Origin of the sequence: Sulfitobacter sabulilitoris, assembly GCF_005887615.1 — a bacterium.
Taxonomy (GTDB): domain Bacteria; phylum Pseudomonadota; class Alphaproteobacteria; order Rhodobacterales; family Rhodobacteraceae; genus Sulfitobacter_E; species Sulfitobacter_E sabulilitoris.
In genome coordinates this window covers 56,582-113,180 of the sequence record NZ_VANS01000002.1, presented here as the reverse complement: position 1 = coordinate 113,180, position 56,599 = coordinate 56,582, and the positions used below count along the sequence as shown (strand labels likewise).

The following is a 56,599-nucleotide window of genomic DNA, read 5'->3' as shown; positions in this document are numbered from 1 at the left end:
GACCGAGGACTTCGATGTCTTCGAAGCGGGCAATGGCGCCGAGGCGATGAGCCGCGCCAAGGAAGCGCTTTATGATCTGGTCATCCTCGATGTCGGATTGCCCGATACCGACGGGCGCGAACTGTGCCGTCTGATGCGCAAACAGGGTGTGAAAAGCCCGATTTTGATGCTGACCGGCCACGACAGCGATGCCGATACCATTCTGGGCCTCGATGCAGGGGCGAATGACTACGTCAGCAAGCCGTTCAAGTTTCCCGTTCTGCTGGCGCGGATCCGGGCGCAATTGCGCACCCACGAGCAATCGGAGGATGCGGTGTTCCAGCTTGGACCGTATACGTTCAAACCCGCGATGAAGATGCTGATCACCGAGGATGACAAAAAGGTGCGCCTGACCGAAAAGGAAACCAATATCCTCAAGTTTCTGTATCGCTCGACCGATGGCGTCGTGCCGCGCGACGTTCTGCTTCACGAGGTTTGGGGCTACAACGCCGGTGTCACGACCCACACCCTGGAAACTCATATCTATCGCCTGCGTCAAAAGATCGAACCGGATCCGTCCAATGCGCGTTTGCTGGTGACGGAATCGGGCGGTTATCGTTTGATGGCTTGATTTGTTTTTCCGAAGAGGGAACGGTTGCCTCAACTTCGAGTTGAAATAGTCGAGAGACGGGGTTTTCATGACCCGCCCCTCGGTTCGAAGACCCCGCGCAGGCCCGGGTAATGGCATGCACCTCCCTGTTGGACTTGGCCGGGCCGTTGTGCCCGGTCTTTTTTTGCCTTGTCGGGATTGCCGGTCACCCCTGGCCGGTGACGTCACGAAAAGGGGGGTATCGGGACGCGGGCGCAAGGGCCATCTTGGCTGACAACAACCGCACCCCAATTTGCAAAGGACACCCATAATGAAAAAAGTCATATACGAGGCATTCGGAAACCCCGCCGACGTGCTCAAGGTCGTCGAAGAGCCGAGCAAGCCGCTGCAAAGCGGGGAGGCAAGGGTCGAGGTGCTGCGTGCGCCGATCAATCCCTCGGACCTGATCCAGGTGTCCGGCAACTACGGTGTCAAACCGCCCTTGCCCGCCGTCGCCGGAAACGAGGGGTTGGGCCGTGTCACCGAAATCGCGGGCGATGGCATCGAAGTTGGCCAACTGGTTCTGCTGCCCGCCGGGTCGGGCACGTGGGTGACCGAAGCGGTCTGCCCGATCCGCGCGCTGGTGCCCCTGCCGGAGGGCGACCTGGACCAGCTCAGCATGCTGATGGTGAACCCGGCCACCGCACATCTGCTGCTCAGCGAATTCGTCGATCTCAAGCCCGGCGACTGGGTGATCCAGTCCGCTGCCAACTCTGCCGTGGGCAGCTATCTGGTGCAGCTTGCCGCCGAACGAGGGATCAACGTGGTCAATGTGGTGCGGCGTGAAAGCGCGATTGCGGGCCTCAAGGAGATCGGCGCCGACGTGGTGCTGGTCGACGGCCCCGATCTGGCCAAGCGCGTCAAAGACGCAACCGGCGCAAAAATGAAGCTGGCGGTGGACGCGGTGGCGGGAGACACCTTTGCCCACCTGGCCGAAACGCTGGACCAGGGCGGCACCATCGTCAACTACGGCGGCATGTCGAACCAGTCGGCGCGGCTCGATGCGGCGTCGATCATCTTTCGCGACGTTCGCGTGCGGGGGTTTTGGTTGGTTCTGTGGTTCGAAAAGGCCACCCGGGACGAGCGCATGGCGGTCTATGGGGCGCTGACGAAAGCGGTGGCGCAAGGCACCCTGCACGCCCCGGTGGACCGGCATTTCACGCTGGATGACATTGCCCAGGCGGCCGGTTATTCCTGGGCCGGCGAGCGGTCTGGCAAGGTGCTTTTGGCACCGAACGGCGTCTGAGGCGGAAAGGCATGGTGGAGCGGCGCGCAGACCGTTAGGGTGCGCGCAATTCTGATGACGGAGACCGCGACACCATGCCCTTTACCCTTGCCACGTGGAACATAAACTCGGTGCGTCTGCGCGAGCCGATCGTCCTCAGGCTGCTACAGGAGCATGGGCCGGACATTCTGTGCCTGCAGGAGTGCAAGAGCCCGGTCGACAAGATCCCGACCGAGAGCTTTGCCGCCGCAGGCTACAGCCACATGGTCGCGCGCGGGCAGAAGGGATACAACGGTGTGGCGATCTTGTCGAAATTGCCGCTGGAGGACGCGGGCGACCAGGATTTCGCGAACCTTGGCCACGCGCGGCACGTCGCGGCCCGGCTTGAGAACGGCGTGACGATCCATAATTTCTACGTGCCTGCCGGTGGTGATGTGCCGGACCGCGCCGTGAACGAGAAATTCGGCCAGAAGCTGGATTACCTTACCGAAATGCGTGACTGGTTTCGCGAAAGCCGCCCCGGGAAATCAATTCTGGTAGGGGATCTGAACATCGCACCGCGCGCCGACGACGTCTGGGATCACAAGAAGATGGTCAAGATCGTCAGCCACACGCCCGTCGAGGTCGATCATCTGGGCGCGGTGCAGGAGGCGGGCGATTGGGTCGATATCACGCGCCGCGACATTCCGGAGGGTCTGCTTTACAGTTGGTGGTCCTACCGCGCCAAGGATTGGGACGCGGCCGACAAGGGCCGCAGGCTCGATCACCTCTGGGCCACGCCCGACATTGCCGGCGCCGCACATTCCAGCCGCATCCTGCGCGATGCGCGCGGTTGGGAAAAACCCAGCGATCACGCCCCGGTTTTCGCCACCTTCGACCTTTGAAAGCGGCCCGCCCGCGCACATATAGATACAAACCGACAGCGACACAGAGCCAAGGATGACGACATGATGGATTTGAACCTGAGCCCCGCCCCCGACGCCGACCTGATCAAGGACACGACCGAAGCCACATTCATGGCAGACGTGGTCGAGGCGTCACGCACCACGCCCGTGATCGTCGATTTCTGGGCGCCCTGGTGCGGACCCTGCAAGACGCTTGGCCCTCAGCTTGAGGATGCCGTGCGCGCGGCCAAGGGTGCGGTCAAGATGGTCAAGATCAACGTCGACGAAGCCCAGCAGATCGCGGGCCAGTTGCAAATCCAGTCGATCCCGACGGTCTATGCCTTTCACAACGGCCAGCCCATCGACGGGTTTCAGGGCGCCGTGCCGCAATCCGAAATCAAGGCATTCGTCGACCGGGTCGCCAAGGCGGGCGGCGGCGAAGCCCCCGGCGACGCGATGGCCGAAGCGATCGCCGCCGCCGAAGAGATGCTGACCGAAGGTGCCGCATCCGACGCCGCGCAGACCTTTGCGGCGATTTTGGGCGAGGACCCGCAGAATGCGGCGGCCTATGGCGGCATGGTGCGGGCGCATATCGCTCTGGGCGATCTGGATCAGGCCGAAGCGATCCTGAACGGCGCGCCCGTCGAGATTTCCAAAGCGCCGGAGCTTGAGGCCGCGCACGCGCAGTTGCAGCTTGCCCGGCAGGCCGCCGATGCGGGCCCCGTCACAGAGCTCGAGGCCAAGGTGGAGGCCGACCCCAGCGACCTGCAGGCGCGGTTCGATCTGGCGCAGGCGCTGCATGCCAATGGCAAGGTCGAAGCGGCGATCGAGCAGCTTCTTGAGGTTTTCCGCCGGGACCGCGAGTGGAACGACGGGGCCGCAAAAACGCAGCTTTTCACGATTTTCGAGGCCATGAAACCGAATGACCCTGTCATGCTGAACGGACGCAGAAAACTTAGCTCGATGATATTTGCCTGAGGGGGTTTGCGGGCTAGATAACCGGACATGATAAAAGCAACCGAGCTGCCCGATACGATCCCGATCTTTCCGCTGCCCGGTGCACTATTGCTGCCCCGGTCGCGGCTGCCTTTGCACATCTTCGAACCGCGCTACCTTCAGATGCTGGAAGATACCCTGAAAACGCCGACCCGTCTGATCGGGATGGTCCAACCCAACGAAGTGCCGGGCCGGTCCGGCATCGGGCTGCACTCCATCGGGTGTGCGGGCCGGATTACCCAGTTTTCCGAAACCGAGGACGGGCGATACCTGATCACGCTGGGTGGGGCATCGCGGTTTCGCGTGACCAAGGAGATCGAAGGCTTCACCCCCTATCGCCGCTGCGAGGTCAATTGGGAGGGGTTCGACCGCGACCTGGGGCCCGAAGAGCATGACAAGGCCTTTTCCCGGGCGTCGTTTCTGGACCTTCTTGGCCGCTATTTCGATGCCCGCGATCTGTCTGCGGATTGGGAAACCCTCAAGGAGGCGGACGATGAATTGCTGATCAATTCACTGTCGATGATGCTGGATTTCGATCCCGAGGATAAACAGGCCCTGCTCGAGGCTCCGTCGTTGTCAACGCGGCGTGAAACCCTTGTCACATTGATCGAATACGCCCTGCGGGGCGGTCAGGATAGCGAGATGATGCAATGACGACCGACAGTACGGTTCAGGCGGATCGCCGGATGCTCGAAGCGCTGATCTGTCCCCGGACACATCAGACGCTGGTCTATGATGCCGAGGCGCAGGAGCTCGTCTCGAAGGCGGCCGGTCTGGCCTATCCGATCCGCAACGGCATCCCCGTCATGCTGGTCGACGAGGCGCGCGTTCTGGACTAGGGCTACAGCTTTTGGCCGCGCAACAGGCGGGGCAAATCACCGGTCAGGCCCGCCGCCTCGCGGATGAAGCCCCGGCGAAGGGCGGGCAGCCTTCCTACGAGCCCCATGCCGATATCACGCCCCAGCCGCAGAAGCGGGTTATCGTTCGAAAACAGCCTGTTAAAGGCGTCAGTCGCCAATGCCAGCGCGGTGTTGTCGAACCGCCGCCACGTCTGGTAGCGCGCCAGAACACCGGCGGTGCCGATATCTTCGCCGCGCCGGGCGGCGTCGGTCACGACCTCGGCCAAAGCAGCGACATCGCGCAACCCGGCATTCAGGCCCTGCCCCGCAATCGGATGCACGCCATGTGCCGCGTCCCCCACCAGCGCCACGCGATCCGCCACCAACGCAGTCGTCAAAGACAGGCTCAGCGGATAGGTGTGGCGTGCGCCCACCAGCGAAATCTCTCCCAGAAAGCTGCCGAATCTCGGGCGCAGAACCTCAAGGTAGGCATCGTCGTCCAACGCGTCGATCCGGGCGGCAGTCTCGGCCCGCTCGCTCCAGACGATGCTGGACCGGTTGCCGGTCAGGGGCAGAATGGCCAAGGGGCCGGGCGGCATGAAGAACTGATGCGCCACACCGTTGTGCGGTAATTCATGCGCCACAGCACAGACCAGCGCCGTCTGGTCGTAGTCCCATCCGGTGCGGGTAATCCGCGCCCGCGCGGCGGTGCCCGATCCGCGCCCGTCCGACCCTACAAGCAGTTTGGCGCGCAGATACCGGCCGGACCCGAGCATGACCGTGACGCCGGTGGCATCCACCGTCTGATCGACGACGGTCTGTCCGTTCGTCTGGGTCACATTCGGCGCCGCCGCCAGCGCATCCAGAAGAGCGCGACGCAGATGGCGGTCCTCGACCATGTGGCCCATCGGGCCTTCCTCGATCTCGGCATGGTCGAAATGCATGAAGAACGGCGATGGCCCGGTGCCCGCGCGCCCGTCCGTCACCTTGATGTCCAGCATCGGCTGGGCGTCGTCGGCCAGACGGTCCCATACTCCGATCGCATCCAAAAGCCGGGTCGAGGTCAGCGCCAGCGCATAGGATCGTCCGTCGAAGCCCGGCATCTTGCGCGTGGCCAGAGGCAGCGCATCAATCAGCGTGACCGAAAACCCGGCCCCGCCCAACGCCAGCGCCAAGGCCCCGCCATTCAATCCGCCACCGACAATGATGATATCGCAGTCATACGTCATGCATCCCAATATGGCGGCGCGCCGGGGATTGTCCATGCGCGTATCGGTCGCTACCGTCGCCCCCAAATCAGCGCGACGGGGGAATGACCATGCAGGATTGGCTTTGGATGACGGCGGCGGACCTGGGGCGCGGGATCGCCACGGGCGCGATCGACCCGGTGGCGCTGACCCAGACCTACCTCGACGCGATCGACGCCCATCCGCTGCGCGACCGGATCTATGCGCGCGTCACCCATGACCGGGCGTTGGCCGAGGCCCGCGCCGCCGCCGCGCGCGCGCGGGCGGGTCAACGTCTGTCTCCGCTCGACGGGGTGCCGATCAGTTGGAAGGACCTGTTCGACAGCGCGGGCGTGCGCACCGAAGCCGGGTCGAAACTGCTCGAGGGCCGGGTGCCCGACAGCGACGCGGCAGTTCTGGTCAATGCCACCGCGATGGGACTGGTGTGCCTGGGCAAGACCCATATGAGCGAACTTGCCTTCTCGGGGCTGGGCTACAATCCATCGACCGCGACGCCGCCCTGCGTGAACAACGAAAATGCGGTGCCGGGCGGGTCATCGTCGGGGGCCGCGGCCTCGGTCGCGTTCGGGCTTGCGGCCTGTGCAATCGGGTCTGACACGGGCGGATCGGTGCGGATCCCTTCGGCATGGAACGATCTTGTGGGGCTCAAGACCACGGCAGGACGCATCAGCCTCGAGGGCGTGGTGCCGCTTGCGCTCAAGTTCGACACGGTGGGCCCACTGGCCCGTAGCGTCGAGGACGCGACCCTCATGCTGGCCGCGCTCGAAGGCACCACGCCCGCCGATCTGGCCGGCGCCAGCCTCGCGGGGCGGCGCTTCGCAGTGCTGGAGACGGTCGCGCTTGACGATCTGCGCGATGGCCCGCGTGAGGCGTTCACGGCTGCGGTCGACCGACTGAAAGAAGCCGGCGCACGGATCGACCGAATCGATATTCCGCAGATTGCCGAGGCGATGGAGCTGACCACATGCTTATATACATCAGAGGCTTACGGCCTGTGGCGCGATGTCATCGAAGCGAACCCCGAGGCGATGTACGGCGAGATCCTGAAACGGTTTCGCCTGGGGCAAAACCATTCCGCGCCCGACTATGTCGCGGCCTGGGCCACGCTCGAGGGCGCGCGCATGGCCTATGATCGGGCGGTGGCGGGCTATGACGCCATCCTGTTGCCCTCGGCGGCCAATCTGCCACCGGATCAGGCGCGCCTGCTCGAGGACGACGCCTATTATGTCACCGAGAACCTGCTGACGCTGCGCAATACGCGGATTGCGAACCTGATGGGCATTTGCGCCCTGACACTGCCCACCGGCACGGCCAGTTGCGGGCTGATGATGATGGGCGCGCCCAATGGCGAGGCCGCCCTGTTGCGGCTGGGCGCCGCGGCCGCGGCGGCGTTGGCCTGATCCCAGGGACGCGCTGACGCGCGACACGATTGGATTTTCCGGCTTTCCACGGGGGGAATCACCCGCGCCTGCAACCGCCGTTTTTGGGCCGTGCCCAAGCATGTCTCAAATGCCACATGCGCCACCCAAGCGGTGAGCTTTTTCTGGACGCGGGCCAACGCCTTGGGTAGTTTGATGAAAACGGGACGCCAACGATCCCGATCCTGAGGCAGTTTTGATGACGTTTCCCGAGCGGTTCGCGAACCTTCCGGCTTATGCGTTCCCGCGCCTGCGCGCCCTATTGGATGTGCACGAGGCTGGCGGCGCACCGGTGCACATGACGATTGGAGAGCCCAAGCATGCCTTTCCGGCGTGGGTGACCGATATCATCGTGCAGAATGCCGCCGGGTTTAACAGCTATCCCCCGAACGAGGGCACGCCCGAGTTGCGGCAGGCGTTTTGCGACTGGGCCGCGCGGCGCTATGGCGTGACGCTCGACGCGGATACCGATGTCATGCCGCTCAATGGCACGCGCGAGGGGCTCTATAACGCCGCGATGGCGCTGTGTCCCGAAACCAAGGGCGGCAAGCGGCCTGCGATCCTCTTTCCCAATCCGTTCTACCAGGTGTACATGATCGCCGCGATTTCCGTGGGCGCAGACCCCGTGCCCGTGGCCGCCACCGCCGAAACCGGCCATCTGCCCGACTTTGCCGCCCTGCCCGAGGACGTGCTGGCGCGTACCACGGCGGCCTATGTCTGTTCGCCCGCCAACCCGCAGGGTGCCGTGGCCAGCCGCGCGTACTGGACCGCGCTGATCGGGCTGGCGGAACGGTACGATTTCAAGATTTTCGCGGATGAATGCTATTCCGAGATCTACCGCGACGCAGCCCCCGTGGGGGCGATGCAAGTCGCGCGGGACATCGGCGCCGATCCGGACCGCGTGGTGATCTTTCATTCGCTCAGCAAGCGATCCAACCTGCCGGGACTTCGATCGGGTTTCATGGCGTCGGGCGCGGGCAATATCCGAGAGGCCAGGCAGTTGCGCAACTATGCCGGCGCGCCGCTGCCGCTGCCGTTGCAGGCCGCCGCCGCCGCCGTCTGGGCGGACGAAGATCACGTGATCGAAAACCGGCGCCTTTATGGCGAAAAATACGACGTCGCGGATCGTATTTTGGGCAATATTCCCGGCTACACTTCGCCGGAGGCGGGGTTCTTCCTGTGGCTGCCGGTCGAGGATGGCGAGGCCGCGGCGCTGCGGTTATGGCGCGAAACCGGCGTGCGGGTGCTGCCCGGTGCGTATCTGGCAAAAGACACGACCGGGCCCAACCCCGGCGCAAAATACATCAGGGTCGCAATGGTGGCCCCAAAGGCGGAGATGGCGCGCGGCATCGAATTGATCCGCGACTGCCTCTATCCGCAATAATCCGAGGGACGAAAACATGGCCTACCAGACACGCGGACGAGACCCGCTTTTGGACAGCAACATGGCGCAGGCCATTGAAAGGCGCGGCAAGGAATTGCTGGGCCTGGGGCTGATCGTGCTGGGGCTGATGGCCGTGGCGATGATCGGCTCCTACACGCCGGACGATCCCAACTGGATGGTGTCCACGGATGCGCCGGTGCAAAACTGGCTGGGCCGGATGGGCGCGTCGATTGCCGCGCCGCTGTTCATGATCGTGGGTTGGGGGGCCTGGGGCATCGGCGTTGTTCTGTTGGCCTGGGGCGCGCGGTTCGCGCTGCATCAGGGCGAAGACCGCGCGGTGGGCCGATTGATTTTTGCCCCCATCGCAATCGCGCTTTGCGCGATCTACGCCGCGACCCTGACGCCGGGCGCCGATTGGTTGCAGTCCCACAGCTTCGGCTTGGGCGGGCTTTTCGGCGATACCGTTATGGGCGCCATGCTGACGCTGCTGCCTATCGGATCGGCCTTTACGGTCAAGCTGATGTCTCTGGCCATGGCGCTGGGAATCGTTGCGCTGGGCGCTTTTGTCCTGGGCTTTACCAAGCCGGAACTGAAATACATCGCCCGTTTCCTTCTGGTCGGGCTGATCATGGCCTATGCCGGGCTGATGACCCTGCTGGGGCGCGGCGCGACAGGGGCCGTGCAGGCCGCGCAGACCCTGCAGGCCCGGCAGGCCGAACGCCGCGCGCGCAATCGTGCCGCCGCAGCGGAGGCCGCAGCCTATGCCGCCACCTATGAAGACCTGAGCGCCCTGACAGAACCCTATGCCGACACGACTCCCCCGGAGCCGAAAACCGGGCTTCTGTCGCGCATGCCCGCCCTGATCAAACGGCCCGATGTGATGCCCGAACAGGAACTGGTCGAATACGACAGCGTCGCCGTGGTCGATGAAGACGCGCCCGCGGGCGAAGATCGCATCCGCGCCAAGATCGCCGATGTGATCAAGTCGCGTGTCCGGTCCAGCACAGCCGTCCATGTGCCCGCGACCGCGCCCCTGACCAAGGGGCGGGGCAGGGGGCCGGATCCGCTGGTCGTGAATACGGCGCGTCGCGTCGAGCCGCCCCTGACCGCCGCGCAGGCCGAGATCCCGGCCGAGCCGCCGGTCACACGGCAGGAGCCGCTGTTGCGCGCGCCGACCGCCGCCGGCGCACCCGAGGGCGAGACGGCACAGCCCGCGTCGACGGCGCAACCGCGTCTGACCGCGGCGCCCATTCCCACTGTGGAACCCCGCAAGATCGTGCAGCAGCCGCAAGCCAAAACCGTGCAGCCGTCGCGCCGTGCGCAGGCCGAAGCGCAGCCGACGCTGACATTCGAGGACACGCATCCCGGCTTTGAATTGCCGCCGCTGAACTTGCTGGAAAACCCCGAGACCGTGGCGCGCCTGCACCTGTCGGACGAGGCGTTGGAAGAAAACGCCCGTATGCTGGAGAACGTGCTGGATGACTATGGCGTAAAGGGCGAAATCGTTGCCGTGCGCCCCGGCCCCGTCGTTACGATGTACGAACTTGAACCCGCGCCCGGCCTCAAGGCAAGCCGCGTGATCGGGCTTGCCGATGACATCGCGCGGTCGATGGCGGCGTTGTCGGCGCGTGTCTCTACCGTGCCGGGCCGCAGCGTGATCGGCATCGAACTGCCGAACGAAAACCGCGAAAAAGTGGTCCTGCGCGAAATTCTGTCGGCGCGTGACTTTGGTGACAGCAACATGCGCCTGCCGCTGGCGCTGGGCAAGGACATCGGCGGCGACCCGATGGTGGCCAACCTTGCCAAGATGCCTCACCTCTTGATCGCGGGCACCACGGGGTCGGGCAAGTCCGTGGCGATCAACACGATGATCCTGAGCCTGCTTTACAAGCTGACGCCCGAAGAGTGCCGGATGATCATGATCGACCCCAAGATGCTGGAGCTCAGCGTCTATGACGGCATTCCGCACCTGCTGTCGCCGGTTGTGACGGACCCGAAAAAGGCCGTCGTCGCGCTGAAATGGACCGTGGGCGAGATGGAAGAACGCTATCGCAAGATGTCCAAGATGGGCGTGCGCAACATCGAAGGCTACAACGGCCGCGTCCGCGAGGCATTGGCCAAGGGCGAGATGTTCAGCCGCACGGTGCAGACGGGATTCGATGACGACACCGGCGAGCCGGTGTTCGAGACCGAGGAGATCAAGCCCGTCGCCCTGCCGTATATCGTGGTGATCGTGGACGAGATGGCCGACCTGATGATGGTCGCCGGCAAGGAGATCGAGGCCTGCATCCAGCGTCTTGCGCAGATGGCGCGTGCCAGCGGCATCCACCTGATCATGGCGACGCAACGCCCCTCCGTCGATGTCATTACCGGCACGATCAAGGCGAACTTTCCCACGCGCATCAGCTTTCAGGTGACGTCGAAAATCGACAGCCGCACGATTCTGGGCGAAATGGGTGCCGAGCAGCTTTTGGGTATGGGTGACATGCTCTACATGGCGGGGGGCGCCAAGATTACCCGCTGCCACGGCCCCTTTGTCAGCGACGAGGAGGTCGAGGAGATCGTCAACCACCTCAAGGCTTACGGCGAACCCGACTATGTCGGGGGCGTGGTCGACGGGCCGGCAGAGGACAAGGAAAACGACATCGACGCGGTTCTGGGCCTTGGCGGCAACACCGACGGCGAGGATGCGCTGTATGACACAGCCGTCGCCGTGGTCGTCAAAGATCGCAAATGCTCGACCAGTTATATCCAGCGCAAGCTGGCCATCGGCTATAACAAGGCGGCACGGCTGGTCGAACAGATGGAGGAGCAGGGGCTTGTCTCGCCTGCCAACCACGTCGGAAAGCGCGAGATCCTGGTGCCCGAGCAGGGGTAGGCCCGCGCCAGTCGGGCGCTGACCGGCGTCAACCTGCTGATGATATGCGATGTTTCACGCTTGATATCGCATATCACCGGGTCTGTGCCTATCTACCGGATCAACAGTTATCCAAGTTGAAGGACCGCACAATGACCCGCCTCGCCACTCTCGCCCTCGGCCTGGGCCTCGCGCTTGCCACGGCACTTCCGGCCGCCGCGCAAAAGCTGCCGCTGTCGCAAATCTCGCAATATCTGAACGCGATGAAAACGGCCAAGGGGGAATTCACCCAGATCAACGACGATGGGTCGATCAGCACCGGCACCCTTTACATCAAGCGTCCTGGCCGCGTGCGGTTCGAATACAACCCGCCCGAACAGACGCTTGTCGTCGCGGGCAGCCAGACGGTCGTGATCTATGACAAGAAGTCGAACCAACCGCCCGAGACATACCCCCTGAAGCGCACGCCGCTGTCGATCATCCTTGACGACAACGTCAACCTTGGGCGCGCGCGCATGGTGACCGGGCACAGCTATGACGGCACGGCCACAATCGTGACGGCGCAGGACCCCGAAAACCCACAGTACGGAAATATCCAGATGTCGTTCACCGGCAACCCGGTGGAACTGCGCCAATGGATCATCAACGACGGCAATGGCGGCTCGACCACGGTGGTGCTGGGCGATCTTCAGACCGGTCTGTCGCTGCCCAATACGCTGTTTGATGTGGGGCGCGCCGCCCCCAGCCCTAGCCGGTGAGCGTGTTTGGCCCCGGCGCAGCGCGTGCGCCGGGGCAAGATCACCAGAAGCCGCGTCTGCCGCAGGTGGCAAGTTGCGCCTGGTACATGTCGGACCGTGCATCGACCTTGCCTGCCACGGCCACGAGCCACGACTTTGAATTATAGCTGCCGCGCGAATAACCGGTGTGCCCTTCGTGATAGGCCAGATACTGATTTCGGGCGTCGTGCAGGGCCACGTTGTTACGCTCGCGCGTCTTGTTCATGTACCAGCCCATGAAATCGGTCGCATCCTTGATGCGATCGCGTTTGGCGCGGTAGCTTCCCGTGGACCGGCGGTATTCTTCCCATGTCGCATCCAGGGCCTGGCCGTAGCCATAGGCGCTGGACTGCCTGCCCATCGGAATCACGCCCAGAACGTATTTGAAGGGCGTCCTGGCATCGCCGACAAACCGGCTTTCCTGATGGATGGTTGCCATCTGGACGTGCACCGGCACGCCCCATTTACGTTCTGCGGCGCGGAACGCGCGAAGATATTCCGGGCGCTCTCTGACAATCTCGCAGGCGTCGTCCAACTGGCGCGGTGCCTCGCGGGGGCCGCCGCCACAGGACGCCACCAGCAATACGATTGTCATAGCGCGAAGAGTTCTGCTCATCTGCCTCTCGCTTTTTTGTAGTCTTTTTTGGCAGTTTAACCGAAAACCGCGTCGCCGCAAATCACGATTTTCACAAAAGGGCGGCCAGAAGGATCGGCAGCGTCGCGACCGACATCAGCGTCGAGACCACCACGAGCCCCGCGACCTCCTGTGCGTCAGCGCCGTATTTTTCGGCCAGCAGATAGGATGTCACGGCCACGGGGGTCGCCACTTGCAGCACCAGAACGCCAAAGGCAACCCGGCCCAGGTCGAAGGCCTCCGCGACACCCCAGGCAATGGCGACGCAGATCGCCAGCTTGACCGCCGACAGCCAGACAGCCCGCCCGACACCAACCGGGCTTAGCCGCGCCACGGCGACGCCCAGCGTGATCAGCATCATCGGGATCGCCATCTGCCCCACCAGGGTCAGCGTGTTGGTCACGAATGTCGGCGTCTGCCAGCCCTGCCACAAGAACACGGCCCCCAGAACCGTCGCCCCGACCAGCGGTTCGCGCAGCACCTTGCCCAGGCTGCCCGCCCCCGCAACCAGCCAGATCCCAAAGGTGAAGGACCAGATCGCCATGGTCGCGAACACCACGATCGCATAGCTCAACCCCAGCTCGCCAAAGGCAAATAACGCAAGCGGCAGCCCCAGGTTGCCGGTATTGCCAAAAATCATCGGCGCAAGATACGTCCGTCGCGACAGGCGCATGGCCGCGACCAGCACCCAGGCCACCAGCGTCACGCCGCCGTAGGCCGCCACACTGGCCAGCGACAGGGCCGTAAGCGCCGCCGGTTCGATCTGGGCCTGCATCAGCGACACGAAGATCAGGCAGGGCACCGACAAGGTCATCGCAAGCTGCGTGACGAACTGGATCCGGTACTCGAACCCCAGCTTGACCCAGGCAAATCCGATGGCGGCCAGCAGGAACACCGGCGCCACGATTTCCAGCACTGTCAGCGCGAGGTTCACAGTCTGTTTCCCTTCCAATCGGCTCAATAATTGGACAAATGCCCCTTGAACCCCATACTTACCAAAGGTAGGGGCTGCAATGTGATGCTGAGAACACGCGCGAAATATCATTTGGGCCAGGTCGTCCGGCACAAGAAGCACCCGTTTCGCGGGGTGATTTTCGACGTCGATCCGGAATTCGCGAATACCGAAGAATGGTACGAGGCGATTCCCGAAGACAGCCGTCCGGTGAAGGATCAGCCGTATTATCACCTGCTCGCCGAAAACGACCAAAGCTATTATGTCGCTTACGTGTCTGAGCAGAATCTGGTGGCGGATTATTCGGGTGAACCCGTGGAACACCCTGATATTCCGGATCTTTTCGGTCCGTTCCAGGACGGAGCCTATCCGCTGCACTTTCAGCTTAACTGAACGCGTTCGCGCGCCGCTCGGACCTGCGGCGCGCTTGATACCTTTTCAAATTCGTTCTCTTGACGGCTTTGCCCCGGCGGGGCGGGGCTCACCTTTCGGTGCGCCCCAGCAGGGTCAGTAGCCCAGTGCGCAGCCGTCCTTGCGGGGGTCACTGGCGCCTTCCAGTATGCCGTCTTCGCGAATGCGAATCGCCTGCGCGCCGCCAATCGCGGTGTCAGGCACGCTGACATCGTGGCCCATATCCGCCAATTCCTGCCGCACGGCATCCGAATATCCGCGCTCGACCTTCATGTTGCCCGCATCGGAAAATGCGCGCGGTGCATCGATCGCGGTCTGAACGTCCATCCCGAAATCCACGATATTCGTGGCGAACCGTGCGTGACCGTTGGGTTGGTATGCGCCCCCCATCACGCCGAACGGCACGGTGACCTTGCCATTTTCGCGGATCATGCCGGGGATGATCGTGTGCATGGGGCGCTTTCCGCCCTGCAACTCGTTCGGATGCCCTTGTTCAAGCGTAAAGCCAGAGCCGCGGTTTTGCAGCAGGATCCCGAATTTGTCGGATGCGATCCCCGATCCGAAGCCGTTGAAGATCGAATAGATCAAGGAAACCGACATGCCGTCGCGGTCTACCACAGTGATGTAGATTGTGTCCTTGTGCACGTTTTCCGACACTGCCGCAGGGCTCGCCATCGCCTTTTTGGGGTTGATCAGCGCGGCCAGCGCGCAGGCGGTATCCATGCTCAGCATGTGGTCCAGGCGGCTGGTGTGATCGGCATCCGCCAGGAACCGGTTGCGCGCATCATAGGCAAGTTTGGCAGCCTCGGCTTCGATATGGACGCGTGCGGTGCCTGCGGGGTCCATGCTCGCGATGTCGAACTGCGCAAGAATGTTCAGCATCAAGAGCGCGGTCGCGCCATGTCCGTTCGGCGGATGCTCGACCACCTCGATCGACTTGTAGGCGGCGGCGATCGGATCGGTAGGCGTGCAGGCGGTGCCGGCGAAATCCTCTGCGGTATGCTTGCCGCCCAGGGCGTTGAGGGATGCGATCATGTCCTCGGCGATCTCGCCGGTATAGAATGCATCGCGCCCGTCCTTGGCGATCCGCCGCAACACCTCTGCCTGACCGGGCGCGCGGAACACCTCGCCGACCTGCGGGGCCTTGCCGTTCATGAGATAAAGCTCGCGGGCGCGTCCTTGCAGGACCTCGGCATCGCGAACCCAGTCGAAGGCGACGCGCGGTGCGACGGGAATGCCGGTTTCGGCATAGTGGATCGCCGGCGCCAGAAGCGTGTCGAGACCCAGTTTGCCAACGGTGTCCGACAGATGACAGAAGGCATCGATCGCCCCCGGCACGGTGACCGCGTGGGGGCTGGTGATCTGCACCTTGGTCTCTCCCGCGTCGCGCAATTGCGCGGCATTCAGGGCGGCGGGCGCACGACCCGAACCGTTCAGCGCCAGGACCTCGTCGCTGCCGCCGGGGGAGTACAGAACGAAAAGATCGCCGCCGATTCCCGTCATTTGCGGTTCGCAGATCCCGAGCAAAACCGCGCCCGCGATGGCCGCATCCATCGCATTCCCGCCCCGCTCAAGAATATTGATCGCGGTCTTGGCAGCCAGCGGATGAGATGTGGCGCACAGGCCATTGGCCGCCAATACGGGCGAACGGCCCGGAAGATGGAAATCACGCATGAATTTGTCCCTGTATCGATGTGTCTGGCGCGAACCTAGACGCAACACGCCCGCCTGTCCAAGGCCACTATATCGATCAGATGCAAATCAAGGGGAGAAGCAGCAGGTCCTCGACACCGCGCACTGGGTGGGGGCTGTTAAGCGCGGTGCCGAGGGAAGCTATATGCAGCTACAAGGTGGTGTATGACATCCGATAGCGGCGCAAATATGAAGCGATCTGGGCAGTTGTCGGGCAAATTGCGGTCAATTTATGGCCGTAATTCGTGGACGGATCCGCCGCGCGTTGCGTTCATCGCAACGGCAAGCCGCAGGTCCAGCCGGTTTTCGATGCCGACGCGGCGATACTGCACGTCCTTGGCCAGATCGCGAATCAAGAACCAGCCAAAGCCGCCTTCCGGCAGATCGCCGGAGATCATCTCCGTTCTGGCAGGGCCGCCATCGGCCAGCGGACCATCCGGCATGCTCAGGCCACGGTCCCGTATCCGAAGGTGCAGACCATCCTTTTTATGGCTGCACCTGATGCAGATCGGTCCCGCCGCCTCGGGCGCGCGGTAGGCATGCTCGACGATGTTGTTGAGCGCCTCTGCCAGAACCAGTTCGACGGTGCCGGCCTCCTCGATGTCCAATTCCAGTGGTCCCAGTCGTTCCAGCAGATGCCGCAAAGCCTCTCTCACGGCCAGTGAACCGCTTTTGAGGGTGATGTCGAACGGCGGAAGATGCGTTATCGTCATTATTTCGCTCCTGTCTTTCGCGGTCTTTGGCCGCATCGGTGGGACGTCATGTGCGCAGCGTCGCAAGCGCACCCTCAAGCGTGACAAACACGCGAAACACCGTATCCATGCGTGTCAGCCGGAATACTTTCTCGACGGTCGGCGTCAGACCGGCAAGAACCAGTTGGCGTTGCGAACTCATGGTCTTCATGACGGATACGATCGCCCCCAGCCCGCTGGAATCGATGAACTGCACTTGGCTCAAGTCCAGCACGACGACATTCGGGCCGTCCTCTGTCCGTGCCCGCATCGCATCCTTGAACTCGATCGCGACGGCCGCGTCTATTCGCGGCTCCCGCACCGACACAATGCGCAACGGCTCTTCTGTTTTTGTCGATAGTTCCATAATAAGATCCCTGCAAATGACCCTTGCGCGCTTGTCTAAGCCGCAAATCCTAATTTTCAGTGATCCACCCCCAGCAAGGAGCAGCACAAAATGCAGACAGTTGTCATCACCGGGGCCGCACGGACTCCGATGGGCGGGTTCCAAGGCGCTTTCCAGGGGCTGTCGGCCTCTGATCTCGGCGGCGCGGCGATCAGGGCGGCATTGGACGCGGCGGGCCCCGCCGTCGTCGAGGAGGTTCTGATGGGCTGCGTTCTTCCGGCGGGGCAGGGGCAGGCCCCGGCGCGCCAGGCGGGGTTCAAGGCGGGGCTGGGCGAAGCCGTGCCCGCAACGACGCTCAACAAGATGTGCGGATCGGGGATGAAGGCGGCGATGATCGCGTTCGACCAGATCGCGCTCGGTCAGACCGGCGTCATCGTCGCGGGTGGGATGGAAAGCATGACGAACGCCCCGTATGTCCTGCCCAAGATGCGCGGCGGCGCGCGGCTGGGCCATGCGCAGGTGGTCGACCACATGTTTCTTGACGGTCTTGAGGACGCCTATGACAAGGGTCGCCTGATGGGCACCTTTGCCGAAGATTGCGCGGAGACCTACCAGTTCACGCGCGCGGTTCAGGACGACTATGCGCTGGCGTCACTGTCGCGTGCGCTCGATGCGCAATCCTCCGGCGCGTTCGAACATGAAATCGCCTCGGTCGAGGTGACGTCGCGCAAGGGCGCGGTGACGGTGGCGGCCGATGAACAACCCGCTTCGGCCCGGCCTGAGAAAATTCCGCAGCTCAAGCCCGCCTTCCGCGAGGGCGGCACGGTCACGGCGGCGAATTCGTCGTCGATCTCGGACGGTGCGGCGGCGCTGGTTCTGGCCTCGCAGGAGGCGGCAGAGGCGCAAGGGCTCACGATTCGCGCGCGTATCGTCGGCCATGCCAGCCACGCCCAGGCGCCGGGATTGTTTACAACCGCGCCCGTGCCTGCCGCGCAAAAGCTGCTGGACCGCATCGGGTGGGACAAGAACAGCGTCGATCTGTGGGAGGTCAACGAAGCCTTTGCCGTCGTGCCGCTGGCCTTCATGCGCGAAATGGGGCTCGATCATTCGATCGTGAACGTCAACGGCGGCGCGTGCGCGTTGGGCCATCCCATCGGGGCATCCGGCGCGCGGATCATGGTGACATTGCTCAACGCGATGGAAAAGCGCGGCGCGAAACGCGGAATTGCGGCCATCTGCATCGGCGGGGGCGAAGGCACCGCAATCGCGATCGAACGCGATTGAGCCCGGTCTTGGGGCGCGACATCTTTCGGGGCGCTGCCGTGGGCAAAAGGCACAGACATGACGGTTGATTACCCGACACTGGCAAAAACGATCGCCTCGCTCACCGAGGGCGAAACCGATACCGTTGCCCTGATGGCGACGATCGCCTGCGAGGTGCACCACGCCGACGACCGCTTCGACTGGACCGGGTTCTACCGCGTGACCGAACCTGAACTGCTCAAGATCGGGCCCTACCAAGGCGGGCATGGCTGCTTGCAGATCCCGTTTTCGCGCGGGGTCTGCGGTGCCGCCGCCCGCACCGGTCAGACGCAGCTTGTGCCGGATGTCGATGCCTTTCCCGGTCACATCGCCTGTGCGTCCTCCACCCGGTCGGAATTGGTGCTGCCGGTGTGGAATTCGGGCGGCACGGTCATCGCCGTCTTTGACATCGACAGCAACCGGGCCAACGCATTCACGACAGTCGACGCGACCGAACTGGCCCGCATCCTCGCCGCCGTCTTTGCGCCGGGCTGAACAGGGGCGATGAAATTTCTCTGGCATTTTTCACGATGTTCAGGCAGCGTGAAAAAACGCCGGCTAATTTCATGGACCTTGCATGCGCCACCACGCACCTGCCACATCTGACACGCTGGGCGCGGACCTGCGGGCGCTTCGCCGCGCGCGCGGGCTGACGCTGGCGGGGATGGCCACGGTACTGGGCCGGTCCGTCGGCTGGCTGTCTCAGGTCGAGCGCAACCTGTCCGAACCATCGATCACCGATCTGCGCCACATCGCGTCGCTGCTCGAGGTTTCGGTGTCGATGTTGTTCCGTCACGCCGCCGCCCCCGCGCAAGAGGCTGGGTTTGTCGTGCGCCGCGGCGCGCGCCGCCAGATCGGATCGACCGCCGCCGGGCTGGTCGAAGAGCTTCTGTCGCCGGACCTGACCGATGACTTTGAGATGGTCCACTCAACCTTTCAGCCCCACAGCCGCATCACCGAACAGGTGACGCGCCCCACCCAAGAGGTCGGATATATCGTTTCGGGCACGCTCGAGATCGAAATCGCGGGCACCGCCCATACCCTGCGCCCCGGCGACAGCTTTCGCATTCGCGGCGAGCCGTTCCGCTGGGCCAATCGCACCCCCGATCCCGCCGTGGCGATCTGGGTCATCGCGCCGCCGGTGTACTGACATGAGCGTCGAGGCATGGAGTGTATTCGCGCTGTTCTGGGTCGTCTTCGTGACGACGCCGGGCCCGAATGCGGTCAATTGCATCACCAACGGCATGACGCTGGGATTTGGCCGGTCGATGGTGGGGGTTCTGGCGATCCTGACGCAGGCCTCGTTGTTTCTGCTGCTGTCGGCCGCGGGTGTCACGGCGTTGATCGCGGCCTCGCCGACCGGGTTTCAGGTTGCGAAACTGCTGGGTGCGGGGGTCTTGATATTCCTGGGCGTCCGGGGCTGGATGATGGCGGGCGCCCCGGTCCGGATGGATCCCCGGCCCGCGCGGTCGGTCTATATCCGCGCGCTGACGATCGCCACGATCAACCCCAAATCGGTGGCGGGTTATCTGGCCGCATTCTCGCAGTTTGTGCAACCCGACGTGCCGATCTGGGGGCAGATGGCGGTCATCATGCCGACCGCGCTCATCCTGACCACGCTCAGCTACACGGGATTTACCGCGCTGGGTGCGGGCATAGGGCGCTTGGCGCTTGGCGTGGTGTTCAACGTCTGGGTGCGCCGGGTCATGGCCGCTTGTTTCATCGTTTACGGCGTTCTTTTGGGCACCGCCACACCACCGGAGAGGGTCTGATGCTCAAGGGATCGTGCCTGTGCGGCGCCGTCACATTCACCGCCACGGGGCCGGCGCGGGATCCCGCGGCCTGTCATTGCAGCCAATGCCGCAAGCAGTCGGGCCATTACTGGGCCGCCGTGCAGGTGATGGACGACGCCTTGCGGATGTCCGGCGATGTCCGCTGGTACTCAGCCACACCCGGCGTTCGGCGCGGGTTCTGCCCGACCTGCGGCGGATTTCTGTTTTGGAAATCCGATGCCGATCCCGACACCGGCGTGGCACTCGGTGCGCTCGACGGTGCGACCGGGCTGCGCCTCGTGCGGCACATCAATACCGCCGACAAGGGCGATTATTACGACATTCCCGATCCCGTCCGGCAGAAGGAACAGACAGATGAGTGAATTTCCATCCACGGCCCGCGTGGTCATCATCGGCGGTGGCGTTGTCGGCGTCTCGACGCTCTATCACCTGGCCAAGATGGGCTGGACCGACTGTGTACTGCTCGAAAAGAACGAACTGACGGCGGGCAGTACATGGCACGCGGCGGGAAACTGCCCCTCGTTCAGCACCTCCTGGGCCGTGATGAACATGCAGCGCTATTCGCTGGGTCTGTACAAGGGGCTGGCGGAGGAGGTCGATTATCCGATGAACTACCACGTCACCGGCTCTGTCCGGCTGGCGCACAGCCGCGAGCGCATGATGGAGTTCGAGCGCGCCCGGTCGATGGGCCGGTATCAGGGCCTCAGCCTCGAAATGATGGACCTTGCGGCAATCAAGGACAAATACCCTTTCATAGAGACACATGATCTGGTGGGCGCGCTGTATGATCCCGACGACGGCGATATCGACCCCGCGCAGTTGACGCAGGCGCTGGCCAAGGGTGCGCGAAACATGGGGGCAAGGATCGAACGGTTCTGCCCCGCGACCGGTGTCAGCCGCGATGGCGCCGAATGGATCGTGCACACCGACAAGGGCGATATCCGCTGTGAAAAGGTGGTCAATGCCGCCGGCTACTACGCGCAACGCGTGGGGGAATGGTTCAAACCCTACGGTGGGCGCACCGTGCCGATGACAACGATGAGCCACCAGTTCTTTCTGACCGACGAAATCCCCGAACTGAAGGCATGGACGCTGGAGCAGGGCCACAAGGTGCCGCTGCTGCGCGACGTCGATAGTTCCTACTACCTGCGGCAGGACAAGTACGGCCTGAACCTGGGCCCCTATGAGCGCAACTGCAAGGCGCATTGGATCACGCCCGACGATCCGATGCCCGAGGATTTCAGCTTTCAGCTTTATCCCGACGATCTGGAGCGGCTGGAATGGTATATCGAGGACGCGATGGCGCGGGTGCCGATGCTGGGCACCGCAGGCGTCGGTCGGGTGATCAACGGGCCCATTCCCTATGCGCCGGACGGGTTGCCGCTGCTGGGGCCGATGCCGGGCGTGCCCAATGCCTTCGAGGCGTGCGTGTTCACCTTCGGCATCACCCAAGGCGGCGGTGCGGGCAAGGTGATGGCGGAGTGGATCACGCAGGGCCAGACCGAATGGGACATGTGGGCGACCGATCCGCGCCGCTACACCGATTACACCGACCAGGAATATTGCAACGCCAAGGCGATGGAGGTCTATGGCCACGAATACGCGATGCATTTCCCGCGCCACTCCTGGCCCGCAGGGCGAAACCGCAAATGCTCGCCCGTGCATGACAAGGTGCTGTCGCTGGGGGGCGTGATGGGCGCCTACAACGGGTGGGAGCGCGCCAACTGGTTCGCACAGGCCGGCGACGACACTTCGGAGCAGGCGACGCAGACCTGGGACCGGGACGGCCCGTGGGCCAGGCGGGTGCGCGAGGAATGCGAGGCGGTGCGCGATGGCGTCGGGGTCCTCGACCTGCCGGGATTCTCGCGGTTCAACCTCGCGGGTGATGGCGCGGCGGAGTATCTGCGCGGGCGCATCGCTGGTGCGCTGCCAAAGACCGGGCGCATGAACCTTGCCTATTTCGCCGACGACCGGGGGCGGATCCTGACCGAGATGTCGGTGCTGCGCCATGCCGAGGATCAGTTTACCCTGATCACGGCCGCTACCGCGCAATGGCATGACTGGGATGTGCTGAACACCGGCCTGCCCGCAGGTCTGACGCTGAGCGATCACACGCGCGATTATTCCACTTTGATCGTCACCGGCCCCGCGTCCCGCGCGTTGTTCGAAAGCCTCGATACCGGGGCGGATCTGTCGCTGCCGTGGCTGTCGCACCAGGGGGCGGAGGTCGCGGGTCGGCCCTGCGCGCTGGCGCGGGTCAGCTTTGCCGGCGAACTGGGGTGGGAAATTCACGCCGCCAACGCCCATATCCCGGCCCTATACGATGCGGTGCTGGGCGCTGGGGCCAAGCCTTTCGGCATGTTCGCGCTGAATTCCCTGCGCATCGAAAAGGGCTACCGCAGCTGGAAGGGCGACCTGTCGACCGACTACACCCTGCTGCAAGGCGGGTTGGATCGGTTCATCAAGTTCGACAAGCCGCAGGACTTTCCAGGCAAGGCCGCACTTCTGGCCGAGCGGCAACGGGGCGTGGCCAAGCGATTTGTCACCTTGACCGTCGATGCGGGCGACCAGGACGCACCCTACATGTCGACGATCTGGCACGATGGCACGGTGGTTGGCGAAACGACGTCGGGCGACTGGGGATATCGCCTGGGCGGATCGGTCGCGCTGGGCATGATCCGCGCGGATCTGGCGCAGCCGGGCACCGCATTGCAGATCGACATCTTCGGCCAGATGCGTCACGCGGTCGTGCAACCCGATGCCCCGCTATGGGACCCTGACAACCAACGGCTGCGGGCGTAATCGTTTTCCTGCAATGAAAACGGCCCCGAATTCCTGAAGAATTCCGACCCCGCTCAAAGGATGGAACATGACTGACATAACGCTTCTCGACGGCTCGATTGGGCAAGAGCTTGTCAAACGCTCCGGCGATCCGGCAACGCCCTTGTGGTCGACGCAGGTGATGATCGACCACCCGGCGCTCGTGGCGGCGGTGCACGCCGACTATTTCGCCGCCGGCGCCACCATCGCCTCGACCAATACCTATGCGACCTACGAAAGCCGTCTTGAAAAGGTCGGTCTGGGCGACCGCGTGGACGAGTTGATAGCGACCGCTCTGGACCAGGCCGAGACCGCCCGCACCGCCCACGGATCGGGGCGTATCGCGGGGGTCATCGGGCCGCTTCTGGCCTCGTACCGGCCCGATCTGGTTGTCCCCCCGGAGGACGCCGCCGCCCGATTCGGCGCCAGGGCCGCCCGCCTTGTGCCGCGTGTCGATCTGCTGCTGGCGGAAACCGTGTCCTCCCTGAACGAGGCCGAAGGCGCGCTGCGCGGCGGCACGGGCCACGGCAAACCCTTCTGGATCGCATTCACGGTCGAAGACCACGACGGCACGCGTCTGCGCTCGGGCGAGCCGCTGTCGGATGTGCTCGCGCTGATTGCCGCATATCGGCCCGACGCCGTATTGATCAATTGCACCCGCCCCGAGGCGATCGCCGCGGCACTGCCCATCCTTGCGCAAAGCGGCCTGCCCTTTGGCGCCTATGCCAACGGCTTTGTCGAGGTGAGCGAGGAATTCAAGGCCGACATGCCCACCGTCGACGCGCTGCAGAACCGCACCGACCTTACGCCCGCCGCCTATGCTGACATGGCGATGGGCTGGGTCGGCCAGGGGGCCACCATCATCGGCGGCTGCTGCGAGGTCGGCCCCGACCACATCGCTGAAATCGCCCGCCGCCTGCGCCGCGCCGGCCACGCAATCGTCTGACAAGGACCGCACGCCCATGACCCAACCGCCCGCCCATGCCCGCGTCGTCATAATCGGGGGCGGCGTCATCGGCTGCTCGGTCGCCTATCACCTCACGAAACTGGGCTGGCAGAACGTGGTCCTGCTCGAGCGTAAACAGCTCACCTCCGGCACCACGTGGCACGCCGCCGGGCTGATCGCGCAGTTGCGCGCCACGGCGAACATGACCAAACTCGCCCGGTACAGCCAGGAACTCTACGGCACGCTCGAGGCCGAGACGGGCGTCGCCACGGGGTTCAAGCGGGTCGGCTCCATCACCGTGGCGCTCAGCCATGAGCGGCGCGAGGAGATCTACCGTCAGGCGGCGATGGCGCGTGCCTTCGGGGTCGATGTCGAGGAAATCTCGCCCGCCGAGGTGAAGGCGAAATACGAACATCTGAACATCGACGGGGTGACGGGGGGCGTATACCTCGACAAGGACGGGCAGGGCGATCCGACGGGCATCGCGCTGGCGCTGGCCAAGGGCGCGCGACAGCGCGGCGCGCAGGTGATCGAACGCACCTGCGTCACCGGCATCACGCGGCAGGGTCGCCGTGTCACCGGGGTCGATTGGCAACAAGACGGCGCGCGGGGTCACGTCGCCGCCGACATGATCGTGAACTGCGCGGGCATGTGGGGGCACGCCGTGGGGCGCATGGCGGGGGTCAACGTGCCGCTGCACGCCTGCGAACACTTCTACATCGTCTCCGAACCGATCGCGGGGCTTGGCGCGCTGCCGGTGCTGCGGGTGCCGGACGAATGTGCCTATTACAAACAGGACGCGGGCAAGATGATGCTGGGCGCATTCGAGCCATCGGCAAAGCCTTGGGGCATGGGGGGTATTCCGCAAGACTTCGAATTCGATCAACTGCCCGAGGATTTCGACCATTTCGAACCGGTTCTGGAGGCGGCGGTGCACCGGATGCCGATGCTGGCCGACGCGGGCATTCATACCTTCTTCAACGGTCCTGAAAGCTTTACGCCCGACGACGCCTACCACCTTGGCCTTGCGCCCGAGATGGACAATGTCTGGGTCGCCGCCGGCTTCAACTCGATCGGTATCCAGTCGGCTGGCGGTGCCGGCATGGCGCTGGCGCAATGGATGGAGGACGGCGCGAAACCCTTCGACCTGGGCGATGTGGACATCGCGCGGATGCAGCCGTTTCAGGGCAACAGGACCTATCTGTTCGAGCGGTCCCGCGAAACGCTGGGTCTGCTTTATGCCGATCACTTTCCCTATCGTCAAAAGGCCACCGCGCGCGGGGTACGGCGCACACCGTTCCACCGGCACCTGTTGGACCACGGTTCGGTGATGGGCGAACTGGCCGGATGGGAGCGCGCGAACTGGTTCGCCCGCCCGGGTCAGGCGCCGGAGTATCGCTATTCGTGGCGGCGGCAGAGCTTTTTTGACAACGTGGCGGGGGAACTGGCGGCGATCCGCACCAACGTGGGGATGTACGATATGTCCTCCTTCGGCAAGATCCGGGTCGAAGGGCGCGATGCGGAGCGGTTTCTCAACCACCTGTGCGGTGCGCAGATGGCGGTTCCGGTGGGCAAGATCGTCTATACTCAGTTCCTGAACCCCACCGGCGGGATCGAGGCCGACGTGACCGTCACCCGGCTGAGCGAGACCGCCTACCTGGTTGTCACCCCCGCCGCGACCCGCCTGGCCGATCAGACATGGATGATGCGGCATGCGGGCGATTTCAACGTTGTGCTGACCGACATGACGGCGGCCGAAGGCGTTCTGGCCGTGATGGGCCCCAACGCGCGGGCGCTGCTGCAAGCGGTATCGCCCGATAATTTCTCGAACGCGACGAACCCTTTCGGCACCGCGCAACAGATCGAGATCGGAATGGGTCACGCCCGCGCGCACCGCGTCAGCTATGTCGGCGAACTGGGGTGGGAGATCTACGCGAGCACCGACATGGCCGCGCATGTGTTCGAAGTGCTGCATGCGGCGGGACAGGGCATGGGCCTGACGCTCTGCGGGATGCACATGATGGATTGCGCGCGCATGGAAAAAGGGTTCCGACACTTTGGCCATGACATCACCTGCGAGGATCATGTGCTCGAAGCGGGGCTCGGCTTTGCGGTGAATACGGGAAAACCCGATTTCATCGGGCGCGGCGCGGTGCTGGCAAAGCGCGACGAGGGGCTTGACCGTCGACTGGTGCAATTCCGGCTGAACGACCCTGAACCGCTGCTGTATCACAACGAACCGGTGCTGCGCGACGGTCAGATCGTGGGCTTCGTGTCGTCGGGTGCATACGGCCACACCCTGGGCGGGGCGATGGGGCTTGGCTATGTCCCCTGCCGGGGCGAAACGGCGGCGCAGGTCCTGGCGTCCTCCTACGAGATCGACGTGGCCGGAACCCGTTTCGCCGCGACCGCCTCACTGAAGCCGATGTATGACCCGGCATCGGATCGCATGAAGGTTTGAGGCTGGCCCATGCCCGCGCAACCCGTTAGTCACCGGGAGCGGAGGACCGATCATGCGCAACCCCGACAGCCTGAACCAGAAAGCCGATGAAGATACCGGACAGGGCCTTGCCCTGGCGGTGACCGCCTATCTGCTGTGGGGGTTCTTGCCGATTTACATGAAGCTGGTGGCGCATATCCCCGCCGCCGAAGTCGTCGCGCACCGAATCATCTGGTCCGTGCCGGTGGCCGCCGTCGTGCTGATCGTGATGCGGCGGACCGATGCCCTGCGCGATGCGTTACGCTCGCCCAGGATGCTGGCGATGGCCTGCGTGACGGCGGCGCTGATATCGGTCAACTGGGGCATCTATGTCTGGGCCATCGCTTCGGGTCATGCGCTCGATGCGGCGCTGGGCTATTACATAAACCCGCTGTTCAGCATCTTTCTGGGCGCGTTGCTGCTGGGCGAACGCCTGTCCGCGGCGCAGCTGGCCGCCATCGCCCTGGCCGCCGGCGCGGTCGTGGTGCTGATCGCCGATGCGGGCACTGTGCCCTGGGCGGCGCTGGGCCTGATGTTCAGCTGGGGGTTTTACGCGCTGGCCAAGAAAAGCCTGCCGATCGGCCCCAACCAGGGCTTTCTGCTCGAGGTGCTGATCCTGCTGGGGCCCGCGCTGGGCTACGTCGGCTACCTGTCGTTGACGGGTGGCACGCATTTCGCCGCCGGTCTGGCGCGCGACACGTGGCTTTTGCTGGGCTGCGGACTCGTCACCGCCGTCCCGCTGCTGTTTTACGCCAACGGCGCCAAGCTGTTGCGGTTGTCGACCATCGGCATCCTGCAATACATTGCGCCGACGCTGATCTTTCTGGTGGCCGTGTTCGTCTTTGACGAACCGTTTGGCCGCGCGCGGATGATCGCCTTTCCGATGATCTGGATGGCACTGGTGATCTACACCGCTTCGATGGTGCGGCAAATCCGGCAGCGTGCCGCTACCTAGCTCAGCGCGTCGCGGAAGTCGCGGAACGCAGGGTCACGTTGCACGCGTGCGTTCATCGCCTCACGCAGGGCGCCGATGCTCTTGTGCGGGCGCATGACCACTTCCAATTCGGCGATCAGCCCGTCATCGTCAAGCGTCACCAGATCGACGCCGACCGCGTCCAGATCGCCGATCCTGCATTGAAATTCCAGCGCCCAGTCGCGGCCTTCGCCCATTACCCGGCGATACTTGAAATCGGAAAACACCTGCCCCACGTGGCCAAGGACCGCCGCCACCGGTGCGCGCCCGGTCCATGTGGCGAAATATGTCGGGGGCTGAAACCGCACCTCTTCGGCCAAAAGCGGCGCGATGGCGGCGGCGTCTCCCTTGGCGACGACCTCCTGCAGTCTTGCGATCGTGGGATGCATGGCGCGGCTCCGGGGTGCATGGTGGGTTGTAAACCCATCCTACATCTGCAAACCAGCCGCATGGAACAGGAATATGCCCCGCCCATGGATCCGCTGGTGATCCTGCATGAAGACGCCGAAGTGCTGCTGGTGGACAAGCCCGCCGGGCTGCTGTCGGTGCCGGGCAAGGGACCGCACCTTTCCGATTGCCTGCTGGCGCGGGTGCAGGCCGCCTTTCCCGACGCGCTTTTGGTGCACCGGCTGGACCGCGACACATCCGGCGTGATGATTTTTGCCCTGACGCCTTACGCGCAGCGGCATCTTGGCCTGCAATTCGAAAAGCGGATGACGAAAAAGACGTATGTCGCCCGCGTCTGGGGCGTGCCCGACGACAAGACCGGCACCGTCGACCTGCCGCTGATCGTGGATTGGCCGAACCGCCCGCGCCAGATGGTCTGTCATGACACCGGGAAACCCGCGCAGACCGACTGGCGGGTGATCAAGGACGAAGGCGACACCGCGCGTGTCCGGCTGAGCCCCAAGACAGGCCGCAGCCACCAGTTGCGTGTCCACATGCTCAGCCTCGGCCATCCGATTCTGGGCGACCCTTTCTATGCCAGCGGACCCGCGCGCGACTTCCCGCGTCTGATGCTTCATTCCGAGGAATTGCGCTTCAACCACCCGCAGGGCGGCCATTCGACCAAGGTCCGCGCCAAGGCGCCGTTCTAGGCCGCCGCGGGCAGGATGCGGTCTTGGATCAGGGCCATCAGGTCGCCGAAATAGCCCTGCGACCGGGCGGGGCGTGTCGGGTCCGATGAAATGACGATGCCCAAGGCCAGATCCGGCACGATGCAGATCACCTGCCCGCCATAGCCACGCGCCAGCGCGTACCGCATCCCGCCCGCGCGCCCCAGAAACCAACCGTAGCCATAGTGCAGCCCCGAAAACGGCGACCGCGTGCGCGGCGTCAAGGACCGGGCGACCCAATCCTGGGGCAGGACCTGCTGACCGCCATAAGCGCCCTTTTGCAGATACATCTGGCCGAACCGCATCATCGCATCCGTGGTCAGCGCCATTTCATTACCGCCCAGATAGCGCCCCTGCGGATCGCGGGTCCAGGCGGGTATATCGATGCCCAGCGGCGCGCCAAGACGGCTGCGCGCCAGCGACAGCAGGCTTTGCCCCGACACTTCGGCCAGCACGGCACCCAGCACGTGAAAACTGCCGGTGGAATACAACATTCGGCGGCCGGGCTCCGCCACAAACGGGCGTGACAGCGCATCGGCCACCCAATCGTCGCTGGAAACCCATGCGCCATAATTCGCGCCCGAAGTCCGCTCAAGCCCCGCCTGCATCGTCACCAGATGTTCGATCGTGATGTCCGCCACGCGCGGATCGGCCCGGCGCGGGATCAGACGCGGTGCAACATCGCCCAGACGCGCCGCGACACCGGATATTTCGCCACGCGCCAGCGCCGCACCCGTCAAAGCCGCGACAAGGGTCTTGGACACCGATTTGATTGGCACGGCACGGCCCGCGGCGGGGCCGCGAAATGTCTCTTGCAAGACGGGCTGCCCGTTTTGGTGGATGATGATCGCGTGCAACTGGTCCAGACCGCGCGCGGAGTGCGCAACCCGGTCCCAGGCCGGCGCCCGCGCCCAAACCGGGGTTGCGGCGAACGCGCTTGCCCCGGCAAGTATTCCGCGGCGTGTGAATGAATATGTGTCGGACATAAGTGCCCAGATAAGTCCCGCGTGCCGCAAGCCAAGTCAGATCACCGTGATCTCGCGGCATGGGACGCCCGCGCGCCTTGGTTCGCTGTGGCTAATCCGCCATGTGCGGCCCGGACCCCGGGGCAGGCGGATCGCCCAAAAGCTGTTCGAACGCCTTTGACATATCATTGAGCGAGCAGGGCTTGGGCAGAAATATGGTGCCGTCATTGGGCAGAACGCCATCTTCGGCATAGCCCGACGTGATCAACCGCTTGATATGCGGATACCTGTGCTGCACCTCGCGCAAGAGATCCGCACCGCTCAGGCCACCGGGCATGACCATATCGGTGAACACGATGTCGATGGTGTTCGGCTTGTCCAGAAGGTCCAGCGCCTGCTGGCCGTTTGCCGCCTCGACCACCTGAAAACCAAGATACCGCAGCCGTGTGACCGACACTTTGCGGACGCGGGCATCGTCTTCGACCACAAGCACGCACTGGGTTCCGATCACCCCCGTCGGTTTTGCGCGAACGTCTGCCTGATGAACGTCGCCATCCCTATCGGTAATCGGAAGATACAGGCTGACCGAGGTGCCGCGCCCCGGCTCGCTGTCGATTTCAAGGTGACCGCCCGATTGCTTGGCAAAGCCATGCACCATGCTCAGCCCCAAACCGGTTCCCTTGCCCTGCTCCTTGGTCGTGAAGAACGGATCCATAGCCCTGGATCGCAGATCGGCGGCCATCCCCTGTCCGTTGTCCGAAACCGTCAACCGCACGTATTCCCCCGGTTCGACATTCAGGTTCTGCGCCGCGATTTCATCGCCCAGAGCCACGTTGGCGGTCTCGATCGTCAGGCATCCGCCGTCGGGCATGGCGTCCCGCGCATTGATCGCCAGGTTGAACACCGCATTCTGGGTTTGCGCCGGATCGGCCATCGTCTGCCCCAGGTCCGCGGCCAATTTCGTGCGCAACTCTATCGTTTCGCCAAGCGCGCGGGTCAGCAGGTCGGTCATGTCATCGATCAGGTTTTCGATGTTCAGCACCTGTGGTTCCAGCGGCATCTGGCGCGCAAATGCCAAAAGCTGCTGTGTCAGGCTCGCCCCGGATTCCGCTGCTGCTATCATCTCATTCAACAGCCGGGACGCAATGACGTCACCGGCGATGCGACCGGACAGCAGCTCGCTGTTGCCAAGAATGACCGTGAGCAGGTTGTTGAAATCATGCGCGATGCCGCCGGTAAGCTGGCCGATGGCTTCCATCTTCTGGGCCTGGCGAAGCCGCTCTTCGGTTTGCAGTTTCTCGGTGATGTCCTGAATGATGGCGACAAAGACCGCCCGTGCGCCTGTCTGGACAAGCTGCAAGTGCACCTCGACCGGATAGGTGGTGCCATCCTTGCGCCGGTGGATTGTCGTGAACACCAGCAAACGCTCTCTTTTGTCCCGCAGCGGGCTGATCAGAGTTTCGAAACTCTCCCGTGTCATTTCCGGCTTGATGTCCACCGGAGTGAGGGCGCGAAACTCGGAGTTGGAATAGCCCATGTTCTTTCTCGCGCCGAAATTGGCCTGGACGAATACCAGCGTGTCGGCGTCGAAGATGTAAATCTCGTGCAGGGAATTCTCGACGATATGAGCGAACTGGTCCGCTTCGGCTTCGGCCTGAGAAAGCGATGTCAGAGGGTCCCGCGCGCTGGACCAACTTGATATGTCACGGTCGTCAGAGTCATAACTCATCGTTTTGTCCGATCAGCAAGCGCTTGTGGCACAGTAGCATAAAATGAAATCGCTTTCAGACAAGACTGCACGCTGTACAAACACCCGCCCCGATAGCAGGGCCTTTGATACTGCTGCACAAAAAAAGGCCGCCCCCAACGGGACGGCCTTGGTGCGCAGACGGCGATGGGTCTATTCGGTCGCCCAGCCGGAGACGGCCTTGATCTCGAGGAAGTCCTCGATACCGAAGACCCCGCCCTCGCGGCCGTTGCCCGACCGCTTCATCCCGCCGAACGGCGACCCGGCGGCGCGGCTGGTGCCGTTCATCTCGACCATACCGGAGCGCAGATGCCGGGCCAGCCGGTTGCGGCGCGCGCCATCCTGGCTCTGAACATAGTTGGTCAGACCGTAGACCGTGTCATTGGCGATCGCGACCGCCTCGTCCTCTGTGGTGAACTTCATCATCGAAAGAACGGGGCCAAAGATCTCCTCGCGCGCGATGGTCATGTCCGGGGTGACATCGGCAAAGACCGTGGGCTTGACGAAAAACCCACGGTTCAGACCGTCGGGCCGGCCCGTGCCGCCCGCGACCAGACGCGCGCCTTCGTCGATACCCTTCTGGATAAGGTCCTGGATCTTGTTGAACTGCACCTCGTTCACCACGGGGCCGATATGGCGGCCTTCCTCCGACGCGGGGCCGACAGTGACCTTTGCGGCCACGGCGGCGGCCTCGTCCACGGCCTTGTCGTAGATGTCGGACTGCACCAGCATCCGGCTCGGTGCGTTGCACGACTGTCCGGTGTTGTTCATCATGTGCAGCACGCCGCGCTTGACCGCCTTGTCGTCGGCGTCGGCAAAGATGATGTTGGCACCCTTGCCGCCCAACTCAAGGTGGACCTTTTTCAGCGTGTCGGCGGCGTTCTTGGAAATGGCCGTGCCCGCGCGGGTGGAACCGGTAAAGCTGATCATGTCCACATCTTCATGCGAAGACAACTGGCTGCCGACGCCTGCGCCATCGCCGTTCACCAGGTTGAAGACCCCTTTGGGGAACCCGGCCTTGTCCATCAGCTCGGCAAAGATCATCGCATCCAGCGGGCTTTCCTCGGAAGGTTTCAGGACCATGGTGCAGCCCGCGACCACGGCGGCACCCACCTTGAGGGTGATCTGGTTCATCGGCCAGTTCCATGGCGTGATAAGCCCGGCCACACCCACCGCCTCGCGGATGATGCGGTCGTTGGGCGCGTGATCGCCGAGCGGCTCTTCGAACTGGAACGCCTTGGCTGCCTTGATGAAGTTGCTCAAGTGCCAGCTTCCGGCGCCGACCTGCGATGACCGCGACATGTCGATGGGCGCGCCCATTTCAAGGCTCATGGCCTGGGCCAGATCCTCTGCGTGTTCCTTGTAGACCTCGAGCAGCTTTTCCAGCAGCGCGATCCGTTCCGCCGGATCGGCATACATCCAACCCGGCAGCGCGGCCTTGGCGGCGGCCACGGCCGCATCGGTGTCGGCCTGACCGCCAAGCGAGATCACGGCACAGGGTTCTTCGGTCGAGGGGTCGATGACGTGATGGTCCTTGCCCGCCTTGGGGGCGACCCATTCACCGTTGATGTAGAAATCGCGTTTTTCCAACATTGCGATACTCCTTGATGTTTGTGGACCGCCCCGGGAGTTTCGGGCCCGAGGGCGGATTTGGCGCTACTGTGTCACCCGGCAACCGCAGGGGCAAGAGAGCGCCGCGACCTAGTTTCAAAGGCCTTGTCGAGACGCCCGCAGCGGGCCGCCGACTTTCCATCCCGGCATTGCGGTGTGAATTCGGTCTGCCCGTGCCGATCTATCCCCCGCGAGAGGGGATGAAAGACAAAGCAGCAATAATTAGGTATAGTGGCACAAACAGAATTCATCACCGAACAGGAGGATACCATGGGTTTGCGTATCAACGACACCGTCCCGAATTTCACGGCCGAGACCGATCAGGGCACGATCAAATTTCACGACTGGATCGGCGATAGCTGGGCGATCCTGTTTTCACACCCCAAGGATTTCACCCCGGTGTGCACCACCGAATTCGGCGCGGTCGCGCGGTTGGCCGACGAATGGGAAAAGCGCGGCACGAAGGTGATCGGCGTCAGTGTCGATGGGGTCGAGGATCACAAGAAATGGAAGGGCGACATCGAAAAGGCCGGCGGCGCCAAGCCGGGCTTTCCGATCATTGCGGACGATGGGCTCGAAGTGTCCAAGGCCTTCGACATGCTGCCCGCCGAAGCCTACCTGCCCGATGGGCGCACCCCCGCCGACAGCGCCACGGTTCGGTCCGTGTTCATCATCGGGCCCGATAAGCAGCTCAAGCTGTCGATGACCTACCCGATGACGGTGGGCCGCAACTTTGCCGAAGTGCTGCGCGCGTTGGATGCGTTGCAGATGTCCACCGGCAAGGGTGTGGCGACGCCGGCCGACTGGCAGACCGGTCAGGACGTGATCATTCCCGCCACCGTATCGGACGAGGACGCCAAGGCAAAATTCGGCGAGTTCAAGACGATCCTGCCCTATCTGCGCACCACCAAGGCACCGACCTGACACCGACCTGCGACCGGGCCGCGGCGGGCCTTGTCCCGCCGCGGCCTATCCCTTTTGCGGATGCGCCCAGAGCCGGGCACGGTAGATCGCCCGCTTCCATTCGCGCGCCAGCTTGCCTGTGACGGGGGTCTTTGTCTGGATCGTCGATCCGCCGATCTCGCCCGCGATTTCTGCGTTTCCATTGGGCAAAAGCGTATGCACTGGCTGGCCGGTAATCCAATGCATCTGAAGCCATGTATCCACCGGCCGGTCGATCCGCTCCGATCCGGCGAGCAGCCGTTTCGCGGCGTCGCGGCCAACCACCTGGCACACGCACTGCAGCCCGATGACGCGCGGCACGATGAGCCGCATGTCGCCTGATTGGGCCACGACTTCGCCAGATGTTTCGCGCGGCTTGATCGGAAGGCGCACGTACATGCCGGGGCGCATATGCGGGGCCAGAAGCTTCAGCGCAGATGCAAACCGCGCCGGATCGATCCGCAGGTCATCCTCCACGATCACCGCATGATCCCAGCCTTCGTCGATGATCCGCTGCCAGCAGCGTCTGTGGCTTTGGAAAACGCCGATCTCGGCTGGCCGCAGGGCAAAGGGATAATGCGGACGATGCAGCGTTCCGGGCAGAACCGTGACGTCAGACACCTGCGCCGGATCGCGGCCATCGACGGCTTCGATCAAACGGGCGTTCGGCAAATCCTCAAGCAGCCGGTCCGCATTGGGTCGGCGCTGTGTGCTGGTGCTCATATGAATGATCAGGGAGTGCATCCGGCCTTTTAACGCCCCGTCGCCCCATGTGCCATCGCTCAGATGGGCAATTCGGTCGTGGTCTTGAGCTGCTTGAGCACAAAGCTCGAATGAACCTCGCGCACGAAGGGGCTGCGCAGCAGCGTATGGGTCATGAAGTGCTCGTAGGCCTCCACGTCGGGCATCCGGATCTTCAACTGGTAGTCCGACACACCGGAGGTCGAAAGACATTCCAGGATTTCCTGGTGTCCTTCGATCAGTCCGGCAAACCCCTTGACCGTCGTCTCTGTATGGTCGGTCAGCGTGATCGAGGCCAGCACGAGAAGCTTGCAGCCAACCTTGCCCGGATCGAGCAGCGCCACCCGCGACAGGATCACGCCCTTGGTCTCGAATTCCTGCAACTTGCGCCAAACGGTGCTTTGCGCCATGCCGCACCGTTCGCAAAGCTGGGCAAGCGACTGGCTGCTGTCACGCTGGATTTCGCGCAAAAGGTTGCGGTCTGGTTCGGAGAGTTCAATCATTACAAAGCTGCACTGGAAGGGGACTGCGCCGGGTTTATCGCGATCACAAAAATTTTACACGGATTTTTTTCGTCCTGTCACAAATCGCGCCACGCCAAACCTGGGCGAAGCGATCGGTCCGGAACTACAAAGCCCCGGCGTTTCCACCGGGGCTTTGCGTGTCTTTGCGATCAAAAAGCGGGACAAAGCCCGATTTGGGCGGATTATTCGTCCGCCGTTTCCTCTTTCTTGATCTCTTCACCGGTTTCCTGATCGACGACTTTCATCGACAGGCGCACCTTGCCGCGATCGTCAAAGCCCAGAAGCTTCACTTTCACTTCCTGGCCTTCCTTCAGAACATCCGACGGATGGTTCAGGCGACGGTTTTCGATCTGGCTGACGTGCACCAGGCCGTCGCGCTTGCCAAAGAAGTTCACGAAGGCACCGAAATCGACGATCTTCACGACAGTGCCGGTATAGACGGCACCTTCCTCGGGCTCGGCCACGATCGAATGGATCATGTCGTAGGCCTTTTTGATGGCTTCGCCGTTGGGCGATGCGATCTTGATGATGCCCTCGTCGTTGATATCGACCTTGGCGCCGGACACTTCGACGATCTCGCGGATCACCTTGCCGCCCGATCCGATGACTTCCCGGATCTTGTCGGTCGGGATCTGCATCGTTTCGATGCGCGGAGCATGGACCGAGAAATCGGCCGCGCCGGACAGCGCCTTGTTCATCTCGCCGAGGATATGGATACGACCGGCTTTCGCCTGCTCAAGCGCCTTTTCCATGATCTCGGGCGTGATGCCTGCGATCTTGATGTCCATCTGCAGGGATGTGATCCCGGCTTCGGTGCCGGCCACCTTGAAATCCATGTCGCCCAGGTGGTCTTCGTCACCCAGGATGTCGCTGAGGATCGCATAGGAGCCGTCCTCTTCGAGGATCAGACCCATCGCCACACCGGCCACCGCGGATTTCAGCGGCACACCCGCGTCCATCATCGACAACGAGCCACCGCAGACCGATGCCATCGACGACGAGCCGTTGGATTCGGTGATCTCGGATACGACGCGGATGGTGTAGGGGAAATCGGTGCTTGCCGGCAGAACCGCCTGCAACGCGCGCCACGCCAGCTTGCCGTGACCGATCTCGCGGCGACCCGGAGGGCCCACGCGCCCGACTTCGCCGACCGAATAGGGGGGGAAGTTGTAATGCAGCAGGAAGTTGGATTTGAAGTTGCCGTGCAGCGCATCGATGAACTGCTCGTCGTCGCCCGTGCCCAGCGTGGTCACGACCAGACCTTGCGTTTCACCGCGGGTAAACAGCGCCGACCCGTGCGTCCGGGGCAGGATGCCTGTCTCGGATACGATGGGGCGGATCTCGTCGGTCTTGCGACCGTCGATCCGCGTGCCGGTTTTCACAACGTCACCGCGCAGGATGGACGCTTCGAGCTTTTTCATCGCCGAGCCGAGGTTCGCATCGGCAAGCTGCTCTTCGCTAAGCGCGGCCTTGACGGTTTCGCGCGCGGCGGCAACAGCGGCGGTGCGCTCCTGCTTGTCGGCAATCGCAAAGGCGGCGCGCATTTCGGCTTCACCGGCCTTTTTGACGTCCGCATAGAGATCGGAATAATCGACCGGCTGGAAATCGAACGGCTCTTTCGCCGCGTCTTCGGCCAGGTCGATGATAAGGTCGATCACCGGCTGAATGCTTTCATGGGCGAATTTGACCGCACCCAGCATTTCCGCTTCCGTCAGCTCGTAGGCTTCGGATTCGACCATCATCACGGCGTCCTTGGTGCCGGCGACAACCAGATCAAGCCGCTGATCGGGGTTCAGGCGCAGGTCCTGCATATCGTCCACGGTGGGGTTCAGGATGTATTCGCCATCCTCGAAACCGACGCGGCAGCCCGCGATCGGCCCCATGAAGGGCGCGCCCGAAAGGGTCAGCGCGGCAGAGGCCGCGATCATCGCGACCATGTCCGGGTCGTTGACCAGGTCGTGGCTCAGCACGGTACACATCACCAGCACTTCGTTCTTGAAGCCCGGAACGAACAGCGGGCGGATCGGACGGTCGATAAGACGGCTTGTCAGCGTCTCTTTCTCCGTCGGGCGCGCCTCGCGCTTGAAGAAACCGCCCGGAATTTTACCGGCGGCATAATATTTCTCGTTGTAGTGCACGGTCAGCGGGAAAAAATCCTGACCGGGTTTTTGCTGACGGGCAAAGGTCACGTTCGCCATGACCGAGGTTTCGCCCAATGTGGCAATGACCGACCCGTCTGCCTGACGGGCAACCTTGCCGGTTTCCAGTGTAAGCGTCTCTTCGCCCCACTGCATCGATTTCGTCGTTACGTTAAACATCTACGTTTCCTGTGTTGGCCCCTCGGGGCCCTTTGCATAGGGGGCGTATTCCCCCTGACTCCGGTATCTTCTTTGTCAGGCGCTGGAGTCCGGGCGCCGGCTTTCAGATTGCCGGGGCATACATGAGAATGACGGTGATGGGAAGGGACGGCAGCGTCGCAGCCGCCGAAGCGCCCGGCGCTAGAACATTTTCAGGTCGAGCAGCACGAGTTCGGAATAAAGATTGTCGATCTCATGTGGCGCGATGACGCCCGGCGCATAGTGCCGGGGCACCTTGAATTGCGCGCTGGCATCGCTGTCGATGTCTGCCGGCACAAATCGCTGATCCACCGACAGCACCGCCTCGCGCGCGGGCAATACGGTGTCGGCGATGCGACGGGCATGCGCGGCAAAGGCGGGGCGGTTGCCAAGGTACATTACCTCGTAGGTGACATAGTCATCGTGCTTTCGCTTGACCGAGATCACCAGAAGGCAGGGGTCGTCGGGCGTGTCCACCGCAAAGCTGATCAGGTTCAGTCCGGTGTGATCCGCAAGGACCCGGCGGTCCTTGTCGGTCAGTGCCGCCGGATCGGACAGCAGTTTCAGCGGGGCGGCATCCGCGCGCGGCCGCCAGATACGCCGCGTGTCGTCCAAGACCCGAAAGCCGGCCTTTTCAAGGACCGGTACGGCGGCCGGGGCGCTTGAGTAATTGGTGACCGCGATGGCCGGATCGGCGGTCGCCAGGTCCAGCATTCGGTGCCCGATGCCCTGCATGCGATAGTCCCTGAGCAAGTACCACGATGACATGTCGATTGTCTTGGCCCAGCCATCGCTGGTCATGCGGTTGGCGGGGACCAGCCCCAGAACCCCGACCAATCTTCCGTCATCGCGGACGGTGATCGCATAGCTGTCTTGCGGCTCGCCCCAGCGCCCGTCCAGCAGCGCCTGCCAGGTCTCGAACCCCCATTTCGCCTTTGGGAATACAGCTTGCATGAAGCGTGCGACCTCTTCGCGGTCATCCGGGGGGGCGTGGGCGACTGTTACCATGAGTTCATGTTACAATGGATCAAGCAGCGACGACAGGCTGACCCAACGCACGTGGTCGTGACGGGACAGGCGATCCAAGAGCGCATCGACAAAGGCCCATGTCCCTGCGTCGCTTTGCAGGTGGTGGGTCAAAAGCCCGGTCGGCTCGGCGCGGTCCGCGCGTCCGGTACGGCGATCGGCAAGGTGCGTGACGACCGAGTCGAGTGTCGGCTCCAGCCCGCGATACCGTGCGCCCTGCTTCCAATGAATGGGATCGATATGGCAATTGACCTGCATCAGCCCCCGGGCGGGCTGCGCGGTGCGGCGCGCATCGAACTGCGACAGCAACCGGAAATCGAGGCCCGCCAGATGCGGCAGGGTCGCGTCGGAGACCCGGTTCCACGGCGGTGCGAGCGCTGGCAGCGTGTTTGGCAGGGCCGCGTCGGCCAATCGGCGCGCGCCCTCGCGCAGATCGCTCAATTGCAGATCCATCCGTCGGTGGTCGCCGATCTCGGACGCGCCGGCCCCCTTGGGTTCGTGGTTGATATGGGCGAAGCCGTGTTGCATGACATACACGCCCTGCGCCCCGGCCAGCCGGTCGGCAAGGTCCGGCGCGATATCGGCCGGTATGACGGCCAAATGAATAGGGATGGCGTACCGCTCGGACGTGGCAAGCAGCCGGTCAAGCGGCCCTGTGGGCGCATGGGTGTCATCATCGCGCCACCATAGCGTGGGCGTTTCACCGGCCTCTCGCCAGAGCATCAGTTCTCGTTCAAGATCGGACCAATCGGCCATTTCACTCAGCAGCCTTCTGGTTTTCGACACCCACTCGACAGCGAAAGTATACCCGAAAACCCACCGGGTAGCGAACCCGGAGATAAAACGAACCGCGCCTTGTTGCCAAGGCGCGGTTCGCTGTCTTTCGGTGGTCGGTGTCCCTTAGCGACGCAGGCCGAGGCGCTTGATCAGGTCCTGATAGCGGGCCTGATCCTTGCCTTTGACGTAGTCCAGAAGCTTCCGGCGCGTCGCGACCATCTTCAACAGGCCACGGCGACCGTGGTTGTCTTTCTTGTGGGTCTTGAAATGCTCGGTCAGCGTGGCAATGCGCGAGGACAGGATCGCAACCTGAACTTCGGGCGAACCTGTGTCGCCTTCTTTCGCGCCGAATTCTTTCATCACGCGGGCTTTTTCTTCGGCAGTAATCGACATCGGGGTCTCCTTTTCAATAAGGGTACAAGGAATGGCGCAGGCCGGGATGTCGTCCAGCGCAGGCCCATGGAGGTATCGCCAACCAACCGGAATCCGTCGGCGATGCGGGCGTATAGGAGGATTTGACGGGAAAGGCAAACGGTCATTGCCGAGGCGCGCCACCCGAACCCCGGCGCACGTTGCACCGGCCATGCCCGCTCAGAGCGGCGCAAACCCGGTCAGCATCGCATCGCCCAGTGAAATCAGCGTGATATCCGCCGCGGTCAGGTCAGCCGCATTGCTGACGCTGGCCAATGTGGCCCCGTTCAGCAAGATGTGCATCGTCGCGGGATTGTCGGCATCCGCTTGCAGCGTCACCTCGGGGGCGTTGGCGCCGCTGGCGTCGTCCCAGACCATGATCAGGCTGTCGTCGTCAGCGTCATAGTCCATGATCTGTGCCGCGCCTCCCCCGGCGATCCAGTCGCCCAGCACAATGCTGTCCGCCCCGTCGCCGGCTGTCACGATGTCTTGCGCGCCTGTCACAATCACATCGTCGCCGCCGCCGCCATTCAGGAAATCACCGTCGTCCTGATCGCGCAGACCGGCTATGACGGGGTCGTCCTCCACCCCGCTCAGCGTGTCGTCGCCCCAGCCGCCGAACAGGGTGTCCGCACCGAACCCGCCCGCCAGATCGTCGTCGTCCAGACCGCCGAGAAGCGCATCGTCGCCATTGCCGCCCCGAAGCGAATCATTGCCCGCCGATCCCTGCAATTCGTCGTCGTCGTCGCCGCCAAACAGCAGGTCGTCACCGTTGTGTCCGAAAAACGCATCGTCGCCCGAATCGCCGTACAGAACATCTGCGCCGCTGTCGCCGTGCAGCGTGTCGTCACCCGCATCGCCCGACAGGCTGTCGTTGCCCTCCGCGCCATGCAGATCGTCGTTGCCTGCGCCGCCTGAAATCAGGTCGTCTCCGCCGTAGCCGCCAATCTGGTCGTTACCCGATGCACCGTTCAGCACATCGTCGCCTGACCCCCCGGTCAGAATATCGCCCAGCGACTGGATCATGCTGCCGGCCGCCTGATCTTCGGCGGATGCCTCTTCGTCTTCGTCGCCTTCAAGATCGACAAAGGCGACCGATCCAACAGCCATGATACCCATCAGTCCAGCCAGCCAAAGCATCTGCGATCCATCCTGTGACAGGCCGTGTCACACGCACGCGCCCGGCATCTACAAAGGCGCGAAAGGATCGAAAAAGCAAAGCCAATCGTTCGGGATGGTTAATGTGCGGTTAATGCGCCGCTGCGCCGTTCCAGGGCTGCGGCTGCTGCGTGTAGGGCAGGTACAGGGGGTGCTTGGGGTGTCCGGCCTTCGACAGGCCAAGATGAAACAGCGGGCGACCGCTCCGCGCCAGAAGCAGCGCGACATCGCGGCCGCGCTCCAGATGCGCCCCATGCGTGCCCCAGGCGGCGATGATCCGGTCGGCCCACTGCGCCCCGGAAAGGATGGCCGCGTCATTCCCCGGCCCCACCGGATCGGCGGCCGCACGCATGTTCCTCGGGTCGGTATCGCGCCAAGCAAAGATGTTGGTGACCTGAAAGCCGCCGAACCCCAGCGCGCGCGCGCGGCGCTCGCATCGCTCGACCGTCGGGTCGTTCTGGACTTCGGTCGCGGTCGACGGGTTGAGCATCACGAACATCACGCGCGGGCCGGCGTCGTCCCAAACCCGTGTCAGGCTGTACCGATAGCGCTCGCATGGCGAATAGACGGCGGTAGAGGGCGCGTCGCCCTTGGTATGGCTCCGTGTGATCATGGGTCGCCTTGTGCCAGCCCGGATGCCCCGCCGCAATGCCCCACCGGCCAGGCGTCAAAGCCGGCTGCGGCCTGCGCACCGGCCGCCGACAGGGTGAAACGGGTCTCCGACAGGCACGGCGCGGCGCGTGTTTCGAACTCTTCGATGACGCAACCGGCCGCGACGCGATGACACCCGCGCGGTCAGGCGGTCACGCCGATGCAGGCTTGCCGCAATCAGCCGGTGTTGAACACGCGCGACGGATGCAATTCGCCTGCCTTGTAACGGCCCACGGCCACGGCCCGCCCGTCGAAACTGGCCCAGCATTCCTCGCCGTACTCGATGTCGTGTGCCAGCACCATGCCCGGATTGCCGTTGCGCAGGCGTGCCGCGCCCTCCGGCGTGGCCCGGACCTCCGGCAAATCCTGCAGGCCCTGCTCCAGCGGCAAAAGATGCGAATCCAGCTCCGGTGTCCGCGCCATCGCCTCGATCTGCTCGAGCGTCAGCGCGCCTTCGGCCTCGAACGGCCCAGACCAGATGCGCCGCAATTCGCGCACATGGCCAAAACACCCCAGCGCCGCGCCCAGATCGCGCGCGATGGATCGCACGTAGCCACCCTTGCCACAGGTCATCTCCAGCGTGACGTGATCGGCATCGGGCCGGTCGGTCATCACCAACTCCTCGACCCAGAGCGGGCGCGCCGCGATCTCCACCGCTTCGCCGTCCCGCGCCAGCTTGTACGCGCGCTGCCCATCGATCTTGACGGCCGAGAACTGCGGCGGCACCTGCTCGATGTCACCCACGAAAGCCCCCAGCGCCGCCTTGATCGCTTCGTCGTCGGGGCGCAGGTCGCTGGTGGCGATCACCTCTCCCTCCGCGTCGTCGGTGTTGGTTGCCTGCCCCAACCGCACGGTAAAGGCGTAGGCCTTGAGCGCATCTGTGATATACGGCACCGTCTTGGTCGCCTCGCCCAGGGCAATGGCCAGAACGCCTGTCGCATCGGGGTCAAGCGTGCCCGCGTGGCCCGCCTTCCTCGCCTCCAGCGCCCAGCGTACCTTGTTGACCACGGTGGTCGATGTGGGCCCCGCGGGCTTGTCCACCACCAGCCATCCCGAAATATCCCGCCCCTTGCGCGCGCGTCCCATCGTCTTGGCCTCCCTCCGGAAAATCAGCGGGCTGCATAGACCGGCCTTGCCGCCGTGCAAACCCCAATCTTCCCGCTTCTCTTGTTTAAAAATATCCCCGCCGGAGGCAGAAAATCTCTTACTCCGCGCTTTCGACGACACCCACGATGGGCCCAAGCCAAAACCCCAGGTCATTCCGCCCGATGCCGGGCGCATACAGACGCGAGATATTGCCGTCGAAATAAAGCGCGTTGGGCAGCTCAAGCACGTCCCGGAACAGACGCCCGAATTCGTGAAACGTCACCGGCTGGTTCGAGATCACGAAAACCGCGCGCGCCCCGTCCGAGCTGGTGCCGACGCCGTTGCGCACATAGCGCGAGGTGCTGTCGGGCAAAAAGCGCGGGTGCAGCGCGCCGTCGATCACCAGCATCGGCCCCGATTGCGTCGCGTCCTCGCAGCGCGGCGACCGGGCCATGTATGCGCCCGTCTCGATCACATCCGCCCGCCCGGCGCGCAGGCAGAACACGCCATTCGGCAGCAGGCCGAAGTTGCCCGGCCCGGCGCTGGTGACGACGCCACGGATCTCCTCGCCGTCCTCGATGTAATGCCCTACGGGGGCGCGGTTGTCGTGGTACATGCCGGCATTCATGGCAAAGGACAGCATCCGGCCCGTCCTCTCCAGCGCCCGGTCGACGTTGCCGAACTGCCCATAGGGCACTCCGTCCCCATCGTATAGAAACAGCGACAGCGTCTCTTGCGCCGCGTCGACCTCGCACGCGGTATAGCTCAGCCCGGCATGATCGATGTCGCGGCACTCCACCGCCCGCGCCGCACCGGCCACCGCACACATCAGCGCCGCGATGGCGACGACCCCGCGGATCATTCGCCCTCTGTATCCCGGCGGACGGCGTCCTGCTGCAACATGCGGCGGGTCTCGTCCATCCGGTCAAAGGTTTCATCAAGCTGGAACCGAAGGTCAGGTGCGAATTTCAGCGCCAGCTTCTTGGATACCGCATGCCGCAGTTCGCCCTTGTTGCGCGCCAGAAGGCCTACGACTTCGTCGCGCCCTTCGCCGCCCAAAGGCAGGACATAGGCCGTGGCCACCCGCAGATCGGGCGAGGTGCGGACCTCCCCGACGGTGATCGACATGCGGTTCAACTCGGGGTCGTGCACGTCGCCGCGCGCCAGCACCTCGGCCAGGGTCCGCCGGATCAGTTCGCCCACGCGCAGTTGCCGTTGCGACGGGCCGCCGCCCTCTTTGAATCGGTTCTTTGTCATATAGTCCATCTAAGCCCTCGCCAGCCCTTTGCCAAGCGGCCCGCGCCACGCTAAGCAAGGGCCGACACTCATCGCCAACAGGGGCCGCCGCATGACACAGACACCGGGTATCGTGATCACGGGCGCATCCGGCCGGATGGGCCGCATGCTGATCGAACTGCTGGCGCGGTCGGATCAGGCACATTTGGTCGGCGCGGTCGAACGCGCGGGCCACGACTGGATCGGCCGGGACGTGGGCGAGGCGATGGGCGGCGCCCCGACTGGCGTGACCGTCACCGACGACCCGCTCGAGGCGATCGCCAAGTGCCAGGCGGTGATTGATTTCACCGCGCCGGCAGCGACGCTGGAATTCGCGGCGCTGGCCGCGCAGGCGCGCGCGGTGCATGTCATCGGCACGACCGGCATGACCGACGATCAGATCGCCATGCTGGAACCCGCGGCCCGCCATGCCGTGATCGTGCGCGCCGGCAACATGAGCCTCGGCGTCAACCTGCTGGTGCTTCTGACCCGACGGGTCGCGGCCGCCCTCGACGAAGATTACGACATCGAAGTCATCGAGGCGCACCACAATCAAAAGGTCGACGCGCCCTCGGGTACCGCGCTGATGTTGGGCGAGGCCGCCGCGGATGGCCGGGGCGTGGCGCTGGCCGATGTCCGCGACAGCGGCCGCGACGGCATGACAGGTGCGCGAACCCGTGGCCATATCGGGTTTTCCGCCATTCGCGGCGGCGACATCGTGGGCGAACACGACGTGATGTTCGCGGCCGCGGGCGAACGCATCGTCCTGCGCCACGTCGCATCCGACCGTGCCGTCTTTGGCCGTGGCGCGATCAAGGCCGCGCTCTGGGGGCAGGGCAGGCGGCCCGGCGAATACGATATGCTCGATGTCCTGGGGCTCAAGGACCTCGCCTGAGGTGATTTGCAGCGAAAAACCGCCGATCCTGTCGGAAATGGACATGCCCGATGTGAACCAAAGTCCGATCTGGCGCGTAGTGTCTTTATAGTTTCCGGAAAGGAGCATGACATGACGCGCTTCACATCCATCGGTATCATCGTCGCCGCAGGTTTCGCGGCCTCCTCCGCCTGGGCTGAATTCGCCAAGGTGCAGGACCAGTCGGAGTTTGTATCCCTGGTGAATGGAAAAACCCTGACCCGCCCCTTCGTCAGCCTCGAAGTCTTGCCTGACGGGCGAATTTCCGGGACAGGCGCGGCATGGTCCGTCACAGGCCAGTGGACCTGGCAGGCCGGATATTTCTGCCGCGATCTGTATTGGGGCGGCGACGCGATGGGATACAACTGTCAGGAGGTGCAGGCGACGGATGGCAAAATCCGCTTCACCTCTGACAAGGGTGCGGGCGATTCGGCGGAATTCCGTCTGAAATAACGCCCCCAAAGGGTCTTTCGGACCCGACCTTGATGCGCGCAGCTCCCCCCGCTGCGCGCATCCTTTATGTCCGGACGGCGCAACCTGGTCCCGGCATCAGAAATCGACCGCGATGCCCTTGCGCTCCCAATCTCCGAACCGCACCGGCTCGGGTCCGTCACGCCCCCCCAACTCGGCAGGCAACCCAAGGTCGGCGGCCTCGATCCGGCGCGCCTCCGCCTCCGCCAGGGCGCGCTGCGCGGCGGGCGGCAAGTCAGGCTTCGGGCCGGGTTGTGGCGCGGGCTTGGGGCCGCCGGGCGTGTCCGGGATCGGCTTGGGCTCAGGCTGCGACGGTTCGGGCAGGTCGGGCTGCGGGGCCGGATTGGGCTTGGGGTCTGGCATTGCACGGTGTCCTTTGTCTAATGGTCTTGATATACGCCGGCCTTTGCCCCAGACAACCCGCCAACCCCAAGGAGCGATCCATTCCATGTCAGACACTGGTGTCCAAGCCCGCCGCAGCGCCGTCTACCTGCTCGATCAGGTCCTGGGCGAAGGCAAGCTGATGTCCGAATTGCTCAGCGCCGGCGCCCTGGACAACCTGGCACCCGAGGACCGCGCCCGCGCCAACCGTCTGGCGCTGGATACCCTGCGCGGGATGGAGCGCGCGGACCGGCTGCTGCAAAAGCACCTCAGCAAATACCCGCCCCTGACGGTCAGGAACGTGCTGCGCGTGGGCACCGTCGAACTGTGCCAGGGGGGGGCGGCGCACGGCGTGGTCAACGCGATGGTGCAATTGGTGTCGCGCCATAAGTCACTCGGTCACCTCAAGGGGCTGGTAAACGCGGTGCTGCGCAAGATCGCCGCCGACGGCCCCGAGGCATGGGGCCAGTTGCGTGTTCCACGCCTGCCCAAATGGCTGCGCGGTCCCTTGGTGCAAGCCTGGGGCGCCGAGGCCATGACGGGAATGGAGGCGGCGCATTTCGCAGGCGCGCCATTGGACCTGACGGCGAAATCCGATCCCGCCGCCGTCGCTGCTGCCACAGGGGGCACGCTGTTGCCGACGGGGTCGGTGCGGGTCACGGACGCGGGCCAGGTGACCGCCATGCCGGGTTTTGATGCGGGCGACTGGTGGGTCCAGGACGCCGCCGCCGCCTTGCCGGTGACAATTCTGGATCCCCAGCCGGGAGAAACCGTGCTCGACCTCTGCGCGGCGCCCGGCGGCAAGACGATGCAACTGGCCGCCGCCGGGGCGGTCGTGACGGCGGTCGATGACGCGCCGGGCCGCATGGCGCGGGTCCGGGACAACCTGGCGCGCACCGGGCTCACCGCGACGCTGCACATTGGTGACGCCCGCGCCGAAACAGGCAGCTACGACGCTGTTCTGCTCGATGCGCCGTGCTCGGCCACCGGCACGATCCGCCGCCATCCCGACCTGCCCCATGCCAAGGACGGATCCGAATTCGGCGCGCTCATCGACCTGCAGGCGGAGTTGATCGACCACGCCTGGACGCTGGTCAAACCCGGCGGCCGGCTGGTGTTTTGCACCTGCTCGCTCCTGCCCGACGAAGGCGAAGTGCAGGTGGATGACGCCCTCGCGCGCCATCCCGATATGACCGCCGATACAGGCGCACTGGACCGTCGCGGCATCGAATCCGCATGGCGCACAACCGAAGGCGGGTTGCGCCTGCGCCCTGACCATTGGGCCGACCGTGGCGGCATGGACGGGTTCTATATCGCCTGCCTGCGCAAATCCGCCTGATCCAAAAGCGCGCCCGCCTGGTTTCTTTCGGCCAAAAACAGCTCCGCCGGAGGCTCCGACAGCAGGGACGGGCGCGCGGCATGGGATAAGGCGCGGATAAAACGGTGACTCGCGCCGCCCTGCCCGCTATGCTCCGACCAAGCGCCAAAGAGCGTCCCGAAGGCAGAGCGTTTCACATGTCCGACACCCGCAGTTTTGCCGCCCGCAGGGCGCACCTCGTCAACCGCTGGTATGCCGTTCGCGCGTCGCGTCGCCGCGTCGCGCCCAGCGGCTTTGTCTCCTCGCCCGAGCCGCGCACAATCGGCAGCTTCGCCCGCGGCCGCCAGCTCATCGCGGGCAATTACCTCTTCGCCGGCTACCTGATCGAGGAAACCCACGCGTCCTTGTGGGATCTCAACCCGCCCAACCGCGCCTATGACGACGAGCTTCACGGCTTTGCCTGGCTCGACGACCTCGCGGCGGTTGGCGACCTGCGCGCCCGCGCCACCGCCCAGAAATGGCTTTGGGGCTGGATCGACAGGTATGGCCGGGGCAAGGGGTCGGGCTGGAGCCCGGATCTGACCGGCAGGCGGCTCATTCGCTGGATCAATCATGCGCTCTTCTTGCTGCGCGGCAACGACACCCCCAGCAGCGATGCCTTTTACCGCTGTCTGGTGCAGCAGACGTGGTTCCTGTCGCGCCGTTGGCAGGGCACCGCGCCGGGCCTGCCCCGGTTCGAGGCGCTGACCGGGCTGGTCTACGCGGGTTTGTCCCTCAAGGGGATGGAGCACCTGGCCGACCCGGCGGTGCGTGCGCTGGCCCGCGAATGCCGCAACCAGATCGATGCGCAGGGGGGGCTGCCCACCCGCAACCCCGAGGAATTGCTCGATGTCTTCACCCTGCTGACATGGGCCGCCGCCGCGCTCAGCGATGCGGGCCGGACCACCCCCGCCGATCATATGTCGGCGATCGAGCGGATCGCGCCCACGCTGCGCACCCTGCGCCATTCGGACGGCGCGCTGGCGCGGTTTCACGGCGGCGGGCGCGGCACCGAAGGCTGGCTCGACCATGCGCTGGCCGCCGCGCGCGTCAAATCGCGTCAACCCGAAGGACTGTCGATGGGCTATGCCCGCCTGTCCGCGGGCCGCACCAGCGTGATCATCGATGCCGCCCCGCCGCCCGGTGGGCGCGCGTCCTACAACGCGCATGCCTCGACGCTCGCCTTCGAACTGACCTCCGGTCGTCGCCCGTTGATCGTGAACTGCGGCTCGGGCGCCTCCTTTGGCCCCGAATGGCGCCGGGCGGGCCGCGCCACGCCGTCGCACAGCACCCTGTCGCTCGATGGGTATTCCAGCGCGCGGCTGGGCGACGCCGACCGCGCCACCGCCCGCGAGGCGCTGGTCGATGCGCCCACGCATGTTCCGGTCGAAATCAGCCACGCCAGCGATGCCCTGCGCTTTCAGGGCGGGCATGACGGCTTTCTGGGCACGCACGGCCTGACCCATGCCCGGACGCTGGAACTGACCTTTGATGGACGGGCGTTGGCGGGCGAAGACATGCTGCTGGCCATCCAGGACGCCGACAAGCGCCGCTTCGATCGCGCGCTCGACGCCAAGAAACTTGGCGGGATCGCCTATGACATCCGCTTTCACCTGCATCCCGAGGTGGACGCCACCGTCGATCTGGGCGGGGCCGCGATCTCCATGGCGCTCAAAAGCGGTGAGATCTGGGTGTTTCGCCACGACGGCAGTCACCGGCTGGCCCTCGACCCTTCGGTCTATCTTGAAAAGGGCCGTCTGAAACCGCGCAGCGCAAAGCAGATTGTACTTTCGGGCCGGGCCATGACATATGCGACCCGCATCCGCTGGTCCTTGTCCAAGGCGCAGGAAACTGCGATTGGCGTGCGGGACCTGACCCGCGATGAGCCTGAACCGCTCGACTGACCCTGAGGACGACATCCAGATGACCCAGCTTTATCCCGTGCGCCGCGCGCTGCTTTCCGTATCCGACAAGACCGGCCTCGTCGATCTGGGCCGTGCGCTGGCCGCGCGCGATGTCGAATTGCTCAGCACCGGCGGCACGGCCCGCGCGCTGCGCGACGCGGGACTGGCCGTGCGCGACGTGGCCGATGTGACCGGCTTTCCCGAGATGATGGACGGCCGCGTCAAGACCCTGCACCCGGCGGTCCACGGCGGCCTGCTGGCCCTGCGCGACAACGACGACCATGTCGCCGCGATGGACACCCACGGCATCGGCGCCATCGATCTGGTGGTCGTGAACCTCTATCCCTTCGAGGACACGGTCGCCCGCGGCGCCGACTACGCGGAAGCGATCGAGAACATCGACATCGGCGGTCCCGCGATGATCCGCTCGGCAGCCAAGAACCACGGGTTCGTCAACGTGATCGTGGACGTCGAGGATTACGCGCCGTTTCTGCAAGAGCTCGAGGCGCACGACGGCCAGACCACCTATGCCCTGCGGCAGCGGCTGGCGCAGACGGCCTATGCCCGCACCGCCGCCTATGACACCGCCGTGAGCACCTGGATGGCGGCGCAGGTCGGCGGCCCCCCCCGTCGCCGCACCTTCGGCGGCACCCTGGCGCAGACCCTGCGCTATGGCGAGAACCCGCACCAGCAGGCGGCGTTCTACACCGACGGATCGGACCGCCCCGGCGTGGCCACCGCGCGGCAGCACCAGGGCAAGGAGCTGAGCTACAACAACATCAACGACACCGATGCCGCGTTTGAACTGGTCAGCGAATTCGACCCGGCCCAAGGCCCCGCCTGCGCCATCATCAAGCACGCCAACCCCTGCGGCGTGGCGCGCGGCGATACCTTGGCGCAGGCCTATGCCCGCGCCTTCGATTGCGACCGCACCTCGGCCTTTGGGGGGATCATCGCGCTCAACCAGCCGCTGGATGGCGCCACGGCGGAAGAGATCGGCCAGATTTTCACCGAGGTCGTGATCGCGCCGGGTGCCGATGACGATGCCCGCGCGTTGTTCGCCAGGAAAAAGAACCTGCGCCTGCTGACCACCGATGGGCTGGCCGATCCGACCGTGGCGGCGCTGGCCGTTCGGCAGGTGTCGGGCGGGTATCTGGTGCAGGACCGCGATGTGGGCCGGGTCGCCCGCACCGACCCGCGGGTCGTGACCAGGCGCCAGCCGACCGACCAGGAGATGAGCGACATGCTGTTCGCCTGGACCGTGGCCAAGCACGTCAAGTCCAACGCGATCATCTACGTCAAGGATGGCGCGACCGTGGGCGTGGGCGCCGGCCAGATGAGCCGCGTGGACAGCACCCGCATCGCCGCCCGCAAGGCGCAGGACATGGCCGAGGCGATGGGCCTTCCCGCGCCGCTGACCCACGGATCGGTCGTGGCTTCGGATGCGTTTTTTCCTTTTGCGGACGGATTGATCACCGCGGCGGAGGCCGGGGCAACCGCGCTGATCCAGCCGGGCGGCTCGATGCGCGACGACGAGGTGATCGCGGCGGCGGACGAGGCGGGGCTGGCGATGGTGTTCACCGGTATGCGCCATTTCCGGCACTGACGGCAACGGGAGGCATCGCTGGATGAAAAGGGTGTTCTGGGCCGCGCTGGCCGCCTTCGTGATCGACCAGATCACCAAGTATGCGGTGATCCACATGATGGATCTCTCCCGCATCCGCAGCTTTGACGTGTTCCCACCGCTGCTGACCTTTCGCTATGGCGAAAACCGGGGCATGAATTTCGGTCTGCTGTCCAACGGCGACGACGCGGGCCGGGTCTTTCTGATCGCGATGGCCATCGTGATCTGTACCGCGGTGCTTGTCTGGGTGTGGCGGACGCCGATGCGCCCGCTGGCACAGATCTGCGCGGGTCTGCTTGTCGGCGGCGCTTTGGCCAACGTGGCGGACCGGTTGATCTATGGCTACGTGCTCGATTTTCTGAACATGTCATGCTGTGGCGTGAACAATCCGTTCGTGTTCAACGTCGCGGATGTGTTCATCTTCGGCGGCGCGCTGGGCATGGTGATGCTGACCGGCGAGCCCAAGTCACCCCGCGCCAAACCCGCCCGCAAAAAGGGCCGCTGATCCGGCGCCGCGCCCCGACCCCGCGCAAAAAAGGCCCGTGACATTGACTGCCTGCCTCGCGTATTGAAAGACAGACCCGAAGGAGACGACCCCATGCGCCTGATCGCGGCTTTGATCCTGATACCTCTTGTTGTCGGCGGCTGTGCCAACCAGGGCCTGCGGGATTTGCGCAACAACTCGGGCGGACCAGATGAATTCATCGTGGCCCCGGTGGGCGCGCTCGAGCAGCCGCAGGATTACGCGACCCTGCCGACGCCCACACCCGGACAGGCCAACAGGACCGACCGCTATCCGCTGCAGGAAGGTATCGTTGCCGTCGGCGGCAACCCGGCCGCCGCCAGTGGCCCGATCCCCGCGAGCGACGGCGCGTTGGTGCAGCACGCCAGCCGTCTGGGCGTGACGCCGGGCATTCGCCAGACCCTGGCCGAGTCCGACGCCGATTTTCGCCGCCGCAAGGCCCGGTTCACGCAATTCCGAATCGTCAACGTCGACCGCTACAACCAGGCATACAAACGCCAGGCGCTGGACCCGGATTTCGTGGCCGACCAGTGGCGCGCGCGCGGCGCCGATACGCCCAGTTATCCGCCGGCGGACTGATCCCGGCCCGCGATCGCTTCAGGGCGACCTCACGATTTCGACAGGTCCGCTTGATCGCGGCGCGCACTGGCGTAGGTTCTGCCCTATGTCTGACCCGCCGTATTGCCGAACCGATCCCTTCGCCTCTGACCCAAAGGATGCCCGATGATCCGATTGCCCGCACTTGGCGCACTCTGCGGCTTGGCCCTGACCAGCGCCGCCGCCGCCGCCGACACCAGCGCACTGACCGACGCGGTCACCACCTTCACGCTTGAAAACGGGATGGACGTCGTCGTGGTCGAAGACCACCGCGCGCCCGTCGTCCAGCACATGGTGTGGTATCGCATCGGATCGGCGGACGAGCCCAAGGGGTCATCCGGTGTCGCCCATTTCCTCGAGCACCTGTTGTTCAAGGCCACCGACACGCTGGAGGCGGGCGAACTGTCGGCCGTGGTCGCGGCCAATGGCGGGCAGGACAATGCCTTTACCAGCTACGATTACACCGCCTACTATCAACGCATCGCGGCCGACCGGCTGGAACTGATGATGACGATGGAAGCCGACCGGATGCGCAACATCCGCCTGACGCCCGAAAACATCGAGACAGAGCGCGACGTGATCATCGAGGAGCGCAACCAGCGCACCGAGAACAACCCGCGCGCGCTGTTTTCCGAACAGCAGAACGCGGCGCAGTACCTGAACCACCGTTACGGCGTGCCGATCATCGGCTGGATGCACGAGATGCAGACGCTCGACATGGACGACGCGCTGAGCTTTTACGAGACGTATTACGCGCCCAACAACGCCATCCTCGTCGTGTCGGGCGACGTGTCGCCGGACGAGGTGCGCCGCCTGGCGGAAAGGCACTATGGCGCGATTCCCGCCAATCCGGACCTGCCCGAACGCACTCGCACGACCGAGCCGCCGCAAAACGCCGAACGCCGGGTGATATTTCGCGATGCGCGGGTGGCGCAGCCCTATGTCGCGCGGTCCTACCTGGCCCCCGAACGCGACCCCGGCGCACAGCAGGCAGCGGCAGCCTTGACGATCCTGGCGGAAATACTGGGTGGCGGGACGACGTCGTACCTGACCGAAGCGCTGCAATTCGACAGCCAGATCGCGACCTATTCCGGAGCGTTCTACCGGGGGACGTCGCTGGACGACACGACGTTCAATCTGGTGGTCGTGCCGCAACCCGGCGTGTCCCTGCAAGAGGCGGAGGACGCGATGGATGCCGCTTTGGCGCGGTTCCTGGCCGAGGGCGTCGATGACGCGCAGCTGGAGCGGATCAAGCTGCAGATCCGCGCCGGTGAAATCTACGCCCGCGACGACGTGGACCGCATCGCCCAACGCTATGGGCAGGCGCTGACCACCGGGCTTACGGTGCAGGACGTGCAGGACTGGCCCGCCATCCTGGACGCCGTGACCAAAGACGATATCATGCAGGCCGCCCGCGATGTTCTTGACCGCAAGGCGTCGGTCACCGGGTGGCTGATGCGCCAAGAAGAGGTGACCCAATGAAGCATTTCATCCTGACTGTCGCGGCGGCCGCCGGCCTTGCGCTGGCCGCCGCGCTGCCCGCCCGCGCCGAGGTCGAGATCCAGGAGATCACCACCCCCGGCGGCCTGACCGCGTGGCTGGTGGAGGAACATTCGATCCCCTTCGCGGCGCTCGAGATCCGGTTTCGCGGTGGCGCGTCGCTGGACGCACCGGGCAAGCGCGGGGCGATCAACCTGATGACCGGGTTGCTGGAGGAGGGCGCAGGCGACATGGACGCTCGCACCTTTGCGCGCGAAACCGAAGCGCTTGCCACCTCGTTCGGCTTTGACGTCAGCGACGATGCGCTGTCGATCTCGGCCCGGTTCCTGACCGAGAACCGCGCCGCCTCTGTCGCGCTGCTGCGGGCCGCGTTGCAGGACCCGCGGTTCGACCCGGATGCGATCGAACGGGTGCGCGGGCAGGTCCTTGCCAATATTCGCTCGGATGCCAAGGATCCGAACGATATCGCCGGGCGGACGATGGACCGGATCATATTCGGCGATCATCCGTATGCCACGTCACTGAACGGCACCGAGGACAGCGTGGCTGCGCTGTCGCGTGACGATCTGATCGCGGCGCACAAGGCCGTGCTGGCCCGCGACCGAATCTACATTGGCGCGGTGGGCGATATCACGCCCGATGAGCTGAGCACGCTTCTGGACGATCTGTTGGGCGATCTGCCGACCGAGGGCGCGCCGATGCCGCCCCGCGCCGAAGTGTCGATCCCCGGCGGGGTAACGGTCGTCGATTTCAACACGCCGCAATCCGTCGCCCTGTTCGCGCAACGCGGCATGGCGCAGGACGACCCCGATTTCTTTGCCGCGACGATCCTCAACCAGATCGTCGGCGGCGGGTCGTTCGAATCGCGGCTGATGACGGAGGTCCGCGAAAAGCGGGGTCTGACCTACGGCGTCTACTCCTACCTCGTGCCCAAGGATCTGGCCGAGACCTACATGGGGTCCGTCAGTTCCGCCAACGACCGCATCGCAGAGGCCATTGCGGTGATCCGCGAGGAATGGACCAAGGCCGCGACCGTCGGCGTGACCGAAGACGAGGTGCGCGACGCCAAGACCTATCTGACGGGCGCCTACCCGCTGCGGTTCGATGGCAACGGCCCCATCGCCAACATCATGGTCGGGATGCAGATGCTGGGCCTGCCCACCGATTACATCGCCACCCGCAACGACAAGGTGGAAGCGGTCACGCCGGATGACGTCAACCGCGTGGCGCGCGAACTGCTGGAGCCCGAAAACCTGCATTTCGTCGTGGTGGGGCGGCCCGAAGGGTTGGAGACGACCGTCGCGAACTGACCGGGCGGCGCGGGGTCGGCGCCCCGCGCCCCGCAATCAGCGGTCGCGCGTCAGCGCGGCCACGGCGTCGCGCACCGGGGTGTCGCCGTCGGTGACCTCGACGATCTCGCGCATCAGGTCGGGCGTGTCGATCAGTGCCGCAAGGGTCGCGGCCACATTGCCGCGCGCCACGTCGCCATAGGGGATCACCGGGCCGACGTTCACCCGGCCATCGCCATCGTCGTCGGTCAGGGTGCCGGGGCGCAGGATGATCCACTTCAGGTCGCTTGCGGCCAGCGCTGTGTCCACCCGCTTCTTGATCGACATGTATTGCTCGAATCCGTCGTCCAGATCGCGGTCGCGACCTGCGTCGGGAATGACCGACACCAGGTAAAAGCGCTCGATGCCCTGCGCCTGTGCCGCCGCAATTGCCTTTTCGGCGCCCTTGCCGTCGATCGCTTCGGTCTTGTCCCAGTCCCCGCCGCCGGCGCCCGCGGAAAACACCACCGCGTCGGCGCCTGCCATCGCCGCGGCGAAATCCTCCTGCGACATCTCGATGATATCGCCCTGCACCGGCGTGACGCCTGCCGCGCGCAAATCCTTGGCCTGTTTTTCGCTGCGGTGCAGACCCGACACGTCGTGGCCCGCTGCGGTCAGCAGGGGGTAAAGGCGATGACCGACGCCACCCGTGGCGCCAATGATAAAGATACGGGGCATTGTTCGTTCTCCTGAGTGGGGTCGCTGTGACTGTGGCCGGTGGCCAGGCCATGACCCGAACCTAGTGCGCGCGGCCGCGCCGGACAGCCCGAAGAAGATGCGCGCCGGCTGATCCGGCGCGCGCTGGCGGCGTTATTCGCCGTAGGGCACCCAGATGTTCTTGATCTCGGTCGCCGCCTGAAGAAACGCGCGGCCTTCGCCTTCGGCTCCCATCCAGTCGCGCGCCCGGCCATTGTTGACCCAGGTGCGTTTGAGATTGCCCGCCGAACCCTTCTCGATGACCGCGGACAGTGCCGCGGGCCCGAAGGACCAGACCGCATCGACATCCATGTGCCGCGCCAGGGGCTCGGCCAGATCGGCCTGCGCGCCGGTCAGGATGTTGACCACGCCGCCCGGCACGTCCGACGTCTCCAGCACCTGCGCAAAATCCGTGGCGGCCAGCGGGAATGGTTCGGAGGCCGACAGGATCACGCGATTGCCCATCGCGATCGCGGGCGCCAGGCACGAGATCAGCCCAAGCAGCGGCGCTTCGGCGGGACAGATCGCGCCGATCACGCCCACCGGCTCCTTCATGGCCAGCGCTACACCGCGAATCGGTACGCCATGGACCTGCCCGTCGTATTTGTCGGCCCATGCGGCATAGGTGAACAGCCGGCGGATCGAGGCATCGACCTCGGCCATGCCGGTCTTACCGCCTTGCAGCGCATCCAGCCGCCGGGCGAATTCATCGGCGCGGGCCGACAGGTTTTCAGCGATGAAATACAGGATCTGCGCGCGCTGGTGGCCATTCGTCCGTGACCATGCCTTGGCCGCATGTGCCGCTTCGACCGCGTTGCGCAGATCCTTGCGGTTGGCCAGCGATGCATGCCCCAGCAGCGCGCCGGACTTGCCCCAGACGGGCGCGGAATAACCGCTGTCGGGGCGTGCCTGCTTGCCCCCGATATAAAGCTTGGCGGTGCGGTCGATCGGATCGACTGGCGCGCCCTCCCCGGTGAAGGGTTCAATCTCCTTAAGCTTTTTCACACGGCCCTTGGGTCTGGTATAGCTGGCCAGCCCTTCCCAGCCGCCCTCGCGGCCAAAGCCGCTTTCGCGCACCCCGCCAAACCCCGCGGCCGCATCCATCATGTTGGTCCCGTTGATCCAGACGATCCCGGCGGCCAGCTTGGGCGCGATATCAAGCGCGAGGTTGACGTTCTCGCTCCAGACCGTCGCGGCCAGCCCGTAGCGCGTGTTGTTGGCCAGCATCACGGCCTCTTCGGGTGTGCGGAAGGTGGTGGAGACCAGCACCGGGCCAAAGATTTCTTCCTGCATCAGCGTGTCGGCGGGGTTCAGGCCGGTGATCAGGGTGGGGGGATAGTAGTTGCCGTTGGCGGGCAACTCACCCGCCGCCACATGCACGTCGCCGGCATCGTTGGCGGCCACCATGTCGGTGATCGCGCGCAATTGCACCGGGTCCACGATGGCGCCGACGTCGATGCTCTTGTCCAGCGGATCGCCGATGCGCAGCTTGTCCATCCGCGCGCGCAGCTTGGCATAGAACAGATCGGCCACCGGCTCGTGCACAAGCAGCCGCGACCCCGCGCAGCAGACCTGCCCCTGGTTGAACCAGATCGCGTCCACCAGCC

55 protein-coding genes (2 of these 55 cut by a window edge) are annotated in these 56,599 nt (G+C 64.5%); 31 read left to right on the top strand and 24 right to left on the bottom strand.

The genetic code is table 11. The features are described from left to right. From FDT80_RS08900 to FDT80_RS08875, 6 genes are all read left to right on the top strand, one after another. Positions 1–610: the 3' portion of a response regulator transcription factor gene (locus tag FDT80_RS08900; protein WP_138661935.1), read on the top strand. Its footprint begins 77 nt before the window's first position; only the last 610 of its 687 coding nucleotides appear in the window; its start codon lies beyond the left edge, outside the window; it ends in the stop codon at positions 608–610. A gap of 289 nt (positions 611–899) precedes the next feature. Further along, entirely contained in the window at positions 900–1,874 is a 975-nt protein-coding gene (locus FDT80_RS08895; RefSeq protein ID WP_138661934.1) for a zinc-dependent alcohol dehydrogenase family protein, read from the top strand. A 74-nt stretch (positions 1,875–1,948) separates the two neighbouring features. Further along, positions 1,949–2,737 (top strand): exodeoxyribonuclease III, encoded by a 789-nt coding sequence (locus FDT80_RS08890; RefSeq protein WP_138661933.1) that lies wholly within the window; start codon positions 1,949–1,951, stop codon positions 2,735–2,737. Positions 2,738–2,800: 63 nt separating this feature from the next. Next, positions 2,801–3,715: a thioredoxin gene (gene trxA / locus FDT80_RS08885; protein WP_138661932.1), complete on the top strand. Its 915-nt coding sequence runs from the start codon at positions 2,801–2,803 to the stop codon at positions 3,713–3,715. Between the two features lie 27 nt (positions 3,716–3,742). Then, the gene (locus FDT80_RS08880; RefSeq protein WP_138661931.1) at positions 3,743–4,387 is read left to right on the top strand and encodes an LON peptidase substrate-binding domain-containing protein; all 645 of its coding nucleotides are present in this window, start codon (positions 3,743–3,745) and stop codon (positions 4,385–4,387) included. Further along, positions 4,384–4,572: a Trm112 family protein gene (locus FDT80_RS08875; protein WP_138661930.1), complete on the top strand. Its 189-nt coding sequence runs from the start codon at positions 4,384–4,386 to the stop codon at positions 4,570–4,572. The genes FDT80_RS08880 and FDT80_RS08875 overlap by 4 nt, the downstream gene beginning before the upstream one ends. Positions 4,573–4,574: 2 nt before the next feature. Here the strand turns inward: FDT80_RS08875 and FDT80_RS08870 are convergent, their stop codons facing one another. Next, positions 4,575–5,837 carry an FAD-dependent monooxygenase gene (locus FDT80_RS08870; protein WP_425471979.1) on the bottom strand — a complete coding sequence of 421 codons (1,263 nt, stop codon included), beginning with the start codon at positions 5,835–5,837 and terminating at the stop codon, positions 4,575–4,577. Positions 5,838–5,890: 53 nt separating this feature from the next. Between FDT80_RS08870 and FDT80_RS08865 the strand changes: the two genes are divergently transcribed. The 4 genes from FDT80_RS08865 (at position 5,891) to FDT80_RS08850 (ending at position 12,236) form a co-directional block, all read left to right on the top strand. After that, a complete protein-coding gene (locus FDT80_RS08865; RefSeq protein ID WP_138661928.1) occupies positions 5,891–7,219 on the top strand; it encodes an amidase in 1,329 nt (442 codons plus the stop codon). 217 nt (positions 7,220–7,436) lie between these two features. After that, positions 7,437–8,621, top strand: coding sequence for an aminotransferase class I/II-fold pyridoxal phosphate-dependent enzyme (locus FDT80_RS08860; protein WP_138661927.1), 1,185 nt, complete (start codon positions 7,437–7,439; stop codon positions 8,619–8,621). A gap of 16 nt (positions 8,622–8,637) precedes the next feature. Further along, positions 8,638–11,499, top strand: a complete 2,862-nt coding sequence (locus FDT80_RS08855; protein ID WP_138661926.1) for a DNA translocase FtsK — start codon at positions 8,638–8,640, stop codon at positions 11,497–11,499. Positions 11,500–11,630: 131 nt separating this feature from the next. Beyond that, positions 11,631–12,236, top strand: a complete 606-nt coding sequence (locus FDT80_RS08850) for a LolA family protein (protein WP_138661925.1) — start codon at positions 11,631–11,633, stop codon at positions 12,234–12,236. A gap of 40 nt (positions 12,237–12,276) precedes the next feature. Here FDT80_RS08850 and FDT80_RS08845 read toward each other — a convergent pair whose 3' ends face one another. Next, positions 12,277–12,870 (bottom strand): transglycosylase SLT domain-containing protein, encoded by a 594-nt coding sequence (locus FDT80_RS08845; protein WP_138661924.1) that lies wholly within the window; start codon positions 12,868–12,870, stop codon positions 12,277–12,279. 70 nt (positions 12,871–12,940) lie between these two features. Then, positions 12,941–13,822 carry an AEC family transporter gene (locus FDT80_RS08840; protein ID WP_138661923.1) on the bottom strand — a complete coding sequence of 294 codons (882 nt, stop codon included), beginning with the start codon at positions 13,820–13,822 and terminating at the stop codon, positions 12,941–12,943. A gap of 84 nt (positions 13,823–13,906) precedes the next feature. On the opposite strand from FDT80_RS08840, the gene hspQ reads away from it, so the two are divergent. After that, positions 13,907–14,233 (top strand): heat shock protein HspQ, encoded by a 327-nt coding sequence (hspQ, locus tag FDT80_RS08835; protein ID WP_138662555.1) that lies wholly within the window; start codon positions 13,907–13,909, stop codon positions 14,231–14,233. Between the two features lie 114 nt (positions 14,234–14,347). Here the strand turns inward: hspQ and FDT80_RS08830 are convergent, their stop codons facing one another. The 3 genes from FDT80_RS08830 to FDT80_RS08820 all read right to left on the bottom strand — a co-directional run bounded on the left by FDT80_RS08830 (position 14,348) and on the right by FDT80_RS08820 (position 17,041). Then, a complete protein-coding gene (locus tag FDT80_RS08830) occupies positions 14,348–15,925 on the bottom strand; it encodes a gamma-glutamyltransferase family protein (protein WP_138661922.1) in 1,578 nt (525 codons plus the stop codon). 248 nt (positions 15,926–16,173) lie between these two features. Continuing rightward, positions 16,174–16,656 (bottom strand): ATP-binding protein, encoded by a 483-nt coding sequence (locus tag FDT80_RS08825; RefSeq protein WP_138661921.1) that lies wholly within the window; start codon positions 16,654–16,656, stop codon positions 16,174–16,176. Positions 16,657–16,702: 46 nt separating this feature from the next. Beyond that, positions 16,703–17,041: an STAS domain-containing protein gene (locus FDT80_RS08820; RefSeq protein ID WP_138661920.1), complete on the bottom strand. Its 339-nt coding sequence runs from the start codon at positions 17,039–17,041 to the stop codon at positions 16,703–16,705. A 90-nt stretch (positions 17,042–17,131) separates the two neighbouring features. Between FDT80_RS08820 and FDT80_RS08815 the strand changes: the two genes are divergently transcribed. The 9 genes from FDT80_RS08815 to rarD all read left to right on the top strand — a co-directional run bounded on the left by FDT80_RS08815 (position 17,132) and on the right by rarD (position 27,315). Then, positions 17,132–18,304: a thiolase family protein gene (locus FDT80_RS08815; protein ID WP_138661919.1), complete on the top strand. Its 1,173-nt coding sequence runs from the start codon at positions 17,132–17,134 to the stop codon at positions 18,302–18,304. Between the two features lie 57 nt (positions 18,305–18,361). Then, complete coding sequence (locus FDT80_RS08810) at positions 18,362–18,817, top strand: GAF domain-containing protein (protein WP_138661918.1); 456 nt, start codon at positions 18,362–18,364, stop codon at positions 18,815–18,817. Between the two features lie 82 nt (positions 18,818–18,899). Continuing rightward, positions 18,900–19,472, top strand: coding sequence for a helix-turn-helix domain-containing protein (locus FDT80_RS08805; protein WP_138661917.1), 573 nt, complete (start codon positions 18,900–18,902; stop codon positions 19,470–19,472). A 1-nt stretch (position 19,473) separates the two neighbouring features. Next, positions 19,474–20,094: a LysE family translocator gene (locus FDT80_RS08800; RefSeq protein ID WP_138661916.1), complete on the top strand. Its 621-nt coding sequence runs from the start codon at positions 19,474–19,476 to the stop codon at positions 20,092–20,094. Continuing rightward, the gene (locus tag FDT80_RS08795; protein ID WP_170311830.1) at positions 20,094–20,477 is read left to right on the top strand and encodes a GFA family protein; all 384 of its coding nucleotides are present in this window, start codon (positions 20,094–20,096) and stop codon (positions 20,475–20,477) included. Before FDT80_RS08800 ends, FDT80_RS08795 begins: the two co-directional genes overlap by 1 nt. Next, positions 20,470–22,917 carry a GcvT family protein gene (locus FDT80_RS08790; protein WP_138661915.1) on the top strand — a complete coding sequence of 816 codons (2,448 nt, stop codon included), beginning with the start codon at positions 20,470–20,472 and terminating at the stop codon, positions 22,915–22,917. The genes FDT80_RS08795 and FDT80_RS08790 overlap by 8 nt, the downstream gene beginning before the upstream one ends. Positions 22,918–22,984: 67 nt before the next feature. Next, positions 22,985–23,881, top strand: a complete 897-nt coding sequence (locus tag FDT80_RS08785; RefSeq protein WP_138661914.1) for a homocysteine S-methyltransferase family protein — start codon at positions 22,985–22,987, stop codon at positions 23,879–23,881. 16 nt (positions 23,882–23,897) lie between these two features. Continuing rightward, entirely contained in the window at positions 23,898–26,342 is a 2,445-nt protein-coding gene (locus FDT80_RS08780) for a GcvT family protein (RefSeq protein ID WP_138661913.1), read from the top strand. A gap of 52 nt (positions 26,343–26,394) precedes the next feature. Further along, complete coding sequence (gene rarD / locus FDT80_RS08775; RefSeq protein WP_138661912.1) at positions 26,395–27,315, top strand: EamA family transporter RarD; 921 nt, start codon at positions 26,395–26,397, stop codon at positions 27,313–27,315. Here rarD and FDT80_RS08770 read toward each other — a convergent pair. Further along, positions 27,312–27,722, bottom strand: a complete 411-nt coding sequence (locus FDT80_RS08770) for a nuclear transport factor 2 family protein (RefSeq protein ID WP_138661911.1) — start codon at positions 27,720–27,722, stop codon at positions 27,312–27,314. The genes rarD and FDT80_RS08770 overlap by 4 nt on opposite strands. 60 nt (positions 27,723–27,782) lie before the next feature. Between FDT80_RS08770 and FDT80_RS08765 the strand changes: the two genes are divergently transcribed. Continuing rightward, a complete protein-coding gene (locus tag FDT80_RS08765) occupies positions 27,783–28,430 on the top strand; it encodes an RluA family pseudouridine synthase (protein ID WP_138661910.1) in 648 nt (215 codons plus the stop codon). Here FDT80_RS08765 and FDT80_RS08760 read toward each other — a convergent pair. From FDT80_RS08760 to FDT80_RS08750, 3 genes are all read right to left on the bottom strand, one after another. Next, the gene (locus tag FDT80_RS08760) at positions 28,427–29,434 is read right to left on the bottom strand and encodes a serine hydrolase domain-containing protein (protein ID WP_138661909.1); all 1,008 of its coding nucleotides are present in this window, start codon (positions 29,432–29,434) and stop codon (positions 28,427–28,429) included. The genes FDT80_RS08765 and FDT80_RS08760 overlap by 4 nt on opposite strands. A 91-nt stretch (positions 29,435–29,525) precedes the next feature. Further along, positions 29,526–31,142, bottom strand: a complete 1,617-nt coding sequence (locus FDT80_RS08755; protein WP_138661908.1) for an ATP-binding protein — start codon at positions 31,140–31,142, stop codon at positions 29,526–29,528. Positions 31,143–31,313: 171 nt separating this feature from the next. Continuing rightward, positions 31,314–32,753 (bottom strand): aldehyde dehydrogenase family protein, encoded by a 1,440-nt coding sequence (locus FDT80_RS08750; protein ID WP_138661907.1) that lies wholly within the window; start codon positions 32,751–32,753, stop codon positions 31,314–31,316. A gap of 288 nt (positions 32,754–33,041) precedes the next feature. Between FDT80_RS08750 and FDT80_RS08745 the strand changes: the two genes are divergently transcribed. After that, positions 33,042–33,695, top strand: coding sequence for a peroxiredoxin (locus FDT80_RS08745; protein ID WP_138661906.1), 654 nt, complete (start codon positions 33,042–33,044; stop codon positions 33,693–33,695). Between the two features lie 45 nt (positions 33,696–33,740). Here the strand turns inward: FDT80_RS08745 and FDT80_RS08740 are convergent, their stop codons facing one another. The 11 genes from FDT80_RS08740 to rbfA all read right to left on the bottom strand — a co-directional run bounded on the left by FDT80_RS08740 (position 33,741) and on the right by rbfA (position 43,680). Beyond that, positions 33,741–34,457: a glycosyltransferase family 25 protein gene (locus FDT80_RS08740; RefSeq protein ID WP_138661905.1), complete on the bottom strand. Its 717-nt coding sequence runs from the start codon at positions 34,455–34,457 to the stop codon at positions 33,741–33,743. A 38-nt stretch (positions 34,458–34,495) separates the two neighbouring features. Then, on the bottom strand, positions 34,496–34,957 hold the full coding sequence (locus tag FDT80_RS08735; RefSeq protein WP_138661904.1) for an Lrp/AsnC family transcriptional regulator: 462 nt from the start codon (positions 34,955–34,957) through the stop codon (positions 34,496–34,498). Between the two features lie 203 nt (positions 34,958–35,160). Continuing rightward, the gene (gene pnp / locus FDT80_RS08730) at positions 35,161–37,296 is read right to left on the bottom strand and encodes a polyribonucleotide nucleotidyltransferase (protein ID WP_138661903.1); all 2,136 of its coding nucleotides are present in this window, start codon (positions 37,294–37,296) and stop codon (positions 35,161–35,163) included. Positions 37,297–37,476: 180 nt separating this feature from the next. Further along, a complete protein-coding gene (locus FDT80_RS08725; RefSeq protein ID WP_170311829.1) occupies positions 37,477–38,268 on the bottom strand; it encodes a GNAT family N-acetyltransferase in 792 nt (263 codons plus the stop codon). Between the two features lie 63 nt (positions 38,269–38,331). Further along, the gene (locus tag FDT80_RS08720) at positions 38,332–39,096 is read right to left on the bottom strand and encodes a polysaccharide deacetylase family protein (protein WP_138661901.1); all 765 of its coding nucleotides are present in this window, start codon (positions 39,094–39,096) and stop codon (positions 38,332–38,334) included. A 144-nt stretch (positions 39,097–39,240) separates the two neighbouring features. Next, entirely contained in the window at positions 39,241–39,510 is a 270-nt protein-coding gene (gene rpsO / locus FDT80_RS08715) for a 30S ribosomal protein S15 (RefSeq protein WP_138662553.1), read from the bottom strand. 198 nt (positions 39,511–39,708) lie between these two features. Further along, on the bottom strand, positions 39,709–40,668 hold the full coding sequence (locus tag FDT80_RS08710; RefSeq protein WP_138661900.1) for a calcium-binding protein: 960 nt from the start codon (positions 40,666–40,668) through the stop codon (positions 39,709–39,711). Between the two features lie 109 nt (positions 40,669–40,777). Beyond that, positions 40,778–41,299 carry a DUF1643 domain-containing protein gene (locus FDT80_RS08705; protein ID WP_138661899.1) on the bottom strand — a complete coding sequence of 174 codons (522 nt, stop codon included), beginning with the start codon at positions 41,297–41,299 and terminating at the stop codon, positions 40,778–40,780. A 215-nt stretch (positions 41,300–41,514) separates the two neighbouring features. Then, a complete protein-coding gene (truB, locus tag FDT80_RS08700; protein WP_138661898.1) occupies positions 41,515–42,423 on the bottom strand; it encodes a tRNA pseudouridine(55) synthase TruB in 909 nt (302 codons plus the stop codon). A gap of 118 nt (positions 42,424–42,541) precedes the next feature. Next, positions 42,542–43,285 carry a phosphodiester glycosidase family protein gene (locus tag FDT80_RS08695; RefSeq protein ID WP_138661897.1) on the bottom strand — a complete coding sequence of 248 codons (744 nt, stop codon included), beginning with the start codon at positions 43,283–43,285 and terminating at the stop codon, positions 42,542–42,544. Further along, entirely contained in the window at positions 43,282–43,680 is a 399-nt protein-coding gene (gene rbfA, locus FDT80_RS08690) for a 30S ribosome-binding factor RbfA (protein ID WP_138661896.1), read from the bottom strand. The genes FDT80_RS08695 and rbfA overlap by 4 nt, the downstream gene beginning before the upstream one ends. A gap of 91 nt (positions 43,681–43,771) precedes the next feature. Here rbfA and dapB point away from each other — a divergent pair, with 91 nt between their 5' ends. Beyond that, positions 43,772–44,593 carry a 4-hydroxy-tetrahydrodipicolinate reductase gene (gene dapB, locus FDT80_RS08685; protein WP_138661895.1) on the top strand — a complete coding sequence of 274 codons (822 nt, stop codon included), beginning with the start codon at positions 43,772–43,774 and terminating at the stop codon, positions 44,591–44,593. Between the two features lie 111 nt (positions 44,594–44,704). After that, entirely contained in the window at positions 44,705–45,064 is a 360-nt protein-coding gene (locus tag FDT80_RS08680; protein WP_138661894.1) for a dihydrodipicolinate reductase, read from the top strand. A gap of 96 nt (positions 45,065–45,160) precedes the next feature. Here FDT80_RS08680 and FDT80_RS19090 read toward each other — a convergent pair whose 3' ends face one another. Beyond that, on the bottom strand, positions 45,161–45,316 hold the full coding sequence (locus FDT80_RS19090) for a DUF1674 domain-containing protein (RefSeq protein WP_246039934.1): 156 nt from the start codon (positions 45,314–45,316) through the stop codon (positions 45,161–45,163). 214 nt (positions 45,317–45,530) lie between these two features. On the opposite strand from FDT80_RS19090, the gene FDT80_RS08670 reads away from it, so the two are divergent. The 7 genes from FDT80_RS08670 (at position 45,531) to FDT80_RS08640 (ending at position 54,278) form a co-directional block, all read left to right on the top strand. Continuing rightward, positions 45,531–46,802: an RsmB/NOP family class I SAM-dependent RNA methyltransferase gene (locus tag FDT80_RS08670; RefSeq protein ID WP_138661892.1), complete on the top strand. Its 1,272-nt coding sequence runs from the start codon at positions 45,531–45,533 to the stop codon at positions 46,800–46,802. Between the two features lie 176 nt (positions 46,803–46,978). Further along, the gene (locus FDT80_RS08665; protein ID WP_138661891.1) at positions 46,979–48,724 is read left to right on the top strand and encodes a heparinase II/III family protein; all 1,746 of its coding nucleotides are present in this window, start codon (positions 46,979–46,981) and stop codon (positions 48,722–48,724) included. Between the two features lie 19 nt (positions 48,725–48,743). Then, positions 48,744–50,330 (top strand): bifunctional phosphoribosylaminoimidazolecarboxamide formyltransferase/IMP cyclohydrolase, encoded by a 1,587-nt coding sequence (gene purH / locus FDT80_RS08660; RefSeq protein ID WP_138662552.1) that lies wholly within the window; start codon positions 48,744–48,746, stop codon positions 50,328–50,330. 22 nt (positions 50,331–50,352) lie between these two features. Continuing rightward, positions 50,353–50,853 carry a signal peptidase II gene (gene lspA, locus FDT80_RS08655; RefSeq protein WP_138661890.1) on the top strand — a complete coding sequence of 167 codons (501 nt, stop codon included), beginning with the start codon at positions 50,353–50,355 and terminating at the stop codon, positions 50,851–50,853. 93 nt (positions 50,854–50,946) lie between these two features. Next, entirely contained in the window at positions 50,947–51,450 is a 504-nt protein-coding gene (locus FDT80_RS08650) for a DUF3035 domain-containing protein (protein ID WP_138661889.1), read from the top strand. 144 nt (positions 51,451–51,594) lie between these two features. Beyond that, positions 51,595–52,950: a M16 family metallopeptidase gene (locus FDT80_RS08645; RefSeq protein WP_138661888.1), complete on the top strand. Its 1,356-nt coding sequence runs from the start codon at positions 51,595–51,597 to the stop codon at positions 52,948–52,950. Then, on the top strand, positions 52,947–54,278 hold the full coding sequence (locus tag FDT80_RS08640; protein WP_138661887.1) for a M16 family metallopeptidase: 1,332 nt from the start codon (positions 52,947–52,949) through the stop codon (positions 54,276–54,278). Before FDT80_RS08645 ends, FDT80_RS08640 begins: the two co-directional genes overlap by 4 nt. 36 nt (positions 54,279–54,314) lie before the next feature. Here the strand turns inward: FDT80_RS08640 and FDT80_RS08635 are convergent, their stop codons facing one another. Both FDT80_RS08635 and FDT80_RS08630 read right to left on the bottom strand, forming a co-directional pair. Beyond that, on the bottom strand, positions 54,315–54,974 hold the full coding sequence (locus FDT80_RS08635) for an NAD(P)H-binding protein (protein ID WP_138661886.1): 660 nt from the start codon (positions 54,972–54,974) through the stop codon (positions 54,315–54,317). A gap of 132 nt (positions 54,975–55,106) precedes the next feature. Further along, on the bottom strand, positions 55,107–56,599 hold the 3' portion of the coding sequence (locus tag FDT80_RS08630) for an aldehyde dehydrogenase family protein (protein WP_138661885.1). 853 nt of this gene lie beyond the right edge of the window; the window shows 1,493 of its 2,346 coding nt (coding positions 854–2,346); the start codon falls outside the window, past its right edge; its stop codon occupies positions 55,107–55,109.

Excerpts from the sequence above, each read along its gene's own strand:
- FDT80_RS08895 (WP_138661934.1), top strand. The coding sequence starts at position 900 with ATGAAAAAAGTCATATACGAGGCATTCGGAAACCCCGCCGACGTGCTC.
- FDT80_RS08890 (WP_138661933.1), top strand. The coding sequence starts at position 1,949 with ATGCCCTTTACCCTTGCCACGTGGAACATAAACTCGGTGCGTCTGCGC.
- trxA (WP_138661932.1), top strand. The coding sequence starts at position 2,801 with ATGATGGATTTGAACCTGAGCCCCGCCCCCGACGCCGACCTGATCAAG.
- FDT80_RS08880 (WP_138661931.1), top strand. The coding sequence starts at position 3,743 with ATGATAAAAGCAACCGAGCTGCCCGATACGATCCCGATCTTTCCGCTG.
- FDT80_RS08875 (WP_138661930.1), top strand. The coding sequence starts at position 4,384 with ATGACGACCGACAGTACGGTTCAGGCGGATCGCCGGATGCTCGAAGCG.
- FDT80_RS08870 (WP_425471979.1), bottom strand. The coding sequence starts at position 5,837 with ATGGACAATCCCCGGCGCGCCGCCATATTGGGATGCATGACGTATGAC.
- FDT80_RS08865 (WP_138661928.1), top strand. The coding sequence starts at position 5,891 with ATGCAGGATTGGCTTTGGATGACGGCGGCGGACCTGGGGCGCGGGATC.
- FDT80_RS08860 (WP_138661927.1), top strand. The coding sequence starts at position 7,437 with ATGACGTTTCCCGAGCGGTTCGCGAACCTTCCGGCTTATGCGTTCCCG.
- FDT80_RS08855 (WP_138661926.1), top strand. The coding sequence starts at position 8,638 with ATGGCCTACCAGACACGCGGACGAGACCCGCTTTTGGACAGCAACATG.
- FDT80_RS08850 (WP_138661925.1), top strand. The coding sequence starts at position 11,631 with ATGACCCGCCTCGCCACTCTCGCCCTCGGCCTGGGCCTCGCGCTTGCC.
- FDT80_RS08845 (WP_138661924.1), bottom strand. The coding sequence starts at position 12,870 with ATGAGCAGAACTCTTCGCGCTATGACAATCGTATTGCTGGTGGCGTCC.
- hspQ (WP_138662555.1), top strand. The coding sequence starts at position 13,907 with ATGCTGAGAACACGCGCGAAATATCATTTGGGCCAGGTCGTCCGGCAC.
- FDT80_RS08830 (WP_138661922.1), bottom strand. The coding sequence starts at position 15,925 with ATGCGTGATTTCCATCTTCCGGGCCGTTCGCCCGTATTGGCGGCCAAT.
- FDT80_RS08825 (WP_138661921.1), bottom strand. The coding sequence starts at position 16,656 with ATGACGATAACGCATCTTCCGCCGTTCGACATCACCCTCAAAAGCGGT.
- FDT80_RS08820 (WP_138661920.1), bottom strand. The coding sequence starts at position 17,041 with ATGGAACTATCGACAAAAACAGAAGAGCCGTTGCGCATTGTGTCGGTG.
- FDT80_RS08815 (WP_138661919.1), top strand. The coding sequence starts at position 17,132 with ATGCAGACAGTTGTCATCACCGGGGCCGCACGGACTCCGATGGGCGGG.
- FDT80_RS08810 (WP_138661918.1), top strand. The coding sequence starts at position 18,362 with ATGACGGTTGATTACCCGACACTGGCAAAAACGATCGCCTCGCTCACC.
- FDT80_RS08805 (WP_138661917.1), top strand. The coding sequence starts at position 18,900 with ATGCGCCACCACGCACCTGCCACATCTGACACGCTGGGCGCGGACCTG.
- FDT80_RS08800 (WP_138661916.1), top strand. The coding sequence starts at position 19,474 with ATGAGCGTCGAGGCATGGAGTGTATTCGCGCTGTTCTGGGTCGTCTTC.
- FDT80_RS08795 (WP_170311830.1), top strand. The coding sequence starts at position 20,094 with ATGCTCAAGGGATCGTGCCTGTGCGGCGCCGTCACATTCACCGCCACG.
- FDT80_RS08790 (WP_138661915.1), top strand. The coding sequence starts at position 20,470 with ATGAGTGAATTTCCATCCACGGCCCGCGTGGTCATCATCGGCGGTGGC.
- FDT80_RS08785 (WP_138661914.1), top strand. The coding sequence starts at position 22,985 with ATGACTGACATAACGCTTCTCGACGGCTCGATTGGGCAAGAGCTTGTC.
- FDT80_RS08780 (WP_138661913.1), top strand. The coding sequence starts at position 23,898 with ATGACCCAACCGCCCGCCCATGCCCGCGTCGTCATAATCGGGGGCGGC.
- rarD (WP_138661912.1), top strand. The coding sequence starts at position 26,395 with ATGCGCAACCCCGACAGCCTGAACCAGAAAGCCGATGAAGATACCGGA.
- FDT80_RS08770 (WP_138661911.1), bottom strand. The coding sequence starts at position 27,722 with ATGCATCCCACGATCGCAAGACTGCAGGAGGTCGTCGCCAAGGGAGAC.
- FDT80_RS08765 (WP_138661910.1), top strand. The coding sequence starts at position 27,783 with ATGGAACAGGAATATGCCCCGCCCATGGATCCGCTGGTGATCCTGCAT.
- FDT80_RS08760 (WP_138661909.1), bottom strand. The coding sequence starts at position 29,434 with ATGTCCGACACATATTCATTCACACGCCGCGGAATACTTGCCGGGGCA.
- FDT80_RS08755 (WP_138661908.1), bottom strand. The coding sequence starts at position 31,142 with ATGAGTTATGACTCTGACGACCGTGACATATCAAGTTGGTCCAGCGCG.
- FDT80_RS08750 (WP_138661907.1), bottom strand. The coding sequence starts at position 32,753 with ATGTTGGAAAAACGCGATTTCTACATCAACGGTGAATGGGTCGCCCCC.
- FDT80_RS08745 (WP_138661906.1), top strand. The coding sequence starts at position 33,042 with ATGGGTTTGCGTATCAACGACACCGTCCCGAATTTCACGGCCGAGACC.
- FDT80_RS08740 (WP_138661905.1), bottom strand. The coding sequence starts at position 34,457 with ATGCACTCCCTGATCATTCATATGAGCACCAGCACACAGCGCCGACCC.
- FDT80_RS08735 (WP_138661904.1), bottom strand. The coding sequence starts at position 34,957 with ATGATTGAACTCTCCGAACCAGACCGCAACCTTTTGCGCGAAATCCAG.
- pnp (WP_138661903.1), bottom strand. The coding sequence starts at position 37,296 with ATGTTTAACGTAACGACGAAATCGATGCAGTGGGGCGAAGAGACGCTT.
- FDT80_RS08725 (WP_170311829.1), bottom strand. The coding sequence starts at position 38,268 with ATGCAAGCTGTATTCCCAAAGGCGAAATGGGGGTTCGAGACCTGGCAG.
- FDT80_RS08720 (WP_138661901.1), bottom strand. The coding sequence starts at position 39,096 with ATGGCCGATTGGTCCGATCTTGAACGAGAACTGATGCTCTGGCGAGAG.
- rpsO (WP_138662553.1), bottom strand. The coding sequence starts at position 39,510 with ATGTCGATTACTGCCGAAGAAAAAGCCCGCGTGATGAAAGAATTCGGC.
- FDT80_RS08710 (WP_138661900.1), bottom strand. The coding sequence starts at position 40,668 with ATGCTTTGGCTGGCTGGACTGATGGGTATCATGGCTGTTGGATCGGTC.
- FDT80_RS08705 (WP_138661899.1), bottom strand. The coding sequence starts at position 41,299 with ATGATCACACGGAGCCATACCAAGGGCGACGCGCCCTCTACCGCCGTC.
- truB (WP_138661898.1), bottom strand. The coding sequence starts at position 42,423 with ATGGGACGCGCGCGCAAGGGGCGGGATATTTCGGGATGGCTGGTGGTG.
- FDT80_RS08695 (WP_138661897.1), bottom strand. The coding sequence starts at position 43,285 with ATGATCCGCGGGGTCGTCGCCATCGCGGCGCTGATGTGTGCGGTGGCC.
- rbfA (WP_138661896.1), bottom strand. The coding sequence starts at position 43,680 with ATGACAAAGAACCGATTCAAAGAGGGCGGCGGCCCGTCGCAACGGCAA.
- dapB (WP_138661895.1), top strand. The coding sequence starts at position 43,772 with ATGACACAGACACCGGGTATCGTGATCACGGGCGCATCCGGCCGGATG.
- FDT80_RS08680 (WP_138661894.1), top strand. The coding sequence starts at position 44,705 with ATGACGCGCTTCACATCCATCGGTATCATCGTCGCCGCAGGTTTCGCG.
- FDT80_RS08670 (WP_138661892.1), top strand. The coding sequence starts at position 45,531 with ATGTCAGACACTGGTGTCCAAGCCCGCCGCAGCGCCGTCTACCTGCTC.
- FDT80_RS08665 (WP_138661891.1), top strand. The coding sequence starts at position 46,979 with ATGTCCGACACCCGCAGTTTTGCCGCCCGCAGGGCGCACCTCGTCAAC.
- purH (WP_138662552.1), top strand. The coding sequence starts at position 48,744 with ATGACCCAGCTTTATCCCGTGCGCCGCGCGCTGCTTTCCGTATCCGAC.
- lspA (WP_138661890.1), top strand. The coding sequence starts at position 50,353 with ATGAAAAGGGTGTTCTGGGCCGCGCTGGCCGCCTTCGTGATCGACCAG.
- FDT80_RS08650 (WP_138661889.1), top strand. The coding sequence starts at position 50,947 with ATGCGCCTGATCGCGGCTTTGATCCTGATACCTCTTGTTGTCGGCGGC.
- FDT80_RS08645 (WP_138661888.1), top strand. The coding sequence starts at position 51,595 with ATGATCCGATTGCCCGCACTTGGCGCACTCTGCGGCTTGGCCCTGACC.
- FDT80_RS08640 (WP_138661887.1), top strand. The coding sequence starts at position 52,947 with ATGAAGCATTTCATCCTGACTGTCGCGGCGGCCGCCGGCCTTGCGCTG.
- FDT80_RS08635 (WP_138661886.1), bottom strand. The coding sequence starts at position 54,974 with ATGCCCCGTATCTTTATCATTGGCGCCACGGGTGGCGTCGGTCATCGC.